Annotated in this window: 57 protein-coding genes and 1 pseudogene (2 of these 58 only partly in view); 46 read left to right on the plus strand and 12 right to left on the minus strand. The window is 57.3% G+C overall.

The features are described from left to right. The 11 genes from rplR to rplQ form a co-directional block, all read left to right on the plus strand. Positions 1–22, plus strand: partial view of a 50S ribosomal protein L18 gene (gene rplR / locus ASQ50_RS14720; RefSeq protein WP_011784258.1) — the final stretch only. The gene continues 326 nt to the left of window position 1, outside the view; the window shows 22 of its 348 coding nt (coding positions 327–348); the start codon falls outside the window, past its left edge; it ends in the stop codon at positions 20–22. Between the two features lie 12 nt (positions 23–34). Further along, complete coding sequence (gene rpsE / locus ASQ50_RS14725) at positions 35–535, plus strand: 30S ribosomal protein S5 (protein ID WP_058090005.1); 501 nt, start codon at positions 35–37, stop codon at positions 533–535. Positions 536–539: 4 nt separating this feature from the next. Beyond that, entirely contained in the window at positions 540–728 is a 189-nt protein-coding gene (gene rpmD / locus ASQ50_RS14730) for a 50S ribosomal protein L30 (protein WP_007153997.1), read from the plus strand. Between the two features lies 1 nt (position 729). Beyond that, positions 730–1,164: a 50S ribosomal protein L15 gene (rplO, locus tag ASQ50_RS14735; protein ID WP_022989795.1), complete on the plus strand. Its 435-nt coding sequence runs from the start codon at positions 730–732 to the stop codon at positions 1,162–1,164. A 17-nt stretch (positions 1,165–1,181) separates the two neighbouring features. Continuing rightward, on the plus strand, positions 1,182–2,504 hold the full coding sequence (gene secY / locus ASQ50_RS14740) for a preprotein translocase subunit SecY (protein WP_058090006.1): 1,323 nt from the start codon (positions 1,182–1,184) through the stop codon (positions 2,502–2,504). A gap of 33 nt (positions 2,505–2,537) precedes the next feature. Next, complete coding sequence (gene rpmJ / locus ASQ50_RS20625) at positions 2,538–2,651, plus strand: 50S ribosomal protein L36 (RefSeq protein ID WP_004580765.1); 114 nt, start codon at positions 2,538–2,540, stop codon at positions 2,649–2,651. Positions 2,652–2,792: 141 nt separating this feature from the next. Then, positions 2,793–3,149: a 30S ribosomal protein S13 gene (gene rpsM, locus ASQ50_RS14745; RefSeq protein ID WP_029655315.1), complete on the plus strand. Its 357-nt coding sequence runs from the start codon at positions 2,793–2,795 to the stop codon at positions 3,147–3,149. A gap of 13 nt (positions 3,150–3,162) precedes the next feature. Further along, positions 3,163–3,552 (plus strand): 30S ribosomal protein S11, encoded by a 390-nt coding sequence (gene rpsK / locus ASQ50_RS14750; protein ID WP_007153992.1) that lies wholly within the window; start codon positions 3,163–3,165, stop codon positions 3,550–3,552. A gap of 18 nt (positions 3,553–3,570) precedes the next feature. Further along, positions 3,571–4,191, plus strand: a complete 621-nt coding sequence (gene rpsD, locus ASQ50_RS14755) for a 30S ribosomal protein S4 (protein WP_058090007.1) — start codon at positions 3,571–3,573, stop codon at positions 4,189–4,191. A gap of 35 nt (positions 4,192–4,226) precedes the next feature. Beyond that, entirely contained in the window at positions 4,227–5,231 is a 1,005-nt protein-coding gene (locus tag ASQ50_RS14760) for a DNA-directed RNA polymerase subunit alpha (protein WP_008174911.1), read from the plus strand. A gap of 33 nt (positions 5,232–5,264) precedes the next feature. After that, entirely contained in the window at positions 5,265–5,663 is a 399-nt protein-coding gene (gene rplQ / locus ASQ50_RS14765; protein ID WP_058090008.1) for a 50S ribosomal protein L17, read from the plus strand. 66 nt (positions 5,664–5,729) lie between these two features. Here rplQ and uvrA read toward each other — a convergent pair whose 3' ends face one another. Then, positions 5,730–8,549, minus strand: coding sequence for an excinuclease ABC subunit UvrA (gene uvrA, locus ASQ50_RS14770; protein WP_058090009.1), 2,820 nt, complete (start codon positions 8,547–8,549; stop codon positions 5,730–5,732). A 180-nt stretch (positions 8,550–8,729) separates the two neighbouring features. Here uvrA and ASQ50_RS14775 point away from each other — a divergent pair, with 180 nt between their 5' ends. From ASQ50_RS14775 to ASQ50_RS14865, 19 genes are all read left to right on the plus strand, one after another. Beyond that, entirely contained in the window at positions 8,730–10,100 is a 1,371-nt protein-coding gene (locus ASQ50_RS14775) for an MFS transporter (protein ID WP_058090010.1), read from the plus strand. A 56-nt stretch (positions 10,101–10,156) separates the two neighbouring features. Beyond that, positions 10,157–10,696 (plus strand): single-stranded DNA-binding protein, encoded by a 540-nt coding sequence (gene ssb / locus ASQ50_RS14780; RefSeq protein WP_058090011.1) that lies wholly within the window; start codon positions 10,157–10,159, stop codon positions 10,694–10,696. A 212-nt stretch (positions 10,697–10,908) separates the two neighbouring features. Continuing rightward, on the plus strand, positions 10,909–11,832 hold the full coding sequence (locus ASQ50_RS14785) for a hypothetical protein (RefSeq protein ID WP_227513183.1): 924 nt from the start codon (positions 10,909–10,911) through the stop codon (positions 11,830–11,832). Beyond that, on the plus strand, positions 11,829–12,449 hold the full coding sequence (locus tag ASQ50_RS14790; protein WP_227513184.1) for a PilN domain-containing protein: 621 nt from the start codon (positions 11,829–11,831) through the stop codon (positions 12,447–12,449). Before ASQ50_RS14785 ends, ASQ50_RS14790 begins: the two co-directional genes overlap by 4 nt. Continuing rightward, positions 12,446–13,123, plus strand: coding sequence for a type II secretion system protein GspM (gene gspM, locus ASQ50_RS14795; RefSeq protein ID WP_058090012.1), 678 nt, complete (start codon positions 12,446–12,448; stop codon positions 13,121–13,123). The genes ASQ50_RS14790 and gspM overlap by 4 nt, the downstream gene beginning before the upstream one ends. Position 13,124: 1 nt before the next feature. Further along, a complete protein-coding gene (locus tag ASQ50_RS14800) occupies positions 13,125–13,454 on the plus strand; it encodes a hypothetical protein (protein WP_058090092.1) in 330 nt (109 codons plus the stop codon). Next, complete coding sequence (gene mshL, locus ASQ50_RS14805; RefSeq protein WP_058090013.1) at positions 13,451–15,163, plus strand: pilus (MSHA type) biogenesis protein MshL; 1,713 nt, start codon at positions 13,451–13,453, stop codon at positions 15,161–15,163. The genes ASQ50_RS14800 and mshL overlap by 4 nt, the downstream gene beginning before the upstream one ends. Further along, positions 15,163–16,002 (plus strand): ExeA family protein, encoded by an 840-nt coding sequence (locus tag ASQ50_RS14810; protein WP_058090014.1) that lies wholly within the window; start codon positions 15,163–15,165, stop codon positions 16,000–16,002. Before mshL ends, ASQ50_RS14810 begins: the two co-directional genes overlap by 1 nt. Continuing rightward, positions 15,999–17,096, plus strand: a complete 1,098-nt coding sequence (locus ASQ50_RS14815; protein ID WP_058090015.1) for a tetratricopeptide repeat protein — start codon at positions 15,999–16,001, stop codon at positions 17,094–17,096. Before ASQ50_RS14810 ends, ASQ50_RS14815 begins: the two co-directional genes overlap by 4 nt. Next, positions 17,093–18,859 carry a GspE/PulE family protein gene (locus ASQ50_RS14820; RefSeq protein WP_058090016.1) on the plus strand — a complete coding sequence of 589 codons (1,767 nt, stop codon included), beginning with the start codon at positions 17,093–17,095 and terminating at the stop codon, positions 18,857–18,859. The genes ASQ50_RS14815 and ASQ50_RS14820 overlap by 4 nt, the downstream gene beginning before the upstream one ends. After that, positions 18,859–20,088, plus strand: a complete 1,230-nt coding sequence (locus ASQ50_RS14825) for a type II secretion system F family protein (protein WP_058090017.1) — start codon at positions 18,859–18,861, stop codon at positions 20,086–20,088. Before ASQ50_RS14820 ends, ASQ50_RS14825 begins: the two co-directional genes overlap by 1 nt. Then, complete coding sequence (locus tag ASQ50_RS14830; protein ID WP_227513185.1) at positions 20,088–20,669, plus strand: hypothetical protein; 582 nt, start codon at positions 20,088–20,090, stop codon at positions 20,667–20,669. Before ASQ50_RS14825 ends, ASQ50_RS14830 begins: the two co-directional genes overlap by 1 nt. 37 nt (positions 20,670–20,706) lie before the next feature. Then, complete coding sequence (locus tag ASQ50_RS21660) at positions 20,707–21,216, plus strand: prepilin-type N-terminal cleavage/methylation domain-containing protein (RefSeq protein WP_058090018.1); 510 nt, start codon at positions 20,707–20,709, stop codon at positions 21,214–21,216. 47 nt (positions 21,217–21,263) lie between these two features. Further along, positions 21,264–21,740 (plus strand): type II secretion system protein, encoded by a 477-nt coding sequence (locus tag ASQ50_RS21745; RefSeq protein WP_058090019.1) that lies wholly within the window; start codon positions 21,264–21,266, stop codon positions 21,738–21,740. 63 nt (positions 21,741–21,803) lie between these two features. Further along, positions 21,804–22,286 (plus strand): Tfp pilus assembly protein FimT/FimU, encoded by a 483-nt coding sequence (locus tag ASQ50_RS14845; protein ID WP_058090020.1) that lies wholly within the window; start codon positions 21,804–21,806, stop codon positions 22,284–22,286. Beyond that, positions 22,283–22,801 (plus strand): prepilin-type N-terminal cleavage/methylation domain-containing protein, encoded by a 519-nt coding sequence (locus ASQ50_RS14850; RefSeq protein WP_058090021.1) that lies wholly within the window; start codon positions 22,283–22,285, stop codon positions 22,799–22,801. The genes ASQ50_RS14845 and ASQ50_RS14850 overlap by 4 nt, the downstream gene beginning before the upstream one ends. Beyond that, positions 22,801–23,586: a type II secretion system protein J gene (locus ASQ50_RS14855; RefSeq protein ID WP_058090022.1), complete on the plus strand. Its 786-nt coding sequence runs from the start codon at positions 22,801–22,803 to the stop codon at positions 23,584–23,586. Before ASQ50_RS14850 ends, ASQ50_RS14855 begins: the two co-directional genes overlap by 1 nt. Then, positions 23,576–23,992 carry a hypothetical protein gene (locus ASQ50_RS14860; RefSeq protein ID WP_058090023.1) on the plus strand — a complete coding sequence of 139 codons (417 nt, stop codon included), beginning with the start codon at positions 23,576–23,578 and terminating at the stop codon, positions 23,990–23,992. The genes ASQ50_RS14855 and ASQ50_RS14860 overlap by 11 nt, the downstream gene beginning before the upstream one ends. Further along, complete coding sequence (locus tag ASQ50_RS14865) at positions 23,989–27,684, plus strand: DUF6701 domain-containing protein (RefSeq protein ID WP_156510022.1); 3,696 nt, start codon at positions 23,989–23,991, stop codon at positions 27,682–27,684. Before ASQ50_RS14860 ends, ASQ50_RS14865 begins: the two co-directional genes overlap by 4 nt. A 13-nt stretch (positions 27,685–27,697) precedes the next feature. On the opposite strand, the gene ASQ50_RS14870 is transcribed toward ASQ50_RS14865, so the two are convergent. Then, positions 27,698–28,144, minus strand: coding sequence for a hypothetical protein (locus ASQ50_RS14870; protein WP_058090024.1), 447 nt, complete (start codon positions 28,142–28,144; stop codon positions 27,698–27,700). A 180-nt stretch (positions 28,145–28,324) separates the two neighbouring features. On the opposite strand from ASQ50_RS14870, the gene ASQ50_RS14875 reads away from it, so the two are divergent. The 6 genes from ASQ50_RS14875 to ASQ50_RS14900 all read left to right on the plus strand — a co-directional run bounded on the left by ASQ50_RS14875 (position 28,325) and on the right by ASQ50_RS14900 (position 33,768). Then, positions 28,325–29,068 (plus strand): MotA/TolQ/ExbB proton channel family protein, encoded by a 744-nt coding sequence (locus ASQ50_RS14875; RefSeq protein WP_068351556.1) that lies wholly within the window; start codon positions 28,325–28,327, stop codon positions 29,066–29,068. Beyond that, on the plus strand, positions 29,058–29,456 hold the full coding sequence (locus ASQ50_RS14880) for an ExbD/TolR family protein (RefSeq protein WP_058090025.1): 399 nt from the start codon (positions 29,058–29,060) through the stop codon (positions 29,454–29,456). The genes ASQ50_RS14875 and ASQ50_RS14880 overlap by 11 nt, the downstream gene beginning before the upstream one ends. Continuing rightward, positions 29,453–29,872 carry an ExbD/TolR family protein gene (locus tag ASQ50_RS14885; protein ID WP_058090026.1) on the plus strand — a complete coding sequence of 140 codons (420 nt, stop codon included), beginning with the start codon at positions 29,453–29,455 and terminating at the stop codon, positions 29,870–29,872. Before ASQ50_RS14880 ends, ASQ50_RS14885 begins: the two co-directional genes overlap by 4 nt. Then, positions 29,872–30,675 (plus strand): energy transducer TonB, encoded by an 804-nt coding sequence (locus ASQ50_RS14890; protein WP_058090027.1) that lies wholly within the window; start codon positions 29,872–29,874, stop codon positions 30,673–30,675. The genes ASQ50_RS14885 and ASQ50_RS14890 overlap by 1 nt, the downstream gene beginning before the upstream one ends. Before the next feature lie 141 nt (positions 30,676–30,816). Next, positions 30,817–32,931, plus strand: a complete 2,115-nt coding sequence (locus tag ASQ50_RS14895; protein ID WP_197492695.1) for a TonB-dependent receptor family protein — start codon at positions 30,817–30,819, stop codon at positions 32,929–32,931. Positions 32,932–33,105: 174 nt separating this feature from the next. After that, positions 33,106–33,768 (plus strand): response regulator transcription factor, encoded by a 663-nt coding sequence (locus tag ASQ50_RS14900; protein ID WP_058090029.1) that lies wholly within the window; start codon positions 33,106–33,108, stop codon positions 33,766–33,768. Between the two features lie 7 nt (positions 33,769–33,775). Here the strand turns inward: ASQ50_RS14900 and ntrC are convergent, their stop codons facing one another. From ntrC to glnA, 4 genes are all read right to left on the minus strand, one after another. After that, on the minus strand, positions 33,776–35,209 hold the full coding sequence (ntrC, locus tag ASQ50_RS14905; protein ID WP_058090030.1) for a nitrogen regulation protein NR(I): 1,434 nt from the start codon (positions 35,207–35,209) through the stop codon (positions 33,776–33,778). Then, entirely contained in the window at positions 35,206–36,306 is a 1,101-nt protein-coding gene (gene glnL / locus ASQ50_RS14910; protein ID WP_106693312.1) for a nitrogen regulation protein NR(II), read from the minus strand. Before glnL ends, ntrC begins: the two co-directional genes overlap by 4 nt. A gap of 240 nt (positions 36,307–36,546) precedes the next feature. Further along, positions 36,547–37,071, minus strand: a complete 525-nt coding sequence (locus tag ASQ50_RS14915) for a DUF4124 domain-containing protein (protein ID WP_058090031.1) — start codon at positions 37,069–37,071, stop codon at positions 36,547–36,549. Between the two features lie 199 nt (positions 37,072–37,270). Then, a complete protein-coding gene (glnA, locus tag ASQ50_RS14920) occupies positions 37,271–38,674 on the minus strand; it encodes a glutamate--ammonia ligase (protein ID WP_058090032.1) in 1,404 nt (467 codons plus the stop codon). A 391-nt stretch (positions 38,675–39,065) separates the two neighbouring features. Here glnA and typA point away from each other — a divergent pair, with 391 nt between their 5' ends. The 5 genes from typA (at position 39,066) to ASQ50_RS14945 (ending at position 44,943) form a co-directional block, all read left to right on the plus strand. Beyond that, positions 39,066–40,877 (plus strand): translational GTPase TypA, encoded by a 1,812-nt coding sequence (typA, locus tag ASQ50_RS14925; protein WP_058090033.1) that lies wholly within the window; start codon positions 39,066–39,068, stop codon positions 40,875–40,877. Between the two features lie 86 nt (positions 40,878–40,963). Then, positions 40,964–41,926, plus strand: a complete 963-nt coding sequence (gene pip, locus ASQ50_RS14930) for a prolyl aminopeptidase (RefSeq protein WP_058090034.1) — start codon at positions 40,964–40,966, stop codon at positions 41,924–41,926. 106 nt (positions 41,927–42,032) lie between these two features. Next, positions 42,033–42,488, plus strand: a complete 456-nt coding sequence (gene dtd / locus ASQ50_RS14935; protein WP_058090035.1) for a D-aminoacyl-tRNA deacylase — start codon at positions 42,033–42,035, stop codon at positions 42,486–42,488. A 490-nt stretch (positions 42,489–42,978) separates the two neighbouring features. After that, entirely contained in the window at positions 42,979–43,992 is a 1,014-nt protein-coding gene (locus ASQ50_RS14940; RefSeq protein ID WP_058090036.1) for a porin, read from the plus strand. Between the two features lie 93 nt (positions 43,993–44,085). Then, positions 44,086–44,943: a CYTH domain-containing protein gene (locus tag ASQ50_RS14945; RefSeq protein WP_058090037.1), complete on the plus strand. Its 858-nt coding sequence runs from the start codon at positions 44,086–44,088 to the stop codon at positions 44,941–44,943. A gap of 76 nt (positions 44,944–45,019) precedes the next feature. On the opposite strand, the gene ASQ50_RS14950 is transcribed toward ASQ50_RS14945, so the two are convergent. The 5 genes and pseudogenes from ASQ50_RS14950 to ASQ50_RS14970 form a co-directional block, all read right to left on the minus strand. Continuing rightward, the gene (locus tag ASQ50_RS14950; protein WP_058090038.1) at positions 45,020–45,748 is read right to left on the minus strand and encodes a TorF family putative porin; all 729 of its coding nucleotides are present in this window, start codon (positions 45,746–45,748) and stop codon (positions 45,020–45,022) included. Positions 45,749–45,942: 194 nt separating this feature from the next. After that, entirely contained in the window at positions 45,943–46,188 is a 246-nt protein-coding gene (locus tag ASQ50_RS21490; protein WP_058090039.1) for a magnesium transporter, read from the minus strand. Between the two features lie 71 nt (positions 46,189–46,259). Next, entirely contained in the window at positions 46,260–46,682 is a 423-nt protein-coding gene (locus tag ASQ50_RS21495; RefSeq protein ID WP_058090040.1) for a CBS domain-containing protein, read from the minus strand. Between the two features lie 40 nt (positions 46,683–46,722). After that, positions 46,723–46,995: pseudogene (locus tag ASQ50_RS21825) on the minus strand (magnesium transporter MgtE N-terminal domain-containing protein); the annotation flags it as partial. A gap of 8 nt (positions 46,996–47,003) precedes the next feature. Continuing rightward, positions 47,004–48,173: a potassium channel protein gene (locus ASQ50_RS14970; protein ID WP_058090042.1), complete on the minus strand. Its 1,170-nt coding sequence runs from the start codon at positions 48,171–48,173 to the stop codon at positions 47,004–47,006. An 80-nt stretch (positions 48,174–48,253) separates the two neighbouring features. On the opposite strand from ASQ50_RS14970, the gene glnE reads away from it, so the two are divergent. The 3 genes from glnE to ASQ50_RS14985 all read left to right on the plus strand — a co-directional run bounded on the left by glnE (position 48,254) and on the right by ASQ50_RS14985 (position 52,893). Continuing rightward, positions 48,254–51,160, plus strand: a complete 2,907-nt coding sequence (gene glnE / locus ASQ50_RS14975; protein ID WP_058090043.1) for a bifunctional [glutamate--ammonia ligase]-adenylyl-L-tyrosine phosphorylase/[glutamate--ammonia-ligase] adenylyltransferase — start codon at positions 48,254–48,256, stop codon at positions 51,158–51,160. A 78-nt stretch (positions 51,161–51,238) separates the two neighbouring features. Further along, on the plus strand, positions 51,239–52,162 hold the full coding sequence (locus ASQ50_RS14980; protein ID WP_058090044.1) for a branched-chain amino acid transaminase: 924 nt from the start codon (positions 51,239–51,241) through the stop codon (positions 52,160–52,162). Beyond that, positions 52,141–52,893, plus strand: a complete 753-nt coding sequence (locus ASQ50_RS14985; protein WP_156510024.1) for a 3-deoxy-D-manno-octulosonic acid kinase — start codon at positions 52,141–52,143, stop codon at positions 52,891–52,893. The genes ASQ50_RS14980 and ASQ50_RS14985 overlap by 22 nt, the downstream gene beginning before the upstream one ends. Here the strand turns inward: ASQ50_RS14985 and ASQ50_RS14990 are convergent. Beyond that, on the minus strand, positions 52,887–53,765 hold the full coding sequence (locus ASQ50_RS14990; protein WP_156510025.1) for a lysophospholipid acyltransferase family protein: 879 nt from the start codon (positions 53,763–53,765) through the stop codon (positions 52,887–52,889). The two genes, ASQ50_RS14985 and ASQ50_RS14990, sit on opposite strands and share 7 nt — an antisense overlap. Before the next feature lie 161 nt (positions 53,766–53,926). On the opposite strand from ASQ50_RS14990, the gene ASQ50_RS14995 reads away from it, so the two are divergent. Together ASQ50_RS14995 and ASQ50_RS15000 are read left to right on the plus strand one after the other, a co-directional pair. Then, on the plus strand, positions 53,927–54,826 hold the full coding sequence (locus tag ASQ50_RS14995; RefSeq protein WP_058090047.1) for a glycosyltransferase family A protein: 900 nt from the start codon (positions 53,927–53,929) through the stop codon (positions 54,824–54,826). Beyond that, positions 54,823–55,416: the 5' portion of a DUF6492 family protein gene (locus tag ASQ50_RS15000; RefSeq protein WP_058090048.1), read on the plus strand. The gene runs 357 nt beyond the window's last position; 594 of the gene's 951 nt are visible here — the first part of the coding sequence; it begins with the start codon at positions 54,823–54,825; its stop codon lies beyond the right edge, outside the window. Before ASQ50_RS14995 ends, ASQ50_RS15000 begins: the two co-directional genes overlap by 4 nt.

Raw genomic sequence — 55,416 nt, forward strand, 5'->3', positions numbered from 1 at the left:
TGAAGCTGGCTTGCAATTCTAAGAGGTGGAGAAGATGAGCGTTAACGAACAGAAGGCGCCTGAGCTCCAGGAAAAGCTGGTTCAGGTCAATCGCGTCGCCAAGGTAGTTAAAGGCGGCCGTATTTTTGCCTTCACCGCACTGACTGTAGTGGGTGATGGCAAAGGACGCGTTGGTTTCGGTCGTGGTAAGGCCCGGGAAGTCCCGGTTGCCATCCAGAAGGCGATGGAAGCTGCTCGCAAGAACATGGTAGACGTGGCCCTTGACGGCACCACCCTGCAGTACGCAGTTCGTGCCCAGCACGGTGGCTCCAAGGTGTTCATGCAGCCTGCATCTGAAGGTACCGGTATTATCGCCGGTGGTGCGATGCGTGCGGTACTGGAAGTGGCCGGCGTACACAACGTACTGTCCAAGTGCTACGGCTCTACCAACCCGGTGAACGTTGTACGTTCTACCATCAAGGGTCTGCAGGCCATGAAGGCGCCTGAAGATATTGCAGCCAAGCGCGGTAAATCCGTCGAAGATATTCTGGGTTGAAGTCATGGCGAACGCAAAAACGATCAAAGTAACTCTGACCCGCAGCCCGATCGGCTGTCAGCCCAAGCACAAGCTGTGTGTGAAAGGCCTGGGTCTTCGTAAAATCGGTCATACCGTTGAAGTGGAAGATACACCTTCTATTCGCGGCATGATCAACCGGGTTAACTACCTGGTGCAGGTTGAGGAGAACTAAGATGCGTCTGAACGAACTTGCTCCGGAACCTGGTTCACGTCCTTCCGCCAAGCGTGTCGGTCGTGGTATCGGTAGCGGTCTGGGTAAAACTGGTGGTCGCGGTCATAAAGGTCTGAAATCCCGTTCCGGTGGCTCCGTAGCGCCTGGTTTCGAGGGTGGTCAGCAGCCTTTGGCCCGTCGTCTGCCCAAGTTTGGTTTCACTTCCCGCCAGCAGCGCTATGTTGCCGAAATTCGCCTGAACGAGCTGGCGAAGGTTGAAGGCGACGTGGTCGATCTGGCTGCACTGAAGAAGGCTGACATCATTCGCGAAGAAATTCGCGAAGCCAAGGTTATGCTGTCCGGTGAGCTGGATCGCGCTGTAACCGTGAAAGGGCTACGTGTCACCAAAGGCGCACGCGAGGCAATCATTGCCGCGGGTGGGAAAGTCGAAGACTAAGACGAGTCGAGGACTAAATGGCCAAGACAGCATCATTGCCTGCGGGCGCCGGAAAGGGATTTGCAGAGCTGCGTTCGCGGCTCTGGTTCGTGTTTCTGGCGTTGTTGGTGTACCGGATCGGTGCCCACATTCCCGTTCCAGGCATCAACCCGGACCGGTTGGCGGCACTGTTTGATCAGAACCAGGGAACCATCCTGAGTCTGTTCAACATGTTTTCCGGTGGTGCGCTTGAGCGCATGAGTATCTTCGCACTCGGTATCATGCCGTACATTTCGGCTTCTATTATCATGCAGCTCATGACTGCGGTCAGTCCGCAGCTTGAGCAGCTGAAGAAAGAAGGCGAGGCGGGTCGTCGCAAGATCAGCCAGTATACGCGGTATGGTACGGTTGTCCTGGCCCTGGTTCAGGGCTTTGGTATTTCTGTAGGGTTGGCCTCTCAGGGCGTCACCTTCAACGACAGCTTCAGCTTCCACTTTGTGGCGGTGGTGTCTTTCGTGTGTGGTGCCGTGTTCATGATGTGGCTCGGTGAACAGATCACTGAGCGTGGCGTTGGCAACGGTATATCTCTGCTGATTTTTGCAGGGATTGTCGCCGGCTTGCCGGGCGCCATTGGTCAGACTCTGGAGCAGGCCCGTAACGGTGAAATGAGCCTGCTGGTAGTGCTCGGTATTGGTGTGCTGGCGATCGCGGTGGTTGGCTTCGTGGTGTTCATGGAGCGGGGCCAGCGGCGATTGACCATCAATTACGCCAAACGGCAGCAGGGCCGCCGGGTGTTTGCCCAGCAGTCCAGTCATTTGCCGCTGAAGGTCAATATGGCCGGTGTTATTCCGCCGATTTTTGCCTCCTCAATTCTGTTGTTCCCGGCCTCCCTGGGCCAGTGGTTCGGACAGGGTGAGGGCATGGAATGGTTGAGTGACATCTCCCAGGCATTGGCTCCGAGCCAGCCGTTGTATATCATCCTGTTCGCAGCAGCAGTGGTCTTCTTCTGCTTCTTCTATACAGCACTGATGTACAACCCGAAGGAAGTTGCGGATAACCTCAAGCGTTCCGGCGCGTTCATCCCGGGCATTCGCCCAGGAGAGCAGACTGCCAAGTACATCGATGGTGTACTGACCCGTCTGACGTTGTTCGGGGCTATGTATATTGCAGCAGTGTCCTTGTTCCCTCAGTTCCTGATGGTGGCAGGTAACGTACCTTTCTATCTTGGTGGTACCTCACTGCTGATTGTTGTAGTCGTGGTGATGGATTTCATGGCTCAGGTTCAGTCGCACCTGATGTCGCATCAGTATGAATCGCTGATGAAGAAGTCCAATCTCAAGGGCTATGGTCGGAACGGCTGACACAGCTGTTCCCCTTGAAAACTGGAGTCGACAATGAAAGTACGCGCTTCGGTAAAGAAAATTTGCCGTAACTGCAAAGTAATTCGTCGCAATGGCTCAGTTCGAGTCATCTGCACGGAGCCTCGTCACAAACAGCGCCAGGGCTGATTTCCAGGAAATCGCTCTGACATTGTAAAAGGGGTTCGGAATAGTAGCGCTTGACTCGCGCGCGGGTCAGGCGCTATTATTTCGCGCCCTTTTTGTGGCGGAAAATTCACACAGCAAAGCTTTGAACGCGGAGTAATTTGGATGGCACGTATAGCCGGTGTCAATATACCCGATCACAAACATGCTGTTATCTCGCTCACCTACATCTTTGGTGTTGGCAAGACAACAGCCCAGAAGCTTTGCGATGCAACCGGCGTCAAGCCGGACGTCAAGGTCAAAGACCTGAGCGACGAGCAGCTTGAAGCACTTCGTACCGAAGTGGGCAAGTTCACCGTCGAAGGCGATCTGCGTCGTGAAGTACAGATGAACATCAAGCGTTTGAAGGATCTCGGTTGCTTCCGTGGTCTGCGTCATCGTCATGGACTTCCGGTCCGTGGCCAGCGCACCAAGACCAACGCCCGCACCCGTAAAGGTCCTCGCAAACCTATTCGTAAGTAACAGGTAGGCAAACATGGCAAAGCCAGGTACACGTACCCGTAAAAAGGTGAAAAAGACGGTTGTTGATGGCGTCGCGCACATTCACGCGTCCTTCAACAACACCATCGTGACCATTTCGGACCGTCAGGGCAACGTCCTGTCCTGGGCCACCTCAGGTGGTTCCGGTTTCCGCGGCTCACGTAAGAGTACACCTTTTGCTGCGCAGGTAGCAGCTGAAAGAGCCGGTAATGCGGCTGCTGAATACGGCCTTAAAAACCTGGACGTAGAGGTTAAGGGTCCTGGGCCCGGACGTGAATCTGCAGTTCGCGCGCTGAATGCGTGTGGCTACAAGATCACCAACATCACTGATGTGACGCCGATTCCCCATAACGGCTGTCGTCCGCCCAAGAAGCGCCGCGTCTAACACAGGAGACAGTGAAATATGGCTCGTTATATAGGCCCGAAGTGCAAGCTGTCTCGTCGTGAAGGGACAGATCTTTTTCTGAAGAGCGGCGTACGCGCGCTCGATTCGAAGTGCAACATCGAGACTCCGCCGGGTATGCACGGCGCGCGTCGCGGTCGTCTGTCCGAGTACGGCGTACAGCTTCGTGAGAAACAGAAAGTCCGTCGTATCTACGGCGTGCTTGAGAAGCAATTCCGCAACTACTACAAAGAGGCTGCTCGCCTGAAGGGTGCAACCGGTGAAAACCTGCTGCAACTTCTGGAAGGTCGTCTGGATAACGTTGTGTATCGCATGGGCTTTGGTTCTACCCGTGCAGAAGCCCGTCAGCTCGTCTCTCACAAGGCGATCCTGGTGAACGATAAGCCGGTCAACGTGCCGTCCTATCAAGTCAAACCGGGCGACGTTGTGAGTGTGCGTGAGAAAGCCAAAAACCAGCTGCGCGTTAAAGGTGCACTGGATCTGGCTGGTAGCCGCGCACCGGTAAGCTGGGTAGAGGTTGACGCCAACAAGATGTCCGGCGTTTACAAGTCAGTACCTGAGCGTACTGAACTGCCGGCCGACATCAACGAGAACCTCATCGTCGAGCTTTACTCCAAGTAAAGCCCAGTTAGCAACGATAGCAGATAGGGGCGTCTATGCAGCGTTCAGTACATGAGTTATTGACACCTCGTACCATTGACGTGAAAGAATCCAGCGCCACGCGCGCCAAGGTTACACTGGAGCCGCTTGAGCGCGGTTTCGGTCACACCCTGGGTAGCGCACTGCGTCGCATTCTCTTGTCTTCGATGCCGGGCTGCGCCGTGACTGAAGCACAGATCGACGGTGTCCTGCACGAGTACAGCGCCATTGAGGGTGTCCAGGAGGACGTCATCGAGATTCTTCTGAATCTCAAGGGCGTCGCCGTAAAGATGAACGGCCGTGACGATGCTGAGCTGACGCTCAGCAAGAAGGGCCCGGGTGTAGTGACTGCCGGCGATATCAAGCTGGACCACGATGTGGAAATCGCTAACCCCGAGCACGTGATCTGTCACCTGAGCGAAAACGGCGAAGTCAACATGCGTTTGCGTGTTGCCCGCGGTCGCGGCTATGAGCCGGCTGATCAGCGTGGTCTGGACGAGGATGAAACTCGTGCCATCGGACGTTTGCAGCTTGATGCTACGTTCAGCCCGGTTCGCCGAGTGGCCTATGCCGTCGAAAGTGCACGGGTTGAGCAGCGTACAGATCTGGACAAGCTTGTTATTGATCTGGAGACCAATGGCACCATCGATCCGGAAGAAGCGATTCGCCGGGCGGCCACGATTCTCCAGCAGCAGCTGGCTGTGTTTGTAGATTTCGATCATGAGAAAGAGCCGGAGCGTGTAGAAGAAGAGGAAGAAATCGATCCGATTCTGCTGCGCCCGGTTGATGATCTGGAATTGACTGTGCGTTCAGCTAACTGCTTGAAGGCAGAAAACATTTACTATATCGGCGATCTTATCCAGCGCACCGAAGTGGAGCTGCTGAAGACGCCTAACCTTGGCAAAAAGTCGCTGACCGAGATCAAGGACGTTCTGGCGTCCCGTGGTTTGTCTCTGGGCATGCGTCTTGATAACTGGCCGCCGGCAAGCCTTCGTGGTGATGACCGGGTTCTGGGCGGTTGATCGCCGATTAGTTTAAGGTAAGGAATCAGAGCAATGCGTCATCGTAAGAGTGGTCGTAAGTTCAGCAGGACCAGTGCGCATCGCAAGGCCATGTTCCGTAACATGACTGCGTCACTGGTTGAACATGAGCTGATCAAGACAACGCTGCCGAAAGCCAAAGAGCTTCGTCGTGTAGCCGAGCCGTTGATCACGCTCGCAAAGAATGATTCGGTTGCAAATCGTCGTCTGGCGTTCTCACGCCTGCGTAGCGATGCTGCGGTAGCCAAGCTGTTTAATGAGCTGGGCCCCCGTTACAGCGAGCGTCCGGGTGGTTACCTTCGTATTCTGAAGTGCGGTTTCCGTGCTGGCGACAATGCCCCTATGGCGTTCGTAGAGCTGGTCGGCCGTCCTCTGGATATCGAGGCTGAAGAAGTGGACGAAGGCGAAGAGTAAAATCTACGCTCCAGTTCCAAAAAAAACCGGGTTCCGAAAGGTTCCCGGTTTTTTTGTGGCTAAAATCTACTTGAGCATAGGTTTCAGGTAACGCCCGGTATGTGACGCCGGATTGTCCGCCACTTCCTCCGGCGTACCTTCGGCAATAATCTGCCCTCCACCAGAACCACCCTCTGGCCCCAGGTCGACAATCCAGTCGGCCGTTTTGATCACATCCAGGTTGTGCTCGATGACCACGATGGTGTTGCCGTGATCCCTCAGGCGTTCAAGGACGTTCAACAGTTGCTGGATGTCGTAGAAGTGCAAGCCGGTGGTGGGCTCGTCGAGAATGTACAGGGTTTTGCCGGTGTCGCGCTTGGACAGTTCCTTGGCCAGTTTTACCCGCTGGGCTTCACCACCCGATAGGGTGACCGCACTCTGTCCAAGACGGATGTAGGACAAGCCCACGTCCATGAGGGTTTGCAGTTTTCTGGCGATAAAGGGGACGGCGTCGAAGAACTCTCGCCCTTCCTCTACGGTCATCTCCAGCACTTCGTTGATGTTCTTGCCCTTGTAGCGGACTTCCAGGGTTTCCCGGTTGTAGCGTTTGCCTTTGCAGATGTCGCAGGGCACGTAGACGTCCGGCAGGAAGTGCATTTCCACTTTGATTACGCCGTCACCCTGGCAGGCTTCACAGCGTCCGCCTTTGACGTTGAAGGAGAATCGGCCGGGCTTGTAGCCGCGAGACCTTGCTTCCTGGGTGCCGGCGAAGAGTTCGCGGATGGGGGTGAACAGGCCGGTGTATGTCGCCGGATTCGACCGGGGCGTGCGCCCGATCGGACTTTGATCAATGTCGATAACCTTGTCGAGGTGATCCAGGCCCTTGAGGTTTTTATAGGGGGCATGGTTCAGGCTGGTGGCCTTGTTCAGCTTGGCAGCAGCTACCGGGTAGAGGGTGCTGTTGACCAGGGTGGATTTGCCGGAACCGGAGACCCCGGTTACGCACGTCATGACCCCCAGTGGCAGTGTGAGGGTGACGTCCTGAAGGTTGTTGCCAGTGGCGCCGGATAACAACAGGTGTTTGCCGTTACCCTTGTTTCGGGTTTTTGGAATGGCAATTTCTTTCTTGCCGCTGAGATATTGGCCGGTCATCGACGCCGGGTTGGCGATAATGTCTTCCGGGGTGCCGCGGGCAACGATTTCACCACCGTGTACGCCGGCACCGGGGCCAATATCAATGACATAATCGGCAGCACGAATGGCGTCTTCGTCGTGCTCGACGACAATCACGGTATTGCCTAGGTCGCGCAGGTGGGTGAGGGTGGCCAGCAGCCGGTCGTTGTCCCGCTGGTGCAGTCCGATGGATGGCTCGTCCAGGATATACATGACGCCCACCAGCCCGGCGCCAATCTGGCTGGCCAGGCGAATCCGTTGTGCCTCGCCACCGGAGAGGGTGTCTGCGCTGCGTTCCAGTGTCAGGTACTCAAGGCCGACATTGACCAGGAATTGTAAGCGTTCCCGCACTTCCTTGAGGATTTTTTCGGCGATTTCACCTTTACGGCCAGGAAGAGTCAGCTCGCTGAAGTAGCGGTGAGCGTCGCCTACCGGCAGGTGAGTGATTTCCGGTAGTGTCCGTTCTTCAATAAAGACGTTGCGGGCGCCGCGGCGAAGCCGGGTGCCTCCGCAGTCTTTGCACGGCTGGGTGCTCAGGTTGCGGGCCAGTTCCTCGCGCATGCTTTGGGAGTCTGTCTCCCGGTAGCGGCGTTCCAGGTTCGGGATGATGCCCTCAAAGGGGTGGGCTCTCTCCATGATCTGGCCACGGGAATTGACGTACCGGAAGCTGATGTCTTCATTGCCAGAGCCATAGAGCAGTGCTCGCTGAAACGGTTCTGGCAAGTCTTCCCACGGCGTTTCCAGGTCGATGTCATAATGCTCGGCCACGCTGGTCAGCATCTGGAAATAGTAGACCGCGCGCCGGTCCCAGCCTTTAATCGCGCCGGAGGCCAGTGTGGCTTCCGGGTTCTGGATAACCTTCTCGGCATCAAAGAACTGGCGCACTCCCAGACCGTCACAGGTGGGGCAGGCGCCGGCCGGGTTGTTGAAGGAGAAGAGCTTGGGTTCGAGTTCGCTCAGTGAATACCCGCATTGGGTACAGGCATAGCGTGCCGAGAAGGTCTGTTCTTCGCCGTCTCCGGTCATTGGGGCGACCAGCGCGATACCATCGGCCAACTCAAGGGCGGTTTCGAAACTTTCCGCCAATCGCTGTTCCAGGCCCTCTTTGACCTTGAAGCGGTCTACCACGACATCAATCTGGTGTTTGCGCTTCTTGTCCAGTGCCGGAACATCATCGATGTCATAAACCGTGCCGTCGATCCTAAGGCGGATGAAACCCTGGCTGCGCATGGTATCAATCACCTGGAGGTGCTCGCCTTTTCGATCCCTGATCACCGGCGCCAGGATCATCAGTTTGCTGCCTTCGGGCATTGCCAGGACCTGATCAACCATCTGGCTCACGGTCTGGGCTTCCAGCGGCTGGCCGTGGTCCGGGCAGCGGGGTTCGCCGGACCGGGCAAAAAGCAGTCGCAGGTAGTCGTAGATTTCAGTGATGGTGCCAACGGTTGAGCGAGGGTTATGGGATGTGGACTTCTGTTCAATGGAAATGGCGGGTGACAGGCCTTCGATGTGGTCAACATCGGGTTTTTCCATCATCGACAGGAATTGTCGCGCGTAGGTGGACAAAGACTCAACATACCGGCGCTGCCCTTCGGCATAGAGGGTGTCGAAAGCCAGTGAGGATTTTCCTGAACCTGACAGCCCGGTGATGACAATGAGTTTGTCTCTTGGCATATCCAGGTCGATGTTCTTCAGGTTGTGCGTACGTGCGCCTTTGATCTGGATATGGTCCATAACACCTCGCTTGAGTAAAACCACCATTATATCGTTTTCGGTAGCCCCCGGCGAAACTGGTGTTGTGCCGCCTGGGGTATGCTGTCTTGGGTAGTCCCTCACCCGGGGCGCATCTGGTACAATGCGCCGCTCGCAGCCAGTAGCTGCCTTCCCAATTTTTTCAATCCGGCACAGGTAAGCATGAACGCGCTTGAAAAACGCTCTGTTACGGCTTTGGCCTCGGTGTACGCAATGCGTATGCTTGGCCTGTTCATGGTCATGCCGGTGTTCGTGTTGCTCGGTAGTGATCTGCAGGGCGCAACGCCTGCGCTCATTGGTTTGGCGATTGGGGCCTATGGTCTCAGTCAGGCCCTGTTGCAGATTCCGTTCGGCTTGCTGTCTGACCGGGTTGGCCGCAAGCGGATGATCTATATCGGGCTGATGCTGTTCGCCGCTGGAAGCCTGCTGGCAGCCTCCACCGACTCCATATACGTTGTGATTGCCGGACGGATTCTTCAGGGGGCAGGCGCGATTGCCAGCGTGTTGATGGCCCTGTTAAGCGATCTGACCCGCGAGGAAGAGCGCACCAAGGCAATGGCTATGGTGGGCATTTCCATTGGTCTGTCGTTCTCGGTATCACTGGTGGTTGGGCCTCTCCTGGGCTCGCTCTGGGGATTGTCCGGCATTTTCTATGCAACGGCCGCCATGGCCATGGTGGCCTTGTTCATCGTCGCCAGAGTGGTGCCAACACCCCATGCCCACAGAATCAGCGCGGATACTCATCCCGCGAGGGAGATGGTCGGGCGGGTGCTGCGGGACGGTCGCCTGCTGCGGCTGGACTTCGGTATCTTCATCCTCCATTTTGCCCTGACAGCGCTGTTTCTGGTGTTTCCCACCATGCTTCAGGATCAGTTGGGGCTGGCCAGCGTTTCCCATTGGTGGTTCTACCTGACGGTGATGGTGACATCCTTCTTCGCCATGGTGCCGTTTATCATCATTGGCGAGAAAAAGCGGGTGATGAAACCGGTGCTTTGCGGTGCCATCGCCCTGCTTTCGCTGGCAACGGCCGCACTGACCGGTGTGGAGCAGAGTCTCTGGCTGGCCTGGGGCGTACTGTTCTTCTTCTTTATGGCGTTTAACCTTCTGGAAGCCAGCCTGCCCTCATTGATCAGCAAAGAAGCTCCGGCCGCCAGTAAGGGGACCGCGATGGGGGTTTACTCGACGTCGCAGTTTTTTGGTGCGTTTCTCGGCGGTGCCCTGGGCGGTTACTTGCTACAATCTGCCGGCCTGGAAGGCGTTCTCTGGTTAATGGCCGGTGGTTTGGCTGCCTGGTTTCTGGTAGCACTGACGATGCCGGCGCCGAATTACACCACGAGCTTTGTGGTTGAGTTGGAGCAGGTGCTGCCTGCCGGTTTTGATGAGATTGATGAGACATTGCGCCGCCTGCCCGGCGTGCAGGACGTGGTGATTGTGGAAGACGCGGCAACCGCTTACTTAAAAGTGGACCGTCAGCATTTTCATGAAGATCAGCTTGCGCACTTTGAATTTGTGCGGCAGGGTAAAGGTTCTTAAACAAAGGATGCGTGCATGGACCGCACGAGTTCCGGAAAATCGATCAGGAGCAGAAGATGGCACGAGGCATTAACAAGGTAATTCTCATTGGTAATCTGGGCCAGGACCCGGATACCCGCTATACCCCGAATGGCAACGCGGTTGTGAATCTCAACCTGGCTACCGATGAAAGTTACAAGGATCGCCAGACTGGCCAGATGGTACCGAGAACCGAATGGCACCGGGTTGTGCTGTTCGGCAAGGTGGCGGAAGTGGCCGGCCAGTACCTGCGTAAAGGTTCCAAGGTGTATATCGAGGGTCGCCTGCAAACCCGCAAGTGGCAGAATAAAGAAGGACAGGACGTATACACCACCGAGATTGTGGTAGACATCAACGGCCAGATGCAGATGCTCGACAGCCGCGGTGGCGAAGGTGGCATGAATCAGGGCGCTCCCCAGGGCCGGCCGCAGCAGCAACCCCAATCTCAGTATAATGCTCCGCCCCAGCAGCAGGGTGGCCAGGCTCAGCAGCCGTCCGGGGGTTATAACCCTCAGGGGCAGCAGAGCGGTGGCATGCCGGAGCCGATTGATGATTTTGATGACGACATTCCCTTCTGAACGTGATCCAGCTCATCGACAATCAAAAAGCCCGTGCTCTGCGCGGGTTTTTTTGTTAACGAGTTGCAAAATCTCCGTGAAATCAGTCGGTGAAACGTAGAGTTACGTTCACTTTCTCAACTATCATGTAAGCCTGTGTTAAAAGTGCTGATAATTTAAACACCTTGTGCACGCCGACCGGCAGCAGAGCTGTGGTCACGACCTGGGAATCCATGATCCTGAATCTTGTTACGACTCTACAAAAACTGATCCGCCGCAAGCCTTCTGGGCAGCCTGTCTGTCTTGAGGTTCGCCCGGATGGCATTGCCTGGGCCAGAGCCGCTGCTTCGCCCGGGCAGTCTCTGGGCTTTGTTGAGTGTGTTCCTGCACAACGGCAGGACACGCTCAGCAAGCTGGTGGACGACCAGGGCTGGGCCGGTGTGCCTGCGGTTCTGGTTCTGCCCATTGATCAATATCAGGTGTTTCAGGTTGAGCGTCCGGAGGGTGTTGAGGACAGTGAGCTGGCCGATGCGCTCAAATGGAAACTCAAGGATTTCCTCGACTTCAGCCCGGCCGACGCCGTGTCGGATGTGTTTGCCTTTCCGGAAGACGCGTCCCGTGGGCGTGGCCCGCTGGTGAACGTTGTAGCGGCTCGCAAGTCACTGGTTCGTGAGCTGATCGGACTGGTAACGGACGCAGGCCTTGAGTTGGATCGAATCGATATTGCCGAACTGGCCCTGCGAAATCTGGCGGCCCGCCTGGACCAGTCGAACAGGGGGGTGGCTCTGGTTCATCTTCGTGACCGCTATGGCCAGATGGTCATATGCCAGGGCGATACCCTGTATCTCTCCCGCCGTCTTGAGCTGTCTTATGATGACCTGCGGGATGCCTCCAGCCAGGAGAATGCGGTGCAATCCCTGGCGCTGGAGATTCAGCGATCCATGGACTATTTCGAGAGCCAGCTCGGCCAAGTGCCACCGTCAACCATCCAACTGGTGGCCCGGGATTCGGTATTGCCGTTGAACTCCATGCTCTCATCGTACATGGCGGCCGGTATCGAGGTGCCTGAGTGGAGCCAGTTTGGCTTGTCTGACGCGCTTGATAGCCGATGCCTGCCCGCCTGGAGTGCGGCGCTTGGCCAGGGGAGTCAGGCATGATCAGGCAACAGGTGAACCTGTATACCCAGGAACTTCGCCCCACAAGACAGCGGCTGCATGCCGGTACGGCCGGAGCCTTGGTTGGGATCGTATTGGTGCTACTCGTGGCCGTCATGGCTTTTGGCCGCGGGCACAATCAGACGCTGGAGCAGCAGGTAGAGCGGCTGGAACAGCAGAACCGGAATCTGGAAACGGCGGTTGCCACCATGGCCAACCAGGTGCAGGCGAGGCAACCAGACCCTGAGCTGGAAGCCTCGCTGGCGCGGATCACTGAGACAATTGCTCGCAGGCAGCGTCTGCTTGAACGGGTGGAAGGCCTGGCAACCCACAACCATGGTGGTTTTTCCGGGCGGCTTTCGGCCCTGGCGCGCCAGGTTCCAGAGGACCTCTGGCTGACAGCCGTGCGCTTGCAATCGCTTCCCTCGGCCATGCGTCTCGAGGGCAGAACCCGGGCGGCGGAACTGGTGCCCAGCTACCTTGCGCGCCTGGGTGACGAGCCGGCGTTTGTTGGTGAAACCTTTGGCGATTTCCGGTTGCAGCGGCCTGACGACGAAGCCAATCATCAGTGGGTGGAATTTCGTGTTGCAACACAACCGGGGGAGGCGTCGGGGCGATGAGTAAATTGGCAGATTCCCTGGCCACCACTGCGCAATGGTACAACGACCGCCCGGTCCGTGAGCGGGTTTTGATTGTCCTGACTGCCTGTGTGCTCACGTTTGTCGTGGGCTGGGAGTTGTTGATTACCCCAGTGGAAACCCGGCAGCAGCAACTCAACAACCGTGTGCAGGCACTAATGGCTACGCAGAACAGTTTGCTTAGCCAGCAGGAAACCCTCAACAGCCAGTTGGCCGGTGACCCTTCGGAGGCCTTGCGCCAGCGACTGGCTTCTCGGCAAAGCCGCCTGGAGCGGTTGGATCAGGAAATTACCGAGACTACGGGGCAGCTGATCGCACCGAGGGACATGGTCACGCTGTTGCGGGACATGCTCTCAGCTCAACAGGGCTTGCAGTTGGAATCCATGACATTGCGCACGCCAACACCGGTTTATGACGGTGCCCAACCAGAGGCGGGTAATCGGCAAGCGGCAGAGCCCTTGCTCTATGCTCATGACGTGGAGCTGACCATCCGGGGTGGTTATCTCGATGTGCTGGCGTATCTACAGCGGCTCGAAACCATGGATGAGCGTCTGGGGTGGATACAACTGGACTATCAGGCCGGTGCCTGGCCCAAGGGTGAAGCGACCATCCGGGTGCGCACCCTGAGCCTTGATGCCGCCTGGCTGGGAGTTTGAGATGGCACATCCTTTGTTCAGATGTTTGATGATGGTGTTGGTGTCACTGGGCTCGCTCCAGGCCTATGCCTTGCAAGACCCGACCCGACCTCCCGGCGCTGACTCGCAGCCAGTGGTGGCATCGCCGGCCCGGGAGATTCGGCTGGGCTCGATCCTCCTGGGCAAGGAGCGGCGGATTGCCGTCATTGAGGGTGTAGCCCTGAAAGAGGGCGACAGCCACGACAACATACGTGTGCGCCGTATCTTCAAAGATCGGGTAGAAGTAACAGATCGCGGCCAACCCAGAACCCTGTATCCGGAACCGCTCCCGCAGGTGCGGAGAACCCCATGACAGACAGTCGGACCATGATGACAACACTCAGACCTCTCGCAGCTGCCATGCTCTCACTAACGCTGGTTGCCTGCGCCAATAACCCGCTGATGCGGACGTCTGCTGCCACATCAACAGACGTTGCCGATCAGATTGACCAGGCGCTGGCCGAAGCTGAGCGGCAAACCCCTGCCTCGGGCTCCGCATCCGGTGATCCTGCTCCTGTATCAGCCGCGGAAATCAGCAGTCAGTTGTTGCCGCCCCTGTCCAGCGCGCAGGAGCAGGACGAGCGTTTTGATGTGAACGCCCGCGGCGTTCCAGCTTCGAGCTTCTTTGAAGCGCTGGTGGAGGGCACCCGCTATAACGTGGTGGTCCATCCGGGCGTTACGGCACCGGTTGATCTGCGCCTGAGCGATGTCACCGTTCCGGAAGTCATGGAGATTGCTGCGGATTTATACGGTCTGGATATCCAGCGTAATGGCCGGCTGTTTCGGGTGGCGGAAGACCGGATACAGACAAGACTTTTCCCCATTGACTACCTGCATTTCAAACGCCGCGGTGGCTCAGAAACCCGGGTAAGTTCGGGCCAGGTCAGCAGCGCCCGGGCCAGTGGCAACGGTGCTTCCAACTCAAACTCCAATTCCAATACCGGTAACGAGACCCGAAATCTGGTGGGCACCACCATTTCGACCGATACCGAGTCTGACTTCTGGCGGGATATTCGCCAGACGGTGGCTATGATCGTGGGTAACGATGGCCGGGTAGTGGTTAACGCTGGCGCGGGCCTGGTGATGGTCCGGGCGGGCTCTGACGATTTGCGGATGGTGGAGGATTACCTGCGCCGGACAGAGCTGATCATGCAGCGTCAGGTTGTTCTGGAAGCGAAAATACTGGAGGTTACGCTGAACGAGGGCTACCAGCAGGGCATCAACTGGGCTGACGTCCAGAGCTCCGCCGGTCGTGCCGATTATTTCACGGCCCAGTCGCTGGCGGGTCAGCCGATCCGCACCCCTGATATTGGCGGGCTGTTCTCCGCCACGGTGAGCGCCGGCGATTTCACCGGTCTTATTCAGCTGTTGGGTCAGCAGGGCAACGTGCAGATTCTGTCGAGCCCGCGCATATCCACCATCAACAACCAGAAAGCCGTCATCAAGGTGGGTACTGACGAGTTCTTCGTCACCGATATTGATTTCAATGATAACAACTCGGCGGTAACCGCCACCGACCGAACCTCCACCTCGGTGGAGCTGACGCCGTTCTTCTCCGGCATTTCCCTGGATGTTACCCCACAGATTTCCGACAGTGGCGCCATCACGTTGCACGTGCATCCGTCCGTCAGCGAAGTGAATGACCAGGAAAAGGTCATCACCATCGGCGAGCGGGATGTCACCCTGCCGCTGGCGCGCAGCACGGTACGTGAAACCGACAGCGTGATTCGGGCAGAAAGCGGGCAGATCGTGGTGATCGGTGGCTTGATTCAGGATACCAGTGAAGACACCACCTCCGCCGTGCCCTTCTTCAGTGATATTCCGCTGGTGGGGGAATTGTTCAAGCAGCGTCGCTTCGAATCCCGCAAGAGCGAATTGGTCATCCTGATACGGCCCATGGTCGCCAACGCTGGCCAAATGCAGGCGGATGTCCAGGCCAGCCGGGAGCGGATGAACGTGCTCAGAGATCTGCTGAACTCGGCAGAGTCGGTCAAACCCCAGGCGGAGACGGCCCCCCGCTGATGTACGAAAGCCACTTTGGACTGCAGGAAGCACCGTTCGCATTGACGCCAAACACCCGGTATTTCCTCCGGGCGCCGAGCCATGCCGATGCGCTGGAACTGCTGTTGGTGGCGTTGCAGCAGCGGGAAGGCTTTATCAAGGTGACTGGTGAGGTAGGTACCGGCAAGACCCTGCTCTGCCGCTTGTTGCTCAACGAACTGGATAAGACCGCCTGCACGGCTTACATACCCAATCCGAACCTGCCGCCGGAGACCCTCTATGAGGCGGTTGCCGAGGAACTGGGTGTCGACGTGGCCGGGTGCAGTAACGGCCACCAGATTCTCAAGGCACTGAACCAGCGATTGATTGCTCTGGCCATGGAACAAAGCCCGGCGGTACTGGTGATTGATGAAGCCCAGGCCATGCCGGAAGAAACCATTGAGGCGCTGCGGTTGCTGACCAACCTGGAAACCGAAAGTACCCGGTTGTTGCAGATTGTGCTGTTTGGCCAGCCGGAGCTGGACACCATCCTGGCGAAGGACAGCCTGCGCCAGTTGCGCCAGCGGATTACGTTTCAGACCCGCTTGCAGCCTCTGGGCCAGGAATCCGTGGGCCAGTACCTGCGGCATCGCCTGGCCCGGGCCGGCTATAACGGAGCGGACATTTTTGCCCCGGCAGCATTAAAAGTCATCTGGCGTTCATCCGGCGGTATTCCCCGGCTGGTCAATGTCCTGGCCCATAAATCCATGCTGGCGGCCTGGGGCCGGGGAGATCGGCAGGTGGCCAGGAAGCACGCCTTACAAGCGGTGAAAGACACAGAGAGTGCCCGCCCCGTTTCCTGGATCCGGAGGTGGGTATGAGCTTGTTGAACGATGCTCTGCGAGCGGCTGAGGAGCGCCAGAACCATACCCGACTGGCTGGTGCCTACACTGGCCAGCCGATGGCTCGGGATACAGGGCGGTCCAGGGCGCTGATCGTGCTTTTATTAATTCTGGCACTGGCGCTGACCAGTGGCGCGGGCGCCTGGTGGTTGCTGTCAGGTGATTCTGAAGAGCAGGTGGTTGTCGCCGAAATCGCCAGCGTTGAGCCGATGCCTGAAGCGCAAGAGATCACTGAGACACCCGCTCAGCCACAGGTCATTGTTGAACCCTTGCCTGCTGAGCCTGCAGCCAGAACCGAGCCATCAACGCCTGATGATTCTTCACCTGCTGAGGTGGCGTTGGTAACCGAGACAGCGCCGGAGCCATTGAAGCCGGCCGATGTGGAGCCCGCGGCGGCCCAGAATGAGCCAGACGTTTTTCAGTCGGTGCAAACGCAGCCACAACCCTCTGTGTCTGAGGCGAACACCGAGAGCCGGGCACCGGTAAAGCAGCAACGGGAAACGCCGGAAGCCGTCGACCTGCGCACCAGTCGTGAACTGGCCCGCTTGCTGGCAACCGGTCGCAATGGTGAGGCAGAGCGTGCACTGACGGAACTGACCACCCGTCAAACGGCTCCCCGAAGCCGGGAGATCTTTGCTCGGGAGATGCTGGTTCTGGATAGGCCCGGGCGTGCTCTGGAATGGCTACCGGACTCTGTGACCAACGAACATGCCAGCCTGAGATTGCTGAAAGCCCGCGCCCAACTGGCACTGGGCGATTTGAACCTGGCAATCGCTACGTTGCAGGCCCGGGTGCCCCCGGTGGCTGAACAGGTGGAATATCGCATTACCCTGGCCACCTTGTTGCAGCAGGCCGGCGCAGCCGATGAATCCGCTGGCCACTGGTCGGAGTTAATTGCCCACGATGACAGCCAGGGCGCCTGGTGGCTGGGGCTGGCCATTGCGCTGGAAACCGGCGGGCGCAACCGAAGTGCGCTGCAGGCCTATACCCAGGCTGCGGCCATGCCCGGACTGTCTGCTTCACTGGCGGACTACGCGCGGCAACGCATATCAGTCTTGCAGGCGGAATCATGAGTACGGAACCGAAAAAGAAAATCCGCATAGGCGACCTGCTGGTTCAGAATAATGTCATCACTGAACAACAGTTGATGACTGCCCTGCGGGAGCAGAAAAGCACCGGTCGCAAGCTTGGCCGAACGCTCATCGAGCTCGGCTATGTCGACGAGGACAACCTGCTCAACATCCTGTCCCGCCAGTTAGACGTGCCCTTTGTTCAGCTGCGCCATTACCAGTTCAATAACGAACTGGTTAAGAAACTGCCGGAAGCCATGGCGCGCCGGTTCCGGGCCATTGTGCTGGCGGAACAGGGCGGAGAGCTGTTGGTGGGCATGGCGGACCCGCTGGATATTTTTGCCTACGACGAACTGGTGCGGGTGCTCAAGCAGCCCATCAAACAGGCGGTGGTGCGGGAGAGCGAACTGCTCAACACCCTTGATCTGGTCTACCGCCGCACCGATGAAATAGCCTCCCTGGCGGAAGAGCTGGAAGACGAACTGGGTGATGACGCTTTCGACCTGGCTGACCTGTCCGCCGAATCCGAAAGCGCCGACGCCCCGGTGGTCAAGCTTCTGCAAACCCTGTTTGAGGATGCGGTGCAGGCCAGAAGCTCTGATATTCACATCGAACCTGACGAGACGGTAGTGCGCATTCGCCAGCGGGTGGATGGCGTACTGCAAGAACAGGTGATGAAAGAAAAGCGCGTGAATGCAGCGCTTGTTCTGCGCCTGAAGCTGATGGCCGGGCTCAACATTTCCGAGAAACGTCTGCCCCAGGATGGCCGCTTCAACGTTCGAGTAAAAGGCCGCAGCATTGATGTGCGGGTATCCACCATGCCGGTTCAGTACGGCGAATCGGTGGTAATGCGTTTGCTGGATCAGAGCCAGGGCACTCTGGATCTGGAAAGCACCGGCATGCCGCCACACCTGCTGGACCGCTTCCGCAAACTGATCAAAAAGCCCCATGGCATGATTCTGGTCACCGGCCCCACCGGTAGTGGTAAAACCACCACCCTCTACGGTGCCCTGACCGAGCTGAACAAGGCGGAAGTGAAGATCATCACCGCCGAAGACCCGGTGGAATACCGGCTGCCGCGCATCACCCAGGTACAGGTAAACCCGAAAATCGGGCTGGAGTTCGCCACGGTGTTGCGCTCCGCCCTGCGGCAAGACCCGGACATCATCCTGGTGGGTGAGATGCGGGACCACGAAACCGTGGAAATCGGCCTGCGCGCCGCCATGACCGGGCACCTGGTACTGTCCACCCTGCACACCAACGATTCCATCAGCAGTGCCATGCGTTTGATCGACATGGGCGCTGAGCCGTTCCTGGTGGCCAGCTCCCTGCTGGGCGTTGTGGCCCAGCGCCTGGTGCGCCGAGTGTGCGATAACTGTAAGGAAACCTACCAGCCTTCTGAGCAGGAACTGGTGTGGCTGCAGTCCTTCGACCTGGACCCACTGGATATCGAGGCCGGCTTCGTGCACGGCCGTGGCTGCTACCAATGCAGCAACACCGGTTACAAGGGTCGGGTGGGCGTGTACGAAATGCTGGAAATGAACGAAGACATGCTGGACGCCTTGCGCAGAAAGGACGTGTCCGACTTTACCCGGGCTGCCCGCAAGAGCCCATTGTTCCGACCGCTTGGCCAGTGCGCCATGGACTATGCCCTGCAGGGCGTGACCTCTCTACAGGAGGTTGCACGGGTGGCGGCCACTACAGAAGGTGCATTGCTGGAAGGTGACGATCTGGCAGCCGACGGCGCCATAGGGGTAGATGACTGATGCAGTTCAGCTACCGGGGTAAAGACAACCGGGGTGTTGTCCAGCAAGGTTCACTGACCGCCGCCAACGTGGATGCGGCGGCCAGTGAACTGATGCGCCGTGGTATTACCCCGCTGGCCATTCAGGAACAGGTGCAAACGCAATCTGGCATGGACCGGGTAAACAACCTGGCCATCTTCCGCAAAAAAGTAACGCTGGATGAACTGATTGTGTTCTGCCGGCAAATGCACGCGCTCACCAAAGCGGGCATCCCGCTGATCCGCACCATGCGCGGGTTGGCGGAAACCTCCCGTTCACCGGTTCTGGCGGAGGTACTGGAAGACATCACCAATCGCCTCGAAGGTGGTAACACCATGGCCACGGCCATGCAGGCGCACCCGAAAGTATTCTCCGACCTGTTCATCGCCATGATCCACGTGGGCGAAAATACGGGCATGCTGGATGACGCGTTCAAGCGCCTGTCGGAAATCCTGGAACTGGAACGGGACACCAAACGCCGGGTAAAACAGGCCCTGCGTTACCCCACCTTTGTGGTGGTGGCCCTGCTGGCGGCCCTGATGGTGGTGAACTTTCTCGTCATTCCCCGGTTTGCATCGGTGTTCAGCCGCATGGGGGCCGACTTGCCCTTCCTGACCCAGGTCTTGGTGGGCACGTCTAACTTCCTGCTCAATTACTGGTATGTGATGCTGTTTGGTTTCGCCGCTGCCGGTGTGCTCGTGCGCCAGTGGAAGCAGACAGAACAGGGGCGGGAAATCTGGGACCGCTACAAGCTGAAGCTCCCGATTATCGGCCCCCTGCTGGAGCTGATTACCCTCAGCCGGTTTGCCCGGAACTTCGCCACCATGCTGAAAGCTGGTATGCCGGTGACCCACGCCTTGACCGTGGTCGCCGATGCCACAGACAACGCCTGGATAGCGCACCACATCAAGGATATGCGCCTGGGCATTGAACGCGGCGAAAGCCTGCTGCGCACCGCCCGCGCCAGCGAAATGTTCACCCCGCTGATTTTGCAGATGATCGCCGTGGGCGAGGAAACCGGCTCGGTGGATGACATGCTCAACAACGTGGCGGATTTCTACGACGAAGACGTGGACTACGGCCTGAAACGGCTGGCGGAATCCATAGAGCCGATTCTGATTGTGGCCATGGGCATCCTGGTACTGATATTGGCGCTGGGCGTGTTTCTGCCCATCTGGGACCTGGGAGCTGCCGCCATGGGGCGCGGGTAGTGCGCGAGCCGGCCTGGTCTTCCGCCAGTGGGCTGGCCAACGCCCGGCGCATGCGATTGTTTGTCGCTGTTACGGTGCTGTTCACCCTCTGGTGGGTGTTGCTGGGCAAACTGGAGCGCGAGCTGCAGCGGGTGGAACAACAGAGCGTGAACATGGTGTTTAGCCAGTTACGGGCGGCGCTGGTGGTGAAAGGGGCCGAAACCATGCTGAGCCGGCAGGGCAGTCTGGAGGATCTGGAAGGGCGTAACCCCTTCGACTGGCTGGACCACCAATGGCCCACCTACTCGGGCGAATGCAACGATGTAGGTCCGAAGCAAGGTGACTGGTGCTTTCGCCCCGGGCAACAAAAAGAAACAGGCGAAGATGGCCAAGGTTGGTTAATTTATAACCCAAAGCAGCCGATAACCATTGAAGGGCTGCTTGCAGAACCCGGCCAACCCCTCGCCTGGACAGTGACAACCGAATTTGCAAACCGCAGCGGGAATAACCTGCGGGAGCAAGCACAGCGGCCCACCGGCCTGAAACTGGCACCGGTGCCGTTGACAGAAACCACAGCGAACAGGCAGGACGCCAGCCGCTGACGGGATAACACGACAGATCACAGGCAAGAGGCGACGAATGATGCAGTACAACAGCAGGCAAAAACAGAAGGGTTTCACCCTGATCGAGCTGGTGGTGGTGATTGCCATCCTGGCGATACTGGCGGCCTTCGCGTTGCCGAGGTTTGCGCAGCTTTCGGAGCAGGCGCATCAGTCCAGCATTCGTGCCACTGCTGGGGCATTGGCTGCCGGTGTGGCGCTGACTAAAACGCAGTGGGTTTCCAATGGATTCACCACAGCACAAATTGATGTCCAGGGCTTCGGCAATGGCAATGTCGATGTCAGCGACGATGGTTGGCCAACGTCAGTGGCTTCGGACGATACCAGTCCTGTGATGACACCAGCGAAATGCCAAGAGGTTTGGCTGGGTGTGCTTCAGTCGAATGCACCAACAGTGAGTGGAGCGAACCCTGAATACGTAACCACGGTCAGCGGTGGCGACTGTATCTTTACGTACCAGTTGGATGGGCAAAATAGCACCATTGGTTACGACGCCGACACCGGTGAAATAACAACAACGATTAATTAATCAATTGAATTTCAAAACGACTTAACGAAGAGCGAAGAGGTAGCACTATGAATGCGATGACAGCAATTGCTTCACGGAAAGACAAAGGTTTCACCCTGATCGAACTGGTTATGGTGATTGTGATTTTGGGTATTCTGGCGGCGTTTGCTTTGCCGCGGTTTGCGGATTTGAGCGGAGACGCCGAACGAGCTTCTATTGAGGGCGCACGCGGTAGCGTGCAGGCCGCTATGGGGATAGTTCGTTCCACCGCTTTGGCACGGAGTGAGACAGGTGCTGGTCCAATCACGCTTGAGGGGCAATCGATCAACCTGGTGAATGGATACCTCGCAGCCAGCTCATTAGAGCAAGCTGCCCAGTTGAGCGATTATGCAATCGGTACAGGTGGAGCTTTCGTTGCCACAGAGGCGGCGGCAAACAAGCCGTGTTTCAATTTCACTGAGTCGACCGGAGAGAACATTCCTTCAACTGTCAGCGCTGTTGGTCAGCTGAATGCCGATGCCGACACATGTGTGGTGACACCTTAACTGCCGACACTTTACGCGTGATGGATGATCTGGTGAACCTGGGATTGCGAGGTGGGCTGGGATATGACCAAAGAGTACGCCCTCAATGATTCTGGGTTCACTTTGGTAGAATTGGTCATGGTCGTTATCCTTATCGGCGTACTTTCCGCCTTGGGAGTCGGCCTGTTCGCCAGAAACACCGCGTTCTCGCCATTGCTAGCCACCCAACAACTAGCCTCCGCCACGCTGCTTGCCCAACAAGCAGCGCTGGCGGGTAATACCTCCAATTCCGTAACCATCCGCCAAACCTCGAATGCTTTTGAGTTCGAGGCGGCGGATTCCCTGTTTTCCATCCGCCGTGAGGGCGCCAGTGTGGCGTATCAGGTAGCCGGTCAATCCGGGCTCACTCCGATTCCTGGCGGCGGGTTTACCATCAACTTTGACCGAATGGGGCGCCTGGCGGCACCGTTCAGTGGTCAAAGTCTCCAATTTCAGATCTCAGGTGACAGAGACTTTACCCTTTGCCTGAGCTCCCTTGGCGCCGTGTATCAGGGGCCTTGTTCATGAGGCCTTGCCGGCACCCTAGTCTTCGCCAGCAGGGCGCGACCCTGGTGGAGCTGGTGATGACCATTGTCATTATCAGTATTGCCATCGCCGGCGTTGTTGGTGCCTTTGCCTTGATCACCGGCCGAAGCGCTGATCCCTTGAATCAGACCCGTGCGGTGGCATTGTCACAACTCTACATGGACGAAATCCTTTCCAAATCCTTTGCCCATGATTCGCCCGTGGGCGGAGGAGCGGTGGATGCCGGCGATGCGGATTGCAACAACCTTGGGCCTGATGGCGAAACACGGCGCACGTTCAATGATGTGGACGATTATCACACCCTGAATAACGCGCCGCCCGAGAACAGCGAGGAGGAATCGTTATCGGGCTACAGCAATTTTCAGGTGTCTATTTCGGTGGCCTGTGCCGGCACAGAAGTGGGCCTGAGCAATCATGAAGCCAAACGCATCGATATCACCGTTACCGACCCGTCCGGCAATGCCTACCTGTTCAGTGCCTACCGGGGGAATTTCTGATGCGCCGGCAACAGGGGTTCACCCTGGTTGAGCTGGTGATGGTCATCGTGCTGTTGGGTATTGTGGCCACCATCTCGGTACAGTTTGTCGCCCTGTCCACACGTGGAGCCCTTGATGTCAGTGACCGGCAACAGCGTGCGCTGCAAGGCGTGGTGATCAGTGAGCAAATCACTCGGGAGGTTCGCGAAGCGTTTCCCCTGTCCGTTCGCGAGAACGGCGAATGTCTGGAATGGCTGCCGGTGATCGCCGGCACCGGCTATGAATCCCTGACAACAGGCCCAGGCTTTGATGAAGTGAGCATAGTACCCTTCGGCCGAGCTGTCCCCGCCGGTGCCCGGCTGGTGGTATACGGCTACGGCTCGGCCCAGTCCGATCTCTACGGCACCTCCGATCCTGGGCCGGTTTCACCGGCCATTAATGCGGTCGCGGATAGTGATACAACCATTGAACTGTCCGCCAGTCATCGTTTTCGCGAGCGCTCACCGGAAAAACGCGTTTACGCCATCACAAGCCCGGTCAGTGTCTGTCAGGTTGGGCAATGGCTTTATCGATTCACCGGGTACTCTCCAGGCTCCACTCAGCCTTCTGCTGCTGCCCTGAACGGAGCCGGTGGAACTCGGGAGGTTATGAGTGCCAACCTGGTCGGCGGTTCGTTCGATCTGAAAGTAACGCCACCCTCGTTGCAACGGGCGGCGGTGGTGAATTTTGAATTTGAGTTGGCAAACCTCAATGGTGACGAGACCACTCAATTAAGCCAGGAGGTGCAAATTCGCAATGTACCCTGAGCGATCGATTCACAATCAGGGCGGTGCCGGTTTGCCGGTCGCTCTGTTTATCATCACCGTACTGGCGCTGCTGGTGATCGGGATGGCTCAGTTGCAACAGAGTTCCAGCAACGCGGTAAGTCTGCAAATCCAGTCTCAGCGCGCCTTTTTCTCCGCAGAAAGCGGTGCTCAGGTCGCGGTTGCTGACGTCCTCTATGGCGGGCGGTCCTGTCCGGCTTCCTGGGTGCTGAATTTCACCGAGGCATCCCTTTCAAGCTGCTCGGCGTTGCTGGCTTGTTCCGCAGAGGATGCATCCGGGAGCACGGGGGGCAGTGGCGGGGACACGCTCTACACCATCACGAGCAGGGGTGTCTGTGGTTCAGGCGCGGATGCCGCGGAGCGAGTCCTGGAGGTCAGAGTACGATGAGGCCCCGTCACTTCTCCTGCGCCATGTTGGCAGTGCTTTTTGCCTTGTTTTTGGTAGCACCGCCAGCTTGGGCAGCCCAATGTTCAGATGTGTTCGGTGCTCCCAGTGGTGTCAACAGCAACCTGCAGGCTTCCGGAAATACTCTGGACCTTTCGGGGGTGCCCTGGGCTAACAATCCATGGCCAGCATCAGGCACGACACTGGCCGCCGGTGACTATTATTTCGGCAGTGCGAGCCTCGGTAATGGGTACCAATTGAATGTCGCAGACGGTGCCCAGGTAAGGATTTTTATCAATGGTTCGCAAGGCTTTGGGAATAACATTGCAATCAATGCGGACGGTGATCCGGGCCAGTTGTTATTGGTGACCAGAGGCAGTCTGACCTTGGGGAACAACGCCCAGGTCAATGGGCTGCTCTACGCCGCCGGGTCGATCAGCGTTGGCAATAATGCTGTGATCACGGGTGGCCTGGCAGCCGGTGGCGGCATCAGCACCGGCAATACCGGCCCGGTGGCAGACTACAGCGGCATTGAGCAGGGCTTGTTGGCCGGACTGTGTGCCAGACGCGTGGAGCTTTCCGCCAATGGTGACAGTGTTGGACCGGTTGCAGTGGAAGTTGGGAACGCTGTGTCCCTGGCTGTCAGGGGGGAGGGGTGTTCAGACGTTGAGTCTACCTTTAACCAGAGGTGGAATGATCGGTGGTTGGTTAACGGTTTACTGGTCCAGTCATCCACTAGTACGCCGACATTATGCGACCGTTCACCGGTAACCCGAGCCGTTACATTTGATCAACCGGGTGATTACATAGTGCGGTTCGAATCTCGCTATCAGAACTGCTTTCTGTTTTTCTGCGGAGGCGAACAGCCGTTTGGCGAGGATGAGATACTGATCAGGGTTACAGACCCAAATGACGGCCTGACCTGTTTTGTCGATGACTTCGACGGTGGAAGCCTGTCTACGGACGATTGGGTTACTTCTGTGGCCAGTGGAAGCTTCACCCCCTCGGTCGTCAACGGTCGATTAAGAATGACCCAAGCCGTCAGTAATCAGTCGACAGCAGCGACGCTGCAACGAGAGATTCCAGGCGCCGACAATCTGGTGATTCTCGAGTTCGACTATTTCGCTTACGGTGGCAGTGGTGCAGACGGGCTGGCGATTGTGTTGTCGGATTCCGCTATAACGCCGCAGCCAGGAAGCTTCGGTGGTTCACTGGGATATGCCCAGCGAAACAATGGCGACCCCGGGTTTGCAGGCGGTTGGCTCGGGATCGGGCTGGATGAGTTTGGCAACTTTTCCAATCCCACAGAGGGGCGGCAGGGAGGCCCCGGTTCCCGGGCAGACGCCGTTGCTATTCGCGGCGCCTATCAGGGCAATTATCGTTACCTGAGAGGCACCAACACGCTGTCGCCGGGCATCGATCAGGCCGGTACTAACCCCACGGCCCAGCGCTATCGAATCACCGTTGATTCCAGGCTGGCGGGCCAGGCCATCGTGTCGGTAGAGCGGGATACTTCCGGAAGTGGTAACAATTTCCAGACGCTTATTGCTCCGTTCAATGCGCTGGCGGAGCCCGGCCAGCCCGCGGTGCCGGAGAATTTCCTGCTCTCCCTGACGGGTTCCACTGGTGGCTCCACCAACATCCATGAGCTTGGAAACATTGAACTGTGCGCCTTAAAGTTGAATCCCGTAGGGCAACAGGTAGACCATTTCGAGATCCTTCATGACGGCGTTGCCCTGACGTGCCAACCCGAGACAGTACAGATTCGAGCATGCGGCAACGCCGATTGCTCTGAGCTATTCACTGACCCAGTACAGGCGACACTGGCCCCCGCCAACGGTTGGCAAGGTGGCAACGTGGTGTCGTTGGTCAATGGCTTCGGGGAGGCGACGTTGCAGAACACGTCGCCCGGAACCGTGAGGCTCGATGTTGTTGGATCAAATCCTTCAACACGCCCCCAGGCCGTGACACTGTGCCAGATAGGCGGATCCTTGTCGGCGTCGAATTGCGACCTGCCCTTCTTTGAATCGGGCCTGGCGTTTGACCTTCCCGATCTGATTTCACACCGACCCTCCGGCCCAGTTCAAGTGCGGGCGGTCCGTCAGGACGATGTCACTCAGCAATGTGTGCCGGCGTTTGCCAACCAAACCAAAGCTGTGGAGTTTTGGTCCGAATACGTAGACCCTGGCCCGGGTGGCCGTGAAGTCAGTCGAGCGGTGTCTTTGAATGGGGCGCCGGTTGGCATAAACGCTTCCGCACCGGCTGGAATCGATTTGGCATTTGATGGTGATGGCGTTGCGGAGATCGACGTGGTCTACCCGGATGCCGGGCAAATACAGCTCAACGCGCTGTATCGGGGCAGCGAGGCAACCGAGGATGCCGGCCTGCTGATGCCTGGCGCGGACAGCTTTGTCAGCGTACCCGCCGGCTTTTGTGTTTCCGCGGCATCGTCGTGCTCCCAGGGTGATGAGACCTGCCCGTTGTTCCGTAGGGCAGGGGAATCCTTTGACCTGACCATTACCGCAGCAGGTTGGCAGAGTGACACAGATGTGGATTTCTGTACCGGTAATCCGGTCACGCCAAACTTCGAGCGGCCTGGCATTCCTTTACAGGTGGAGTTGGTGGCCCCTGCCGGTGGCGAGACCGGTGTGGTTTCTCCTGGCAGTTACGATCATGCTCGAGCCGTTGATGCGCAAACCACGGTAGCTGTAGATCAGTCCGAAGTGGGTGTATTCCGCTTTCTCACAAGCCCCGCGCCCGGTGCTTATCTGGGGCGGGATCTGCCGCAGGGCCGGAGTGCTCCGGTCGGGCGCTTCTATCCTGATCGCTTCCGGGTCACGGTGGACCCAGGCGCCTTTGAAGCGGAGTGCGGGGCAGGGCAGTTCACTTACACGGGACAACCGTTCGGTTGGCTGATGGCGCCCACCGCGCTGCTCGAGCCATTGTCTGTGCAGGGAGGGCGAACCCGAAACTACACATCCGACGGCTTCAGGCGACTATCGGTGGCCGGCGTCTCAACACTTGTTCCTATCAATGACCTTGCTGCAACCGATGCCAATGGCGACCCAATGACGTTTTCTGCCACTCAGGAGGCGGCCGCACTCAGCGTACAGGAACCCGGACTGATGTTGTTCTCGTTCAACCCGAACGATCAGTTCGAGTATCCGAAGAGCCCGGTCACGCGTATAGAGCCATTCTTGCCGCAGTTAGAATTTACCGTCACATCGGTTCAGGATACCGACGGTGTTCAGGCGGAGGAGGCCCCCTATGACTTCGAACCGGAGGCCTCTTTTGAGATTCGCTACGGCCGGTTGATCATGGAGAACGTTTACGGCCCGGAAACGGTGGAGGCCTTGTTTATGCCGTTCCGGGTGGAGTCTTTTGAGGGCGGGCGGTTTGTTACCCATGATGCAGACAGTTGCACCACATGGACAACGACCGATATTGATTCGGCCGAAACTCACCATGCGCTGCTGGCGGATTCCGGGGTTTTCGACCAAGGCACAGCCGGGCCATTGCGCCTGGAACCTCTTGGTACCCAGGGCACCGATCTGCTGACCTGGGATGTTCCGGAGTGGCTGGAGTATGATTGGAACAACGATGGGGTGTTAGCAGACCCCCGCGCCACCGCCACCTTCGGCGTCTACCGCGGCAACGACCGCATCATCTACTGGCGGGAAGTACCCGCCAACTGAGCCACCGGCGTTATCAATAAATGCGTATGCTGCCGGTCATTCCTGCCTCCTGATGACTGGCTACCGGGCAGGTCAGGTCGTTGAACTCTCCGGTTTGTACCGGCACAAACCACCAATCCGCCTTGTGGCCTGGAAATACCTCAATTTCATGGATGTGGCCTTTGATTTCGGCTGTGCGCTGGCCGTCGGGTGCGTAGGTTTGTGCCTTGCGGGTAAATACCGAGCGTGCCATACCATTGGAGGAAAAATAGTGTGGCTGGGGGCTGTTGTTGATCAGCACCAGCCGGTAGAGCTTACCAGTCTCAAATTCGAGGTGTGATGGGCTGAATCGCATCTCACCCTCGGTCGTGCCCAGTTCGACTTCCACTACGATGGGCGTTTGTCTGGTCAGGTCGCCTTCACTGTGAGCTTGAAAGGGCAGTGTGATGCCAGCCACCAGTAGCGTTATCCAGAATTTCATCGCGTTGTTCTCCTCATCCACTCGTTTCGACAGTATCAGCGGACAAGTCGGGATACCTAGCGTCTTTCCGTAGTACAACCAAAGTTGGGGAAGTGGCGACCAAAGGGCGGTTCAGGCGGTCCTGGCATTGTGTCAGGCTCAGGTTGAATCAGTGCCATTTGCGCAGGATTGGGTGACGTGATGTCTGAGTGGTTGAATCCGTTGGTGGAAATGGGTGTGTTGACGCCCGGGTTGGTGGAATTGCTGGGTATTGGCGGGCCGGTGGTGGCGATCTTGTTGGTATTCTCCATGGTTGCCGTCACGTTGATTGTTGGCAAATCCCTGCAGTTGTTTTTGGCCACCTGGCAATCCAAAACCAAAGTTTCGGACAGCCTGTCTTTGTGGCGGGATGGCCAGGTGCGTGACGCCCACAGTCTCTTGATGGCCAGCCAGCAGCCGGTGCCAGCATTGGTGGCCAGTGCCATGGCCTCGGTGATGCGCCATGGTGACTCACCACTGGTTCGGGAGGAGCTGGCCCGGCAGGCGTCCCGGCACTTGGCGTCGCTCAAGAGCTATCTGAAGCCGCTGGAAGTCATTGCCACACTAAGCCCATTGCTGGGCCTTCTGGGTACGGTAATGGGGATGATTCTGGCGTTCCAGCAGATGGAAGCGGCGGGTAACCAGGTGGACCCGTCGGTGCTGTCGGGAGGGATCTGGCAGGCGCTGCTGACCACGGCTGCGGGCCTGATCGTGGCCATTCCCGTGGTCATGTTGCACAGCTACCTTGAGCGTAAAACGGACCGCCTGGTGGATGAGATGGAAGATGCGCTGACCGCGGTGTTTACCGGACCCTTGGTTGGCAATACTTCCGGCGCGGTGAATGTGTCTGAGCCAGCGGCTAATCCTCTTAACGCCAGTGATGAGCGGCGGGGCCATGCAGCTTGATCGCCCTGCGGCACCCTCCCGAAAGCTGATTGGTCTGACACCATTGATTGATGTGGTGTTCATTCTGCTGCTGTTTTTCATGCTGACCTCCTCGTTTATCCAGTGGCAAAGTCTCGACTTGATGGTGTCGACGGGCGAGGGCTCAGAGGTCTCCGGTGAGCCACCGTTGATGCTGGGGATGGCACCGGATGGCCGACCAATCCTGCCGGATGAGCCGCTCGTGTTTCTGGATGACAGGCAGCTGAGTGACCTGCTCGCAGGAGGCGACCGATCCGTGATCCTCACACCCAATCCGGCGAGTTCAATACAGCAGGTGGTCTGGTTGCTTGACCAGGTAGGGGCGTTGGGAGCCGCCAGCGTCTCGGTGAACACTGGGGCGGCAGAATGAACATCAAACGTGGCAGCGCTCCGGCGGCCAGTAATGACGATCATCTGATACCGCTGATCAACGTGGTCTTTCTGATGCTGATCTTCTTCATGCTGGCCGGTCAGATTCGGGCGTCTGATGGTTTGCCGTTTGTTCCGCCAGCCATGGACTCCGGCGGACCGGAGGTGTCAGCGCAGGTCGAGATTCTGATGACGGAAGGTGGTGAGGTTTTTCTCAATGGCACCCCGGTCCAGCACGACGAGCTCTCGCGGGTATTGGCGGATGGCTGGGGTGTGGATGGAGCGGCGCGCTCCCAATCCCCGGTGCTGGTCAGGATTGATCAAGCGTTAACGGCAGAGCAATGGCAGCCGGTGTTGGCCTGGGTGTCGGAAGCAGGGTTTGAATCGGTGCACCTGTCCACGCGGCGGAGCCCGTGATGGGGTTGAAACGTCGGTATCTGTTTGCGGGTGCGCTCTGTGCACTGGCGTTTCATGCCGGAGCCTTTCTGGTCGTGCAGGGTGTATTGGCGCAACAGCCGGTGCCGGATGTGGCCGCGGATGAAGGGACCGATGGTGTTTTTGTGACGCTGGCTAGTGCTGAAATGTCGCCTGCTGAAAATCCTTCTGACACTGATCCGGAGCCGGTACGGGCCACCCCGAAAGAGGAGCCCCAGCAGAAGCCTGATTCCTTGCAGGCCCCCATGCCCGCGCCGTCGCCAGAAACAAAGCCAGAACCCCTGCCAGAACCAGAGCCCAAGCCACAGCCAACGCCAGAGCCGGAGCCTGTCGAGCCGGTATCGACAACGTCAGAACCCGATATGGATGTAGAGGAGCCGGAGGTGCCCGAAACCAGTGGCGCCGACCCGGCACCCACCGCAGAGCCTAACTTAGCCTCCGCCGAAGATGCCTCGGTAACCCCCGCCACACAGGCAGATAGCGGTGGTGTGGTGAACGATGAAGCCCGTTATCTGCAAGCGTTACTGGGCCACCTGAACCGCTATAAACGTTACCCCGAGTCTGCCCGCCGCATGCGTCGGGAAGGCGTGGTCGAGGTGACCTTTACGGTTAACCGGCAAGGCCAGGTGGCAGACGCCCGGGTGGTAAAGAGTGCGGGCTTTCGCCCTCTGGATGACGAGGTGCGGGATATGTTGTCCAGGGCGGTACCGTTACCCGGAGTGCCTGCGGATTATGGCCGGCCCGAGTTGACGGTGACCTTGCCCGTCGCCTTCTCCCTGCGGTAACGCCCGGCTTTAACGGGAAAATGTCCCGACCCAAAGTAGGCCTCCTCAGGTTCCATCGTTCAGTTCTCCCGAATCGCTCCCCACTCTAAGGTTACCCCAACAGCAATAAAAACCTGTGCTAAGGGGAATACGATGAGTTTGATGTTGAAACCAATAATCCGCGCGGTGCGTTTCGCCGTTCTGGCTTCCGTTCCGGGCATTGTGATGGCCCAGCAGACAGGCGAGGCAGTGTATCTGCCGGCACTGGATGTGCGTAGCCTGGTGCCCACGTCTGTTGAGGGCATGCCGGGTGCCGCGAGCGTGCTGACCCGTGACCAGATCGATGTGTATAAGCCCTACACCCTGCATGATGCCCTGGACTTTGTGCCGGGCGTGCGCACCATTGATGATGATGTCCTCGGCCGGCGCTCCGGTATTGGTGTTCGCGGTGCACCGCCGCGTCGTTCCCGTAAGGTGCTCTTGCTCGAAGACGGCACGCCGATCAACAACAGTGCATACCTCGATTCCGGTGCGCATTACACCCCGCCGCTGGAGCGCCTGGAGCGCGTTGAGGTTTACAAGGGCGCCGGGCAGATTGTCCACGGCCCTCTGAACAACCACGGCATCGTCAATTTCCGTAACCTGAAACCTACCCCGGTGCCGGAAACCGTCATCGAAGTGGGCGTGGGCAACCAGGACACCATCCAGCAGCATATTCACCATCGCCGCACTGAAGGCGATGTCGGCATGGTGTTCTCCTACACCGGCAAGCGTGCTGATGGAACCTTTGATGTGGAAGAGCATCAGTACGACGATTTCTACACTGGCCTGGAATGGCAGGTTGATGAACGCAACCAGCTGGCGGCGTCTGTGACCTACTTGCGTGAGCGCAGCGATGGTTACGACGAAGCGAACCTTTCTCTGCAGGAGTATCGTGACGCGCCCCGCAACAAGAGCCGTTTCGATGAGGGGCGCGAAGATAACAACATTTCGGTGAACTACCTGAAGTACGACCTGACCCATAACCTGCAGGTGACGGACGATGTCAGCGTGTCCAGTAAAGTCTTCTTTACAGACTTGGACCGCCCGCGTTTCCAGACTCGCGGCACGGCACCTGCAGACGGCGGCGTGATGGAAGGCCGGGATCGCCGTTATGAGAACCTGGGGGTTGAGAGCCGACTGGAGTGGGCCAACATTGAAGCGCTTGGGCTGACCCATCGTATCCAGACCGGCGTACGCTACGAAAACCATAACTTTGAGGACCGCCGCCCTGTTGGCCTGCCGGGTGAGAAGCTGGATGAGGGCAACCGCGGCCGTTTGTTGGCGGTCTCTGGCGAGGACGGTTACACCCGTGACGGGCGCCTGGTGGAATACGATGCCGAGGCGGTTTCCGGATATATCCAGAATAGCATGAGCTTTGGTGATTGGACGGTGACCCCGGGCCTTCGTTATGAAACCTACAACCAATACAAAGACACGGTGTTTCGCCCTGGTAGCAGTGACGAAGGTGTTCGGGAAAAGGATTCCAACTCATTGTTCCTGCCTGGGATCAGCCTGCTTTACACAGGGTTTGCGCAATCAGAGATCTACGCCGGCATCCATCGCGGTTATGCGCCTGCCTCGGCTCGCTCGGATGAGTTTCCGCTCACCCCGGAAACCGGCGTGAACAGCCAGTTGGGTATCCGTACCAGCGCAATTAAAGGTGTCAGTCTGGATGCAGCCGTGTTCCACAATCGCATCAAGGACACGTTGATTCGTGATGATGTGGACGAATTCGGCGATGCGTTGTTTGTAAACGCAGCGGATTCGCGCATTACCGGCGTCGATGTCGGCGCCAGAATCGATTCCTCTGCCTTCTATCTGGCGGATTACAACCTGTTCGCCGAAGCTGCGCTGAATTACACCGATGCCCGTTTCACCACCGGACCCCTGGACGACAATCGGGTACCTGAAATCCCGACCCGGGCAGGCAGCTTCACCGTTGGGTTGGATCACATGGCCGGCTGGCACTTGAGCGCCACTGTCAGCCATCTGGGGTCCTTCTACAGTGATATCGAAAATACCCGTGAGCTGACCTCCGACGGCGAGGCGGGCAAGGTGCCCAGCCGTACCCTGTTCTCGGCACGGGCAAGCTACAAGTTGCCAACCACCACGGATGCAACCTTGTGGGTTCAGGGGCGCAACCTGTCAGACAAGCTGTATATCTCGGATGTGCAGGACGGCATCCGCCCCGGCGCTCCGAGAACGGTTGTTGCTGGCGCAACAGTGAGGTTTTGATATGACCCTCGGTTAGTCATATCGCTTGGCCGGGTTTCCTTCCTTTTCCCGGCATTTTTCTTCCGATGCTCCGGTTGCTCTGCGGCCGGAGCTTTTTTCGTGTCAGGGGGGACAAACGCCCGAGAGGGTTGTGATAATCTTGGCGGGTGAATACCAACAACAAAAGAGTCCGAGATGAAAATTCTGATTGCGGATGATCATGCGGTGGTGCGACAGGGTTATGTCAGCCTGTTGTCGATGGCCCTGGAACCCTGTGAAATTATGGAGGCGGCATCTGGGGAGGAAGCCTGCGACTTCAGCAGAAGGCATCAGCCGGACCTGATCATCATGGATGTCGGACTGCCCGGCATCAGCGGTATTGAGTCCGCGGCCCGAATTCTGGAGGATCAGAAAGATGCTCGCATCCTGTTTTTCAGCATGTACAACGAAGTCCCCATCGTTAAGCGCGCCCTCCAGGTAGGCGCCATGGGATACATCACCAAGTCCTGCGATACCGACACTCTGATCAAGGCGGTCCAGCGAGTTGCCGAAGGTGAAATTTTTGTTGAATACGATCTGATCATGAAGTCGTCGTTCAACGATCAGGCCTCCGAGTCCGCAAAATTGCAGCAGTTGACGCGCCGCCAGTTTGAAGTGTTTTCCATGCTGGCTCGCGGGTTAAGCAATGATGAAATTGCCCATGCCCTGGCAATCGAAAAGAAAACCGTGGCCAATACGGTGACCGCCATTAAGAGCAGCCTTGGAATCGAGTCGATGGCGAAGCTGGTCTTCTTCGCCATTGATGCCGGGCTGGTTCAAATCTGCACGCAGCCAGCGGCATCCGTTTCCCAGGAGTAACGGCTGCTTAGTCTTCCGCGTCCTCAGCAGAATCGATTTTCAGTTCGTTAATCTTCCGGGTCAGCGTATTCCTGCCCCAGCCAAGCAGCACGGACGCATCCCGGCGGCGCCCGCCAGTGTGCTTCAGGGCCACCTCAATCATAATCTTCTCGAACTCCGGTACGGCGGTGTCCAGGATCGACTTCTTGCCGCGCTTCAGTTCCTGTTCTGCCCAGTTTTTCAGGCCTTCCTGCCAGGTCTGGCCAGTGGCGCTGTGCTCACTTTCCGCCTGGTGCAGGAGTTCCGGGGGCAGGTCATCTACATGAATCTCGCGCCCGCTGGCCATCACGGTCAGCCAGCGGCAGGTGTTTTCCAGCTGGCGGACGTTGCCGGGCCAGGGCAGGGTGGTCAGGTACTCTTCGGCATCCGGGCGCAACAGCTTCGGCTCCACCGCCAGTTCCTTGGCGGCCCGCTTCAGGAAGTGCTGCATCAGGCGGGGAATGTCTTCCCGTCGCTCCGCCAGCTTGGGCAGATGCACGCGGATAACGTTCAGGCGGTGGAATAAATCTTCCCGGAAGCTACCTGCCTGCACCAGTTTTTCCAGGTCTTGATGAGTGGCGGCGATGATACGCACATCCACTTTAATCGGGGTGGTGCCGCCTACCCGATAGAATTCACCATCGGCCAATACTCGCAGCAGACGGGTCTGGGTGTCGGCTGGCATATCACCGATCTCATCCAGAAACAGGGTGCCGCCGTTCGCCTGTTCGAACCGCCCCTGGCGGGCTGCGCCGGCGCCGGTGAAGGCGCCCTTCTCATGGCCGAACAGTTCAGATTCAATCAGATCCTTGGGGATAGCGGCCATGTTCAGGGCGATGAACGGGTTGCGGGCCCGGGGGCTGTGGTTGTGCAGGGCCTGGGCCACCAGCTCCTTACCGGTGCCGCTCTCACCGTTGATCAATACCGTGATGTTGGAATGGGACAGGCGGCCGATGGCCCTGAACACTTCCTGCATGGCCGGAGCTTCACCGATGATTTCGGTATTGCGCTGGGCGCTGTCGGCCTGGGGTTCGCTGGCGGCCCGTTTTTCATGACTGTGGGCCACAGCGCGTTTCACCAGGGCCACGGCATCGTCCACATCAAAGGGCTTGGGCAGGTATTCGAAGGCACCGGTCTGATAACTGGTAACCGCACTTTCCAGGTCCGAATGGGCGGTCATGATGATCACCGGCACATCCGGATGCTTGTCGACAATCTGTGAAAGCAGGGTGATGCCGTCTACTCCGGGCATGCGGATATCGCTGACGATGGCATCGGGCTGTTCGTGTTCCAGTCGCATCATGATGCTTTCGCCGCTGTCGAAAACCCGCGGCTGCATACCGGCCTGGTTGAGGGCGCGTTCCAGCACCCAGCGAATGCTCTTGTCGTCGTCGATAATCCAGACGTTTGCCGGTTGGCTCATTGGTTGTCCTCCAGAGGCAGGAAGATAATGAAATCGGTTCTTCCGGGCTCGCTCTCACACTCCACCAGCCCTCGGTGCTGGCCGATGATGCTTTGGGTAATGGATAGGCCAAGGCCGGTTCCTGAGGCCCGGCCACTGATCATGGGGTAAAAGATGTTCTGCAGAAGATCCGCTGGAATACCCGGGCCGTTATCGATGATGTCGGCCCGGCACACCAGCCGGTGACGACGATGGCCTATGGTGAACTGGCGCAGCGCACGGGTACGGAAAGTGATGGTCGGCGGTACATCGGAAGGACTTGCACCTTCGTTCTCGAAGGCCGCCTCCATGGCGTTACGCGCGATGTTCAGGAATGCCTGGATCAGTTGTTCTTTGTCTCCGGGGAACTCGGGAATGCTGGGGTCGTAATCCCGTTTCAGCCGGACCCGGCCCCTGCTTTCGGCTTCCACCAGGGTACGTACCCGCTCCAGAACCTCGTGGATGTTGGTGGGCGCGATTTTCAGTGCCTTGTTGGGGCCGAGCATACGATCGACCAGGCTGCGCAGGCGGTCTGCTTCGTCAATGATTACCCGGGTGTATTCGCGCTGGTCTTCATCGTTCAGCTCCCGGTCAAGCAGTTGAGCCGCGCCACGAATGCCGCCCAATGGGTTCTTGATTTCGTGGGCCATGCCGCGAACCAGGATCCGGGTGGTCTCCTGTTGGGAGATAATGTCTTCTTCGCGGCTGATGCGCATCAGCCGGTCCCGGGGCTGGATCTCGATCAACAGCTCCATGGGTTCAAGGCTGATGGGTGTCACCGAATAGTCCACCGTCAGCCTTGAGCCGCTCAGTAAAGCGAATTCTGCTTCTCGCCGGGTGTAGGATTGGCCATTGCCTGCTGCCGCATACAGGGTTTTCAGAGCGTCCGCAGAATCGAGCAGAACGTCTTTCAGGGGCAGGCCCTGGCTACGGGTCATGCTGGTTTCAAAAAGACTTTCGGCGGCGGGGTTCAGGTAACGGATGGTCAGGTCGTTTCCCAGCACCAGAACGGCCGTGGTCAGGCTGTCCAGAATGCTCTTATAACCGCTTCCCAGCGAGATGGATGGTTGGAACGACATGCTTGGTTTCCGTTTTAAACTCATAGTAGTTACCCCGGTTTTGCAAAAAACGAACCAGTTTTGCCTGCTGAGATAAGATGATGGTCTAAGTACGGGCACAGCAGGGCCCGGAGGGCATCCGGGTGCTGTAGGTTGGTGCAGATGGGGAGCTTGTCGCTACAGGCAGCCGGGGTTTTGCCCCTTCGCTGCCCAAAGTATGGCTTTATCGTGGTGCGGTTGCACTAAAGTGGTGCGCAAATATCAGTTCAGGCGCGAAGGTCGGTGAATGGTAAAGGTGATTGGCTGGCCGCTTTTCACCTGTATGCCTTCGCGATCCACGATGTGAACGCCCGCCTGATGGGTGCCCCGGTCAATATTGCGGACGGTGATGGAGCCTGAAGTGCTTTGGCCAACTGGCTGGCCGTCCAGGGTAACCTCATAGCGATGACCGCGCCGCAGGCTCGGGGTGCTGCGCACTTCAAAGGTGACGTCGCCGTTGCCACTGTGGAAGGCCTGATCGTTCTCAGGGGAGATCAGGGAAAGGCTCTCATAGGCTGCACCTTCGCGCTCCACTTCCTCAAGCAACTGTTCGGTTTCTCTCACCGCGTCAGGCTTTGGCAGTGTGATGGTGGTTACCGGTTTAACCTCGATTTCTTCCCCGCCCTGCATGGGCTCGTCCGAGAAGGTTACATTGCCCTGGGCATCCACATGGCGGTAAACCTCTGCGTGGGCGGATGCGGTGGCCAGCAGTAACAAGCCGGTTGCGAGCGTGAGCGGTGCTTTCATGACAATAACCTGCGGTAGTGAACTGTCTCGATTATCGGCGGCGGGTGCAGGCATTTCAACGCCGGAGGGCGATCCCTTGGTTACATATCGTTAAGGGCGCGGGGTGTTTGGCGGGATTTGAGAAAAACGGCACAAAAAAAGCCCCGCACGGGGCGGGGCTTTCAGGCTTAAATGCTCTGCACCTTATTGGTGCAGTGCATTAGCAGGAGTAGTAAAGCTGGAACTCAACCGGGTGAGTGGTCATGTTCAGCTTCTCAACTTCACCGCGTTTCAGGTCAATGTAGCCTGCGATCATGTCTTCGGTGAACACGCCGCCACGGGTCAGGAACTCGTGGTCTGCTTCCAGGCAGTCCAGCGCTTCAGACAGTGTTTCGGCAACCTTCGGAATGTTCAGAGCCTCTTCCTTCGGCAGGTCATACAGATCCTTGTCCATGGCATCGCCAGGGTGGATCTTGTTCTGGATGCCGTCCAGGCCGGCCATCATCAGCGCAGCGAAGGCCAGGTACGGGTTGGCTGCCGGGTCCGGGAAGCGCACTTCGATACGACGTGCTTTCGGGCTGTTTACGTACGGAATACGGATGGACGCGGAACGGTTACGCGCAGAGTAGGCCAGCATAACCGGAGCTTCGAAGCCCGGAACCAGACGCTTGTAGCTGTTGGTGGCCGGGTTGGTGAAGGCGTTGATGGCCTTGGCATGCTTGATCACACCACCAATGTAGTACAGGGCGGCTTCGCTCAGACCCGCATAGCTGTCGCCGGCGAACAGGTTCTTGCCGTCTTTGCTCAGGGACATGTGTACGTGCATACCGGAACCGTTGTCACCAACCACCGGCTTGGGCATGAAGGTGGCGGTTTTGCCGTAGGCGTGGGCCACGTTGTGTACGCAGTACTTCAGGATCTGAACTTCGTCAGCCTTGCGGGTCAGGGTGTTGGCGCCTACGCCGATTTCACACTGGCCAGCGGTACCCACTTCGTGGTGGTGTACTTCAATTTCCAGTCCCATGGACTCCATGGCGGCACACATGGCACCACGCAGGTCGTGCAGGCTGTCGACCGGCGGAACCGGGAAGTAGCCGCCTTTCACGCCTGGGCGGTGGCCGATGTTGTTGCGATCGAAGTCTTCGCCGGAAACCCAGGCCGCTTCTTCGGAGTGGATGTGGTAAGACGCACCTTGCATGTCCACATTCCATTTAACGGAGTCGAACACGAAGAACTCGGGCTCCGGGCCAAACAGCGCGCCATCGGCGATGCCGGTGGACTTCAGGTATTCTTCGGCACGACGGGCAACAGAGCGGGGATCGCGCTCATAACCCTGCATGGTAGACGGCTCTACAATGTTGCAGGTGATGTTGACAGTGGTTTCTTCGGTGAACGGATCCAGTACGGCGGTCTCGTCGTCCGGCATCAGGATCATGTCGGATTCGTTGATACCTTTCCAGCCAGCAATAGAGGAGCCGTCAAACATTTTGCCGTCAGCAAAGAAATCTTCATCGGCTTCGGTGGCGGGCAGGGTGACGTGCTGCTCTTTTCCGCGGCTGTCGGTGAAGCGCAGGTCAATCCATTTCACTTCGTGTTCTTTGATCAAATCAATCGTCTTGGACATTGTGCATGCTCCGTAGTGATGTCGTGTTCGTTATGCCGGATCGTTCAGCGGGCTGAAGCCCGATCTTTTTCAGGTCAGGGCAGCTTAACAGAAGCTGTTGGCTCTTACCTTTCAATTACGGCTGCACAAGTATAAGCAAGGGGCTTGCCAGTTTTTCGGTTTTGCGCCAGAACAGCGCAGCGGCAAGGCTTTGGGGCGATTCTGGCGCACCGGAGTGCAGCTTACAGGCATTGGTTGCACTGAATGTGTGCACTTTATTGGTGCATTGATTCTTATCCTGCCTGATAACGGTGCATTAGCCGATTGGTTACATATTAGGCACTATTCTTCATATTATCGACATGGACTTTTCTATATACTGCTCGCCGCTAAATTCTGCAGGATACCCGTTGTGATTGATAAGCTTAGAAACGTTGCCATTATTGCCCACGTTGACCACGGTAAAACCACCCTGGTTGACCAATTGTTGCGCCAGTCTGGAACTTTGGACCGTAAAGAGCTCGAAAACGAGCGCGTTATGGACTCCAACGACCAGGAAAAAGAGCGTGGCATCACCATTCTGGCGAAGAATACCGCGCTGAAATGGAAAGACTACGACATCAACATCGTGGACACCCCGGGGCACGCGGATTTTGGTGGCGAAGTTGAGCGAGTCATGAGCATGGTAGACAGTGTGCTGTTGGTGGTGGATTCCATTGATGGCCCGATGCCGCAGACCCGTTTTGTAACCCAGAAGGCGTTTGCCGCTGGCCTGCGCCCGATCGTGGTGGTTAACAAGATTGACCGCCCCGGCGCGCGCCCGGACTGGGTGGTGGATCAGGTATTTGACCTGTTCGATAACCTTGGTGCCACCGACGAGCAGTTGGACTTCCCGATTGTTTACGCCAGTGCCCTGAACGGCATTGCCGGCATGGAGCATGAAAACCTGGACGACAACATGGATGCCGTATTCCAGGCGATTGTCGACCATGTGCCCGCGCCTTCCGTAGATCTGGACGGCCCGTTCCAGATGCAGATTTCCCAGTTGGACTACAACAGCTTCCTGGGCGTGATCGGTATCGGCCGCATTATGCGTGGCAAGGTCAGAACCAACACTCCGGTGGTGGCTGTTGGTGCCGATGGCAAGAAGCGTAATGGTCGTATCCTGAAAATCATGGGCCACTCCGGTCTGCAGCGTGTGGAAGTTGAAGAAGCGCAGGCTGGCGACATTGTGTGCGTGAGTGGTCTGGATCAGCTGTACATCTCTGATACCTTATGCGATCCCGCCAATGTTGAGGCACTGCCGGCGCTGACCGTTGACGAACCCACGGTATCCATGACCTTCCAGGTCAACGATTCACCGTTTGCTGGCAAAGAAGGCAAGTACGTGACCAGCCGTAACATCAAGGAACGTCTGGAAAAAGAACTGCTGCACAACGTGGCGCTGCGGGTAGAAGAAGGGGACTCTGCCGACAAGTTCAAGGTCTCCGGCCGGGGTGAGCTGCACCTGTCCGTATTGATCGAGAACATGCGCCGTGAGAACTTCGAGTTGGCCGTGGGCCGCCCGGAGGTTGTGATCAAGGAGATCGATGGCGTCAAGCAAGAGCCTTACGAGAACGTGATCATTGACATTGAAGAGCAGCACCAGGGTTCCATTATGGAACAGATGGGACTGCGCAAGGGCGACATGACCAACATGATCCCGGATGGCAAGGGTCGTATCCGCCTGGAATACACCATTCCCGCCCGTGGCCTGATTGGTTTCCGGAATACCTTCCTGACCATGACATCAGGCACCGGCATTCTGACGTCTACCTTCAGCCATTATGGCCCGGTGAAGATGGGTGATGTAACCAGCCGCCAGAACGGTGTCATCGTTTCCATGGCGACCGGCACAGCGCTGACCTACTCGCTGGAAACCCTGCAGAGCCGTGGCAAACTGTTCCTCGACCCGGGCCAGGAGATCTATGAAGGCCAGCTGTGTGGTATTCACAGTCGCGACAACGACCTGGTGGTTAACCCTACCAAGGGCAAGAAGCTGGACAACATGCGTGCTTCCGGTAAAGACGAAGTGATCGGCCTGGTGCCGCCCATCAAGTTCACCCTGGAGCAGGCGCTGGAGTTCATTGATGACGACGAACTGGTAGAGGTAACGCCCAAGTCGATCCGTCTGCGCAAGAAACTGCTGACCGAGAACGAGCGTAAGCGCGCCGGTAAGAAGTAAGATTAGTATTGAATGGCCAGGGACGGCCATTGCTTTCTCCCCTTAAATCTCAGCTAGACTACCGTTATCCCTAAACGGAGTTCGTCATGCTGAGCCTGTATCCTGAAATCCAGCCCTACGCTCGTCACCACCTCGCGGTGGAAGAGCCTCATGAGCTTTACCTGGAGGAGTCCGGCAATCCGGAGGGTATTCCTGTGTTAGTGGTCCATGGGGGCCCGGGTGGTGGCTGTGAGGATAATCACCGGCGATATTTTGATGCTGAACGCTTCCGGATCATTCTGATGGACCAGCGCGGGGCAGGGCGATCCACGCCGCTTGCGGAACTGGAAGGCAATAGCACAGACAAGCTGGTGGACGACATGGAAACCGTTCGCCAGTTTCTGGGCATTGATCGCTGGCTGCTGTTTGGCGGCAGCTGGGGCTCCACCCTCAGCCTGGTGTATGCTCAGGCCTACCCGGAGCGGGTCACCGGGCTGGTACTCCGTGGCATTTTTCTGTGCCGGCCCAAGGATATCCATTGGTTCTATCAGGAAGGCGCCAGCCGAGTGTTTCCGGACTACTGGCAGGATTTCGTGTCACCCATCCCGGAAGTGGAGCGTGATGATCTGGTGCCGGCCTATTACCGCAGGCTTACCAGCCCCAACGAGCTTGAGCAGATTCAGGCGGCCAAGGCCTGGTCAGTCTGGGAAGGGCGTTGCGCCACCTTGCATCCCAATCCTCGGGTTGTTGAACGCTTCGCGCACCCACATGTTGCGATTGCTCTGGCAAGGATTGAATGCCATTACTTTGTGAACCAGGCGTTTTTAACGCCGGACCAGATCGTGCGAAATGCCGCGCGGCTTTCCGGAATACCCGGTGTGATCGTCCATGGCCGCTACGATATGGTGTGTCCGCTGGATAACGCCCTGGCGCTCAGTCTGGCCTGGCCAGAAGCAGACCTGCGTATTATCCGCGATGCGGGGCATTCCGCGTCTGAACCTGCCATTGTCGATGCACTGATTCGGGCCGTTGAGGATGTGGTGTCACAAACTGACTCGCCCGCCGGGTGACTGGATTATCTTTTCTTGATCTGAGGGGTTGCGGCCGGTGTTGCGCGCCGATACACTCTCGACGTTTCTGATTTTTAACCCTCGAAGTTGTTGCTCAAGGGATTGAATGAAAGGGCTTATCCAGCGAGTATCGGAAGCTAGTGTGACGGTTGATGGCCGCGAAATTGCCAGCATTGGCAAAGGGCTTCTGTTGCTGCTGGGCGTTGAAAGGGACGACTCACCCAGTGAGGCAAAGGAACTGTGCCGAAAAATTCTCTCATACCGGGTTTTTCCCGACGAGCAGGGCCGTATGAACGTTAATGTTCAAGACGCCGGCGGCTCCATCCTTGTTGTTCCCCAGTTTACGCTTGCTGCCGATACCAGTTCAGGTACCCGGCCGGGTTTTTCCCTGGCCGCTGCACCAGAACTGGCGAATTCGTTGTATCACGACTTCCTGAACATTACCCGTAATCAAATGGGGCGCGAGCGTGTAGAAGGTGGAGAGTTCGGTGCAGATATGAAAGTGGCTCTGCTCAATGACGGGCCGGTCACTTTCTTGTTGGAGGTCTCGCGCAAACATTAATGCCCCGAAATGTTGCGCGCCCCATCTATGTGCGCGTTTCTGGTGCTGCGTTGTCGGGCGTATGATCTAAGGAGATGTTGTAATGCAGTGTGGTTCAAGTTAACGGTATGTTTTAAATGATAAAAAGCTATTTTGGCCTCGAATTTGGACAGTTTGCATGTTGGGAGTTGGATAGCTTTCAAGCATAAAGGGTTGCCTTGTAGGCACCAAAAAGGCTAAAAACCGGTTGTTAAAAATTTGCAAAAATACATCCTTTGTATTAAAAAAAGGACCATCACTAAGAGCTTTAAGAAAAGCTGTTAAGTGGTTGAGATGTAAGGCTCAGCTTGACGGCTTGAGTCATATAAAAAGAAAAAATGTCGTGTCCCGCAGGATATAAATGGGAGGCGATCAGGAGTCCGGCAAGCGCAGCTCCGGCTGTTTTTGCCAGCAAAAATCGGGATTTAGAACCCGTCGAAAACCTGAGTTAACTCAAAAAGGAAGACGCAACATGAAAAAAACTATCCTTGCTTCTGCTATCGCAGCTGCAACCTTCTCTGGCGCTGCTCTGGCACAGGAAAGCAACCTGCCGACCGTATACGGTAACATTCAGTATGTTCTGAACCACGACAATGTTGACGGTGGCGGTTCTTCTGTTGAGCATCGCGACAACGGTTCGACGCTCGGTGTGATGCATGACCATGAAATCGCTCCTGGTCTGACTGGTTTCTTCAAGGTCGAAATCGACCGTCTTGGCGCTGACGACATCAATAGTGCGAACGATCCAGAAGGTCGTTTCCGTATTGATGAAGCGTACATCGGTGTTAAGGGTGAGAACTTCGGCCAGCTCTGGGTTGGTACCGACGACACAATTTACGAGCTAGCCGTAACAGAGATTTCAGAATTTTACGAAGTCGCACTGCTGAACCAGGCGGTGAGTTATGACACAGGCGAGGGTGACATGGTTCAATACCTGTCTCCTAATTTCGGTGGATTGACTATCGGCGCCGCTGTCCAGGTCAACGGTGACGATGAGTTTGGCAAGAAGTCTTACCCATGGCAGCTGGCTGCTATGTACGAGGTTGATGCCCTTGAGCTGGCGTTCGCTGTTGACTCAAACGACGGTGGCCGCGCTTATAATCGCATAAGCACCGTTCCCAGCGAAAACAATGAGAACACCTACGGTGTGCGCGCCAGCTACAACCTAGACAACCTGCGTCTGACCGGCGAATTCCACACCCGTAAAGATGTGTCCGACACCTTTGGTGTGATGGGTATTTATACTCTAGGCAAGAACCAGTTTGCTTTGTCTTATGAGCTGACTCAGTACGACGACAATTTCAGCGACGCGCAGTTTGCTGACAAAGACATCGACACTGTGACACTACAAGCGCTGCACAACCTGTCTGACCACATGTATGTCTACTTCGAGGGCTACCTCGGTGGCGGCGATGACGGCGTATACGGCGTTGCTAACAAGAGTGAGCGTTCACTCGCTTCCGTTGGTGCTGTTTACTACTTCTGATCAGCAAACCTGCTAATCAAGTAGTCTCGAAAACCGGTGGCTCAGGTCACCGGTTTTTTTGTATATTTAGGGGCCTGTTATTGGGAGTCTGCCATGGAAGTCGAACTTGAAATCAAACTGACTCTATCGGAACGGGCGCAGGCAAAAGCCCTCCAGTGGTTGCTTGCGCAGCCTGAGGCCAGTCGCGGTGGTCAGAAGGATTTGATGAATCGCTACTACGATACGCCGGACGCAGCGCTTAACAGGGCCAGGGCGGCACTTCGGGTGAGACAATCTGGAGATCGCTACATCCAGACTCTGAAAACTCAGGGCGAGTTTGTTGATGGTGCCCATCGCCGTCAGGAATGGGAATGGCCGCTGCCGGGGCCTGAGCTTGACCTGTCATTGCTTGAAGACACGCCATTAAAGCAAAAGCTGGATCTGCAGAAACTCCAAGTGGCCTTCGAAACCAACTTCTCCAGGCAGGTGGTGATGCTTGAAACTGCGGACGCACTTGTTGAAGTTGCCGTCGATTTTGGCGAGGTCGTCGGGGGTGGGAGGTCTCGTCCCTTGTGCGAGGTGGAGTTTGAGCTGAAGTCCGGAAACTCGTCACTGCTGTTGAGCTGGGCCAAGGCACTTGCTGTTGAGGTGCCGGTTTTACTGAACCTGATCAGTAAGGCGGAGCAGGGCTACTATCTTGCGGGTATTACCGGCAGAGAAACACGGGTGGCAGAAGATGGAGAGTGTGCGCGCGGGTTCCTGCGGGCGTTGAGTGACTCCTGGCTCACAGGGGCTGTGCTGGCATTGCCGGAAGACTGTTTCAGACAATTAACTCAGAAATCCACGGAGTCAGGATGTCATGCTACATGGCGCGAGGTAGAGGGCTTTCTGAAATCGGGATGCAACACCCGAGATCTGCTTGATCATGTGCCGCGCCTGGGTTTCCTCCAGTTGGCCTTGGCGGAAGGCTGACGGTGCACAGAAAAAAGGGGCCGGATAACCGACCCCTCTCTGCACTACTGCCTGTGTTATCCGGGCAGATAACGTGTCAGAACGATTTGGTCCAGCCTACCCAAACCTGCGGTTTGTCAGCGCGTGGGCTGCCGAAGGGAGAGTCGCTTTTGCTGATGTCCGCGTAATCGACGTTAAGGCTGAACTCGCCCAATTCGCTCGCATCCTTTGCAAGGCTGGCTGAGTAGTGTACGTAACTGGCATCTTCAAAGCCGGCCTTACCATCAACATCGAAATCATAGTAGCCAACGGTGAAAGACGCTGCGAAATCGTTCGCCAGTGGGAGCGAGGCAGAGCCGTAGTAGTAGATGTCGCCCTCATCGAAAACGTCTTCCTGGTTTTCGCTATGAGCAGTGTATGCTACACCGACGGCGAAGTTACCCAGCCCGATCTCGCCATAAATTTCACCGAAATCGATGTTTTCCGGGGCATCGGTGTAGGCGTAGTAGATGTAGCCGACATCATACGCGATGCCCTCCACGTCGCCCGCGAAGCCAAAGTAGAGATCCAGTTCGTGCGTGGCCTCGTCTCCAAAGTCTATCGTGGAAACCCATGTTCCGGCGTAAAGCCCGCTTGCGTCCTCGTAGTCAACGCCGCCCTGAATAGCGGAGGCACCTTCCGTCTGGGTGAGGCCCCGGAACATGTAGTTGCTCACGGCACCAATATTTGCAGACAATTCTGCGTGGGCGATACTTGGCACGGCCAGCGTCCCGAGCAGGGAAGCAGTGAGTACCGAAGCAGTCAGGTTGTATGCGTTGCGTTTCATCGGATACCTCTTGGATCGATTGTTTAACTCACGGTTGACTAAGCACAGTCGATGCCAATAAATGAAACTTATTATAAATCAAAGGCATCCGTGAATCCTCCGTTATTGCGGTTGCTGAGTTGTCCCAATGTGCACTAAGTCTGGGCGTCAGTTTTTGCGGCTGCACCAGATTGCACCACGGAGTGGTGCGTCAGCTATGGCAGGCTCAGAAGCGCTGTTGCCACGCTGAAGTAAATCAGCACGCCGCTGACATCGGCAATGGTGGTAATCAGCGGTGTACTGGCCGTAGCCGGGTCAAACTTCAGCTTATCCAGTAGGAAAGGCAGCAGCATTCCAATGAGGCTGCCCACCATCACCACAGCGATCATGGTCACCGCCACCGCGAAGGCAATGTCCGGCCCGGCCCTCATAAAGCCAACCACCATTACGGCGGCAGCCATGGTGACCCCCCAGGGCACTGGCTACCAGGGTTTCTTTGCCCAACAACTTCCCCCAGTCGGCGACTGTGACATCACCGGTAGCCATACTCCGTACCATAAGCGTGGCTGACTGTGCCCCCGGCATTACCGGCGCTGGCGACAAGAAGCGGCATGAAGAACAGCAAGGCAATGTGCTCGAAAATGATGTCTTCAAAATAGGCGATACCCGCGCCGGTAAAGATGTTGGCAAACACCAGAATCACCAACCATTGCACCCGCGAGCGGTAGAGCGAGAAGGGTGTTGCATCCCTCAGGCCGGTTTCCAGTTTGCCCACCGTGGCTCCTTTGTGGATGTCTTCGGTGGCTTCTTCTTCCGCTACGTCCATGGCGTCATCGTAGGTGACGATGCCCACCAGCCGTTCGTCCTGATCCAGGATTGGCAGTGCCAGCAAGTCGTAGCGTGATATCAGTCGGGCCACTTCTTCCTGGGGAGTGTCGGTGCTGGCGGTTCTCATCCAGCAGGTTGAAGAAGTCGGCCCGCTCATCCGAGGGCATGGCGGTTACCAGCTCAGCCAGATCCCGGGTGGGCAGGAGTTCGGCAATCAACGTTTGGGTGTTGAGGCCGATGTATCCGAATACCTTGGCGCTGTGTTCCGTTGTCAGGGCCCGGAGCAGGCGAACGCCTTCTCCGTTATCCGGATGTTCCTCTACAAACTCCGCGAGGTCGGCGGCATTGAACGTGGCGGCCGCAGCCTGAATCTGCGCCTGATCATCGGTCGCGATGGCCTCAAAGAGGGGCTGATAGAATTCGGAGTCCAGGTATGACATTCGTTACCTTACTCTTTTGGTGTCATTGTTTCGGCTGTCTGCTCGTTGTGATTGTGCAGGTCTCGCCACTGCTTGAGGAATTCCCGGTACCGGTCCAGGGCCTCCTCAACCACAGATACAGATGGAGTGTCTGTTGATCGGACCAGCACAATCAGTCCCTTGCCCTCGACCTCTTCATTGGTGGGAGGGTGGCAAATCACTTCATTGTCGTGATCGATATACGCCAGGGCAGTGCCAATGCCGTGGCGCACGAGTGCGCTGACGATGTCTGCCCAGACCAGGTCGTCCAACTCCAGATCATAGCGGTGAGGATGGTCGCGTTCGTAATTGAACATGTCTTCCAGCACCTTCTCGGAACCCGGTGCCACCACGGCACGAACCATGATCTCAGGGTAGGTGCGAACCGGACGGATGGTGGTGCGTACCCCAAGTGTTTTGAACCGGTCGCGATTGTGATCACTCACGCATTCCACCGTTGTTCGGCCCCCCAGGTTGGATTCCACCAACCTGTGGGCGATATCGAAGGTCAGGCTGTCTGAGAACGGATCAGATTCGTCTGCGGCGAGCACAATGATGTGTTTGGCGCTGCCGGCATGCACCGCTTTCAGGGCTTCTGGATCGTTGCCCGCGCCATGAAAATGGACCATCCCGCAGTCGGACAGTTCTGCAGGTAAACCACCCGGGAACTGACGGGTCAGCAGCATGATGGGTACCGTGTGGTATTCGGGTACCGAGCGGATCTGGGAGGCAAAGCGCATAAAGTACTGCTCGCCGCCACTTCGTGGGGTGTTAATGATTACGATGTGATCTTTCATGTTGTAAATCCAGCGTCCGGTCAGGATTCGTTCACGGCGGTAGAACCGGTATTCAATATAGTCGCTGACGATCAACGTCAGCAGCGTGATGGCACTGATAAACATCAGCAGGATGGTGCTCAGGCGGCCAACGGTGGTTTCTGGTGCGAAATCGCCGTAGCCCACGGTAACCAGCGTGGTCATGGTCATCCACGCTGCCTCGAACAGCGTCAGAGGCTCTGCCGCCCAGATAATCAGTATCTGGGTGATGAGCAAGCAGCCCAGTATGGCAAAGAGCCGCCGCATACGATTGCGGATCAGGCCGCCCATGGGCAGGTGAGACTGCGTATGTTCGGGATTCAGCGGGCGGCGATTGCGCATCATAGAGTTGGCGTGCCTGTTCAGTCCTTGGCGAGTTCGTTATACAGTACCGGAAATATATCAGAGAGACAGGGGTTTGCGTTATGTCTGAGCCTTGGGGTTCACTGCCAGCGGAACTGGCCAACGATGTGTCAGGTTGTTGGGCTTCGATATTCCCGGACGGGATTCCTAGCTGGTTGACCGATGACGCAGACCTGACGGAAGCCGATATTGCCGAAGCCTTTGCCCGAAGCCTGTTCTTGCGGCAAACCATAGAGCGACATTCTGAACAGATTCGCTCGGCGGTACAGGCACGGCCACTGCAAGAACCCACCACCGAATCCTGGCTGGCGGAGCGCTGGGCGTCTTTCCTGGGCTCGGTGGATTCTGAACCGGCGTTGCACGCCGCACTCAGGCAATTCCGGCGGGAGATCCAGTTCCGGATTATCTGGCGGGATCTGCTTAAGTGGGCGGACCTTCAGGAAACCATCGCCGCCACCAGTGCGTTCGCCGATACCTGTATTGATGGCGCGCTGGATTGGCTGTACGAACAGGCTTGTGAAGAGTCCGGAACGCCCTGGGGCAAAGACCCGGTAACCGGTGAGGAAGCTCCCCAGAAAATGGTGGTGCTGGGCATGGGCAAACTCGGCGGCCGTGAACTGAACGTCTCTTCTGATATTGATCTTATCTTCGCCTTCCCGGGCAAGGGCGAAACGCGCGGTGGTCGGCGAGCCCTGGATAACCAGCAGTTCTTTATTCGTCTGGGGCAAAAACTGATCCAGGCGCTGGACCAGATCACCGCCGACGGCTTTGTGTTCCGTGTGGATATGCGCCTGCGTCCCTACGGCCAGAGCGGCGCCCTGGCCCTGAGTTTCGCAGCGCTGGAAACCTACTATCAGGACCAGGGCCGTGACTGGGAACGCTACGCGATGGTGAAAGCCCGGGTAGTGGCGGGCGACCAGCGGGCAGGGGAGGTGCTGATGAGTAGCCTCCGGCCCTTCGTTTACCGGAAGTACATTGATTTCAGTGCCTTTGAGTCGCTGCGCAATATGAAGGCAATGATCAGCCGGGAAGTGCGCCGCAAGGGGCTGGAAAACAACATCAAGCTGGGCAGCGGCGGCATCCGTGAAATCGAGTTTGTGGTGCAGGCGTTTCAGCTGATTCGGGGCGGCAGGGACCGGGAGCTGCAGCAGCGGGAACTACAGGTGATCCTTAAAGAGCTGGAGGAGCTGGAACTACTGCCCTCCACCGTGGTTCGGGAGCTTCGGGATGCCTATGTGTTCCTGAGAAACCTGGAACATGCCCTTCAGGGCATGGAAGACAAGCAGACCCAGGAGCTGCCCGACGATGCACTTTCTCTGGCTCGGATATCACGGATCATGGGTTACGAGGATTGGTCCGCCTGCCAGAAGGCCCTGACAGAGCATCGTGAGCGTGTGGCCACACATTTTTCCAATATCATTGCCTCGGAGGAAGAGGAGCAGGAGGGCGAAGCCGGCATTGAGGATGGTTGGTTCGAACTCTGGCTTGCAGAAATGGAGGCGGCTGCTGCCGTGGAGTGGCTCTCGGAGCAGGGGTTTGAGCGCCCTGAGGACAGCGTCCAGAAACTGGCGGATCTGCGTGACAGCCGCACCGTCCAGACGCTGCAAACCCAGGGCCGCCGGCGTCTGAATGAATTCATGCCACTGCTGTTAAGTGCCCTCACTGGTGTAGAGAATCCCTCTGAAACGCTCGAACGAGTGCTTCAGCTGGTGGAGGCAATCCTCCGCCGAACGGCGTACATGGTACTCCTGATGGAGAACCCCGGCGCCCTGACACAGTTGGTACGCCTGTGCAGCGATAGCCCCTGGATCGCCAGCCTGCTGGCGGAAACCCCGCTGTTGCTGGACGAGTTGCTGAACGCCGAAAGCCTGTACACGCCCCCCGCCAAGGAAGAATTGCAGGATGACCTGCGCCAGCAAATGCTGCGGATTCCCTATGAAGACCTGGAAGAGCAGATGGAATCGCTGCGGTATTTCAAAAAGGCCCATGTGCTGCGGGTAGCTGCCTCTGAGATCAAAGGCACCCTGCCGTTGATGAAGGTGAGTGATTACCTCACCTGGATAGCCGAGGTGGTGCTGGACCACGTGGTGGATGTGGCGTTCGCAAACCTGGTGAGCCGGCACGGCTATCCGCGCCGGGCTGATGGCTCCGCCTGTGATACCGACTTCGCTATCATCGGCTATGGCAAGCTCGGCGGCATCGAATTGGGTTACACCTCAGATCTGGATCTGGTGTTTGTGCACCAGGCAGACCCGGAACTGGCCACCGACGGCGACAAGCCCATCGACAATGCCGTGTTCTATACCCGCCTCGGCCAGCGCATCGTCCACATCCTCAGCACTCAGACCCCGTCCGGCCAGTTGTACGAAGTGGATATGCGTCTGCGCCCTTCGGGCAATTCCGGGTTGCTGGTCAGCACCTTGCAGGCCTTTGAAAAGTACCAGCAGAACGATGCCTGGACCTGGGAGCACCAGGCCCTGGCCCGGGCCCGTGGGGTGGCCGGCTGCCCGGATACCCTGAAAGCCTTTGAAACCATTCGCCACAACATTCTTTGCCAGCCACGAAACAAGCAGGCATTGCGCAAGGAAGTGGTGGATATGCGGGAAAAAATGCGCGCCAATCTTGGTACGCCTGAGGCCCGGCGGGAAGAAGTGTTCCACATCAAGCACGACAACGGCGGCATTGTTGATATCGAGTTCCTGGTGCAATACCTGATGTTGGCCTGGAGCGCCGAGCACCCTGAACTGACCCAGTGGAGTGACAACATCCGGCAGATGGAAGAACTGGGACGTGCCGGCGTGATGGTGGTGGAAGATACCGAAAGGCTCAGGGAGGTGTTCATAACCCTGAGATCCACCATCCACCGGAGGGCCCTGCAGAACCTGAACAGCCAGGTGGAGGGAGACGCCTTTCCCGAGGAGCGGGCTTACATACAATCCATGTGGCAAAAAGTGATGCTCGCCGATTAAGCAACATTCAATTCCGGCAGAGAATCCTGCTAGAATGCCGTTTCCCCGAAAAACCGCTTTTTTTAGGAGCAGAACAGAATGTCGATGGCTGACCGCGATGGCGTTATCTGGCTGGACGGAGAAATGGTTCCCTGGCGTGATGCCAAGACCCACGTCCTCACCCACACCCTGCATTACGGCCTGGGCTGTTTTGAAGGCGTGCGTGCGTACAACACCGCGAACGGCCCGGCGATTTTCCGCCTGAAAGAGCACACCGACCGCCTGTTCCGCTCCGCTCACATCCTGAACATGAAAATGCCGTTCAGCAAGGATGAGATCAACGAAGCCCAGCGTGCCGCGGTTCGTGAAAACAATCTCGATGAAGCCTACCTGCGCCCCATGGCGTTCCTGGGCTCCGAAGGCATGGGACTGCGTGCCGACAACCTGAAAGTGCACGTGATGGTTGCCGCCTGGAGCTGGCCGTCCTACATGTCGCCGGAAGCCAAAGAGTTGGGTATCAAGGTACGCACCTCGTCCTACACCCGCCACCACGTGAACATCACCATGTGTAAGGCAAAGGCCAACGGCAACTACATCAACTCCATGCTGGCCCTGAACGAAGCCATCTCCGGCGGTGCCGAAGAAGCTCTGCTGCTGGATAACGAAGGCTACGTGGCTGAAGGCTCCGGCGAGAACATCTTCATCGTGCGTGATGGCGTGCTGCACACTCCGGAGTTGACCTCCTGCCTGGAAGGCATCACCCGCGCAACCATCATCGACTTCGCCAAAGACCTGGGCCTGCAGGTGAAAGAGCGTCGCATCACCCGTGACGAAGTCTACGTGGCCGAAGAAGCCTTCTTCACCGGCACCGCCGCCGAAGTGCTGCCCATCCGCGAGCTGGATGGCCGTCAGATTGGCGAAGGCAAGCGCGGGCCGATTACCGAGAAGCTGCAGAGTATGTATTTTGATGCGGTTAAGGGGAGGTTGGATAAGCATTCTGAGTGGCTGACGCCGGTTCGGTAAAGGCTCCCATGAGGGAAGGCTACGTTAGAAACGTTGGGGCCACCGGAGTCAATCTGGTGGCCCGTTCGTATGTGGCGGATTTCTCCGAGCAGTGGTTTAACCCGGAGTTTTGGGCAGAACGGGCAGTTCCAGTAACAAAAGGCGGCCGTGGCTCGGCCTGGTTTGTTCACTCACCGGTGGGCGACCTGGTGTTGAGGCAATTTTCCCGAGGTGGCCTGCCGGGGCGCTTCATCCGTAGCGAGTATGTCTATACCGGAGAGGATCGCGTTCGGTCCTTTGCTGAGTTTCGATTACTTGATCAGCTTTATCGCCAGGGGTTTCCCGTTCCCGAACCGGTTGCCGCCGGTTATCAGCGCCAGGCCAGTCTGTTTTATCGTGCCTCCATCATCATTCGCCGGATTCCCGGAGCAGCGCCGCTAACCGATTACTCCGGCGCGGATTGTTTGCGCGTTTGGAAAGCAGCCGGGGGCTGTGTGCGGCGCTTCCACGATGCAAGGGTTTATCATGCGGACCTGAACTGCATGAACATTCTGGTGGCAGGGAGAGCGGTGTATCTGATTGACTTTGACCGCGGAAAAATCGTGCCGCTAATGCAGGGTGACCGCTGGAAAGCAGAAAACATCGGCCGGTTGCAACGTTCTGTCACTAAATGCCTGGGTGACGTAGATGATTCTTTAAGGCTCCGCTTATGGCAGGCGTTTATGGCTGGTTATGAAGGGGGAGGTCAGTAAACCGGCGTCTCGCCCGGAGCCGTTCTGCGAAAACGTTTGTACTCCCATTGGTATTGAGCCGGAACATCGGCGATGCACTTTTCAACCGAGCGATTAAGAGCAGTAAGCGACTCACGCATGTCCTGTGATGCCATCCCGGGTTCGGCTTCTCGAATGACCATTTTGAAGCCTTTTCCGTCGGGCAATCGTTGGGCATAGGTGACCAAGGGTCTCGCACCGGTTTTGTGAATCAGCTTGGAGGCCAGGGTCATGGTGATGGTCGGGATGCCGAAAAATGGCGAGAACTCGCCGCCTTCTTTTCGTGGTGTCTGGTCTGGCAGGATGCCGACGACTCCGCCTTCCCGAAGAATGCTGAACAGCCGCATAATACCGCGCCGGTCAGTCGCGACCAGTTCGGACCCGCTGCGACTGCGTACCGCTTTCATGTACTCTTCGAAGCCGGCCTGGTTTGGCGGGCTGTAAAGTGCCGCCATCTTGTAACGTGACGCAAAGAACAGTCCGGTGAGCTCCCAGTTGCCCAAATGCGGTGCCAGTAACAGCAGGCCTTGTTTGCCAGATTGATAATCAGCGAGTAGCTCTTCCCCTTCAATCTCGCGGATCAAGCCGAGGCAGCGCTCGACGGGCCACTCCCACATTATTGGAAGCTCCAGCGCGGTTGCGCCGGTTTCACGCAGGCTCTCGCGGCCCATTGCTTCAATCGCTTCCTCCGAAAGATCCGGATAACAGGCTCGAAGGTTTTTGCGGGTGGTTTCGACCGAGCGCCCCTCAAGTTTCCAGGCAAGACTGCCGAGAAGCCTGCCCAGGCTCTGAGCATTGCGCAGGCCCAGCAAAGACAGCAGGCGAAAAACGACTTTGATGAGCTTGCCAGTCACGAAATCTTTCCATTTGAGGTAGAAACAGGGCCGAAAAAGTAACATTGTCACCAACACCGCACAAGGTGATTGACGCTTTGTAACAGCACGGTTGTCGGCTTTTGAAGCTTGGCCATGATAGAATTCGCGGGTTTTTACATGACGTTGCCCGGGCCCGAACTATGTGGAACCTTATTAAACTCGCCTTTTTCCGGTTTGCAGCCGGTGGCTGGATTCCTGCACGGTGGTTCGAGCCTGACCTGCCGCCAAAGGACAAGCGAGCTGCGCGCACCGGCCACCTCAAACTGGAGGTGGTCAGCCATTGCTGGAACTATTCCCATTTTCTGGTTTACCAACTGAGCTCTCTGGTGCTGTTCCCGCCAAAAGAGCTGGATGTCACCATGACGGTTTTTTACACTCCGGAGGACAAGAAAACTGCCGAACTCCTTGCCTTTTTTGGTGACCAAGTGGCTCCCGGTATTACTTGGAACTGGCAGCCAATCGCGAAACAGGAACTATTCCGTCGCGGCATTGGCCGTAACCGGGCAGCACTTGCTACGACCGCCGACTGGGTGTGGTTTACGGATTGTGATCTCATGTTTCGTGATGGTTGTTTAGATGCTCTCGCTGCGGCACTTCAGGGCCGCCAGGACGCCTTGCTGTTTCCCGAACAAGAGCACACAACCGACTTGTTGGCCGAGGATAACCCCCTGTTGCAAGCGGGTACCATGGAGCCGCAAGTGCTTGATATCGATATCGGTTCCTTCACCACCAGAAACATCGCCAAAGCCACCGGCCCGCTTCAGATTGCCCATGGTGATGTGTGTCGAGCCGTGGGCTATTGCCGAAACATCGGGTTGTATCAACAGCCGGTAGAAAACTTCGCCAAGTGCCACGAAGACCGAGCCTTCCGGTGGTTACTGCAGAGCCAGGGCGTGCCCATTCAGATTCCTGGTGTTTACAGGATTCGCCACGTTGCCAAAGGCCGATATTCCGGCAATGAAGCTCGGAGTAAACTCAGGACCAGGCTACGGGTTTGGCAGTCTTGGTGGCGGGATCGGAAGCAGGGCAACCCCTCATGAGTCGCCTCCAGAGAACGGTTCTGATTACACCGACGTGGGCTGGTGATTTCGAGCATTTCCGATTGATGCGAGCTTCGCTTGAGCAGTCCGGTTTGAACCACCTGCCACACTATGTGGTGGTTCAGCATGAAGATCTCGAACTGTTCCGAGAGTTTGCCGACACACCCGGTTTGCACCTTCTGTCGACGCAAGACGTTTTGCCTCCCGAGGTCGAAGCAATCCGCGTTAGGGCCCGAAACCTTTCTTCAAGGTTTGGGCGGGGCCTGACCAAGATTTTTGGGAGCCTGAAACGCCTCATTTCGTGGCCAATATGGCCATCCTATACCGGGTGGCATACCCAGCAACTGTGCAAGTTGAAGCTGGCGAGTGAGCTTGATTGTGATCTGGCTGTGATCATTGATTCGGATGTGTACGTTACGCCGGGTGCGCAAGTCGATGATTTTGTATCGACTTCAGGGTCAGTGTGCTTTGCTGACTGGAAATCCCGAACTGACTTGAAGGGGAAGGTGGCTAACTGGGTGGCAGTTTCAGAGGCAATGGCAGGGGCCGTCAACGCTGACCGAAAGGTTAACGTCTATTTTGACACGCCT

This window comes from Marinobacter sp. LQ44, from assembly GCF_001447155.2.
Lineage (GTDB): Bacteria > Pseudomonadota > Gammaproteobacteria > Pseudomonadales > Oleiphilaceae > Marinobacter.

What these genes read in the sequence shown, in the direction of transcription:
- rplO (WP_022989795.1), top strand. Translation starts at nt 730, where the DNA reads ATGCGTCTGAACGAACTTGCTCCGGAACCTGGTTCACGTCCTTCCGCC.
- ASQ50_RS14850 (WP_058090021.1), top strand. Translation starts at nt 22,283, where the DNA reads ATGAGGCCTTGCCGGCACCCTAGTCTTCGCCAGCAGGGCGCGACCCTG.
- ASQ50_RS14775 (WP_058090010.1), top strand. Translation starts at nt 8,730, where the DNA reads ATGAACGCGCTTGAAAAACGCTCTGTTACGGCTTTGGCCTCGGTGTAC.
- ASQ50_RS14845 (WP_058090020.1), top strand. Translation starts at nt 21,804, where the DNA reads ATGACCAAAGAGTACGCCCTCAATGATTCTGGGTTCACTTTGGTAGAA.
- gspM (WP_058090012.1), top strand. Translation starts at nt 12,446, where the DNA reads ATGAGTAAATTGGCAGATTCCCTGGCCACCACTGCGCAATGGTACAAC.
- ASQ50_RS14865 (WP_156510022.1), top strand. Translation starts at nt 23,989, where the DNA reads ATGAGGCCCCGTCACTTCTCCTGCGCCATGTTGGCAGTGCTTTTTGCC.
- pip (WP_058090034.1), top strand. Translation starts at nt 40,964, where the DNA reads ATGCTGAGCCTGTATCCTGAAATCCAGCCCTACGCTCGTCACCACCTC.
- ASQ50_RS14820 (WP_058090016.1), top strand. Translation starts at nt 17,093, where the DNA reads ATGAGTACGGAACCGAAAAAGAAAATCCGCATAGGCGACCTGCTGGTT.
- ASQ50_RS14800 (WP_058090092.1), top strand. Translation starts at nt 13,125, where the DNA reads ATGGCACATCCTTTGTTCAGATGTTTGATGATGGTGTTGGTGTCACTG.
- glnA (WP_058090032.1), bottom strand. Translation starts at nt 38,674, where the DNA reads ATGTCCAAGACGATTGATTTGATCAAAGAACACGAAGTGAAATGGATT.
- ASQ50_RS14970 (WP_058090042.1), bottom strand. Translation starts at nt 48,173, where the DNA reads ATGATGCGCAATCGCCGCCCGCTGAATCCCGAACATACGCAGTCTCAC.
- ASQ50_RS14815 (WP_058090015.1), top strand. Translation starts at nt 15,999, where the DNA reads ATGAGCTTGTTGAACGATGCTCTGCGAGCGGCTGAGGAGCGCCAGAAC.
- ASQ50_RS21660 (WP_058090018.1), top strand. Translation starts at nt 20,707, where the DNA reads ATGATGCAGTACAACAGCAGGCAAAAACAGAAGGGTTTCACCCTGATC.
- mshL (WP_058090013.1), top strand. Translation starts at nt 13,451, where the DNA reads ATGACAGACAGTCGGACCATGATGACAACACTCAGACCTCTCGCAGCT.
- ASQ50_RS14945 (WP_058090037.1), top strand. Translation starts at nt 44,086, where the DNA reads ATGGAAGTCGAACTTGAAATCAAACTGACTCTATCGGAACGGGCGCAG.
- ASQ50_RS14900 (WP_058090029.1), top strand. Translation starts at nt 33,106, where the DNA reads ATGAAAATTCTGATTGCGGATGATCATGCGGTGGTGCGACAGGGTTAT.
- rpmJ (WP_004580765.1), top strand. Translation starts at nt 2,538, where the DNA reads ATGAAAGTACGCGCTTCGGTAAAGAAAATTTGCCGTAACTGCAAAGTA.
- rpmD (WP_007153997.1), top strand. Translation starts at nt 540, where the DNA reads ATGGCGAACGCAAAAACGATCAAAGTAACTCTGACCCGCAGCCCGATC.
- ASQ50_RS14760 (WP_008174911.1), top strand. Translation starts at nt 4,227, where the DNA reads ATGCAGCGTTCAGTACATGAGTTATTGACACCTCGTACCATTGACGTG.
- ASQ50_RS14855 (WP_058090022.1), top strand. Translation starts at nt 22,801, where the DNA reads ATGCGCCGGCAACAGGGGTTCACCCTGGTTGAGCTGGTGATGGTCATC.
- ASQ50_RS14980 (WP_058090044.1), top strand. Translation starts at nt 51,239, where the DNA reads ATGTCGATGGCTGACCGCGATGGCGTTATCTGGCTGGACGGAGAAATG.
- secY (WP_058090006.1), top strand. Translation starts at nt 1,182, where the DNA reads ATGGCCAAGACAGCATCATTGCCTGCGGGCGCCGGAAAGGGATTTGCA.
- ASQ50_RS14870 (WP_058090024.1), bottom strand. Translation starts at nt 28,144, where the DNA reads ATGAAATTCTGGATAACGCTACTGGTGGCTGGCATCACACTGCCCTTT.
- ASQ50_RS21495 (WP_058090040.1), bottom strand. Translation starts at nt 46,682, where the DNA reads ATGAGAACCGCCAGCACCGACACTCCCCAGGAAGAAGTGGCCCGACTG.
- ASQ50_RS14785 (WP_227513183.1), top strand. Translation starts at nt 10,909, where the DNA reads ATGATCCTGAATCTTGTTACGACTCTACAAAAACTGATCCGCCGCAAG.
- ssb (WP_058090011.1), top strand. Translation starts at nt 10,157, where the DNA reads ATGGCACGAGGCATTAACAAGGTAATTCTCATTGGTAATCTGGGCCAG.
- ASQ50_RS14915 (WP_058090031.1), bottom strand. Translation starts at nt 37,071, where the DNA reads ATGAAAGCACCGCTCACGCTCGCAACCGGCTTGTTACTGCTGGCCACC.
- dtd (WP_058090035.1), top strand. Translation starts at nt 42,033, where the DNA reads ATGAAAGGGCTTATCCAGCGAGTATCGGAAGCTAGTGTGACGGTTGAT.
- rplQ (WP_058090008.1), top strand. Translation starts at nt 5,265, where the DNA reads ATGCGTCATCGTAAGAGTGGTCGTAAGTTCAGCAGGACCAGTGCGCAT.
- rpsK (WP_007153992.1), top strand. Translation starts at nt 3,163, where the DNA reads ATGGCAAAGCCAGGTACACGTACCCGTAAAAAGGTGAAAAAGACGGTT.
- ASQ50_RS14995 (WP_058090047.1), top strand. Translation starts at nt 53,927, where the DNA reads ATGTGGAACCTTATTAAACTCGCCTTTTTCCGGTTTGCAGCCGGTGGC.
- ASQ50_RS14825 (WP_058090017.1), top strand. Translation starts at nt 18,859, where the DNA reads ATGCAGTTCAGCTACCGGGGTAAAGACAACCGGGGTGTTGTCCAGCAA.
- ASQ50_RS14895 (WP_197492695.1), top strand. Translation starts at nt 30,817, where the DNA reads ATGTTGAAACCAATAATCCGCGCGGTGCGTTTCGCCGTTCTGGCTTCC.
- glnE (WP_058090043.1), top strand. Translation starts at nt 48,254, where the DNA reads ATGTCTGAGCCTTGGGGTTCACTGCCAGCGGAACTGGCCAACGATGTG.
- rpsE (WP_058090005.1), top strand. Translation starts at nt 35, where the DNA reads ATGAGCGTTAACGAACAGAAGGCGCCTGAGCTCCAGGAAAAGCTGGTT.
- ASQ50_RS14810 (WP_058090014.1), top strand. Translation starts at nt 15,163, where the DNA reads ATGTACGAAAGCCACTTTGGACTGCAGGAAGCACCGTTCGCATTGACG.
- ASQ50_RS14790 (WP_227513184.1), top strand. Translation starts at nt 11,829, where the DNA reads ATGATCAGGCAACAGGTGAACCTGTATACCCAGGAACTTCGCCCCACA.
- ASQ50_RS14950 (WP_058090038.1), bottom strand. Translation starts at nt 45,748, where the DNA reads ATGAAACGCAACGCATACAACCTGACTGCTTCGGTACTCACTGCTTCC.
- ASQ50_RS14880 (WP_058090025.1), top strand. Translation starts at nt 29,058, where the DNA reads ATGCAGCTTGATCGCCCTGCGGCACCCTCCCGAAAGCTGATTGGTCTG.
- rpsM (WP_029655315.1), top strand. Translation starts at nt 2,793, where the DNA reads ATGGCACGTATAGCCGGTGTCAATATACCCGATCACAAACATGCTGTT.
- ASQ50_RS14940 (WP_058090036.1), top strand. Translation starts at nt 42,979, where the DNA reads ATGAAAAAAACTATCCTTGCTTCTGCTATCGCAGCTGCAACCTTCTCT.
- ASQ50_RS21490 (WP_058090039.1), bottom strand. Translation starts at nt 46,188, where the DNA reads ATGGCTGCCGCCGTAATGGTGGTTGGCTTTATGAGGGCCGGGCCGGAC.
- ASQ50_RS14875 (WP_068351556.1), top strand. Translation starts at nt 28,325, where the DNA reads ATGTCTGAGTGGTTGAATCCGTTGGTGGAAATGGGTGTGTTGACGCCC.
- glnL (WP_106693312.1), bottom strand. Translation starts at nt 36,306, where the DNA reads ATGTCGTTCCAACCATCCATCTCGCTGGGAAGCGGTTATAAGAGCATT.
- rpsD (WP_058090007.1), top strand. Translation starts at nt 3,571, where the DNA reads ATGGCTCGTTATATAGGCCCGAAGTGCAAGCTGTCTCGTCGTGAAGGG.
- ASQ50_RS21745 (WP_058090019.1), top strand. Translation starts at nt 21,264, where the DNA reads ATGAATGCGATGACAGCAATTGCTTCACGGAAAGACAAAGGTTTCACC.
- ASQ50_RS14890 (WP_058090027.1), top strand. Translation starts at nt 29,872, where the DNA reads ATGGGGTTGAAACGTCGGTATCTGTTTGCGGGTGCGCTCTGTGCACTG.
- uvrA (WP_058090009.1), bottom strand. Translation starts at nt 8,549, where the DNA reads ATGGACCATATCCAGATCAAAGGCGCACGTACGCACAACCTGAAGAAC.
- ASQ50_RS14860 (WP_058090023.1), top strand. Translation starts at nt 23,576, where the DNA reads ATGTACCCTGAGCGATCGATTCACAATCAGGGCGGTGCCGGTTTGCCG.
- ntrC (WP_058090030.1), bottom strand. Translation starts at nt 35,209, where the DNA reads ATGAGCCAACCGGCAAACGTCTGGATTATCGACGACGACAAGAGCATT.
- ASQ50_RS14885 (WP_058090026.1), top strand. Translation starts at nt 29,453, where the DNA reads ATGAACATCAAACGTGGCAGCGCTCCGGCGGCCAGTAATGACGATCAT.